The sequence below is a fragment of the Pseudomonas sp. Marseille-Q5117 genome, from assembly GCF_946901175.1.
Classification (GTDB): domain Bacteria; phylum Pseudomonadota; class Gammaproteobacteria; order Pseudomonadales; family Pseudomonadaceae; genus Aquipseudomonas; species Aquipseudomonas iranensis.
In genome coordinates this window covers 1-55492 of record NZ_CAMPPP010000021.1, presented here as the reverse complement: position 1 = coordinate 55492, position 55492 = coordinate 1, and the positions used below count along the sequence as shown (strand labels likewise).

Annotated in this window: 58 protein-coding genes (1 of these 58 cut by a window edge); 25 read left to right on the top strand and 33 right to left on the bottom strand. The window is 60.2% G+C overall.

What is annotated here, in order from left to right; genetic code table 11:
• A protein-coding gene (locus tag OC605_RS25385) for a LysR family transcriptional regulator (RefSeq protein WP_024013369.1) crosses the window boundary here: on the bottom strand, positions 1-290 show its beginning. It extends 625 nt beyond the left edge of the window; only the first 290 of its 915 coding nucleotides appear in the window; its start codon is at positions 288-290; its stop codon lies beyond the left edge, outside the window.
• A 250-nt stretch (positions 291-540) separates the two neighbouring features.
• Between OC605_RS25385 and OC605_RS25380 the strand changes: the two genes are divergently transcribed.
• Positions 541-2349 carry a monovalent cation:proton antiporter-2 (CPA2) family protein gene (locus OC605_RS25380; RefSeq protein WP_262140200.1) on the top strand — a complete coding sequence of 603 codons (1809 nt, stop codon included), beginning with the start codon at positions 541-543 and terminating at the stop codon, positions 2347-2349.
• 45 nt (positions 2350-2394) lie between these two features.
• Here OC605_RS25380 and OC605_RS25375 read toward each other — a convergent pair whose 3' ends face one another.
• From OC605_RS25375 to OC605_RS25355, 5 genes are all read right to left on the bottom strand, one after another.
• Positions 2395-3345 carry an IS110 family transposase gene (locus OC605_RS25375; RefSeq protein WP_262140199.1) on the bottom strand — a complete coding sequence of 317 codons (951 nt, stop codon included), beginning with the start codon at positions 3343-3345 and terminating at the stop codon, positions 2395-2397.
• A gap of 295 nt (positions 3346-3640) precedes the next feature.
• Positions 3641-4900: a cyanide-forming glycine dehydrogenase subunit HcnC gene (hcnC, locus tag OC605_RS25370; protein ID WP_262140198.1), complete on the bottom strand. Its 1260-nt coding sequence runs from the start codon at positions 4898-4900 to the stop codon at positions 3641-3643.
• Positions 4893-6302 carry a cyanide-forming glycine dehydrogenase subunit HcnB gene (gene hcnB, locus OC605_RS25365; RefSeq protein WP_262140197.1) on the bottom strand — a complete coding sequence of 470 codons (1410 nt, stop codon included), beginning with the start codon at positions 6300-6302 and terminating at the stop codon, positions 4893-4895. The genes hcnC and hcnB overlap by 8 nt, the downstream gene beginning before the upstream one ends.
• Positions 6299-6613: a (2Fe-2S)-binding protein gene (locus OC605_RS25360; RefSeq protein WP_133336715.1), complete on the bottom strand. Its 315-nt coding sequence runs from the start codon at positions 6611-6613 to the stop codon at positions 6299-6301. Before OC605_RS25360 ends, hcnB begins: the two co-directional genes overlap by 4 nt.
• A 418-nt stretch (positions 6614-7031) precedes the next feature.
• Complete coding sequence (locus OC605_RS25355) at positions 7032-7961, bottom strand: hypothetical protein (protein WP_016775227.1); 930 nt, start codon at positions 7959-7961, stop codon at positions 7032-7034.
• Positions 7962-8269: 308 nt separating this feature from the next.
• On the opposite strand from OC605_RS25355, the gene OC605_RS25350 reads away from it, so the two are divergent.
• Together OC605_RS25350 and OC605_RS25345 are read left to right on the top strand one after the other, a co-directional pair.
• Complete coding sequence (locus OC605_RS25350; RefSeq protein ID WP_056788996.1) at positions 8270-8953, top strand: response regulator transcription factor; 684 nt, start codon at positions 8270-8272, stop codon at positions 8951-8953.
• A complete protein-coding gene (locus OC605_RS25345; RefSeq protein WP_262140196.1) occupies positions 8931-10325 on the top strand; it encodes a sensor histidine kinase in 1395 nt (464 codons plus the stop codon). The genes OC605_RS25350 and OC605_RS25345 overlap by 23 nt, the downstream gene beginning before the upstream one ends.
• 131 nt (positions 10326-10456) lie before the next feature.
• Here OC605_RS25345 and OC605_RS25340 read toward each other — a convergent pair whose 3' ends face one another.
• The 4 genes from OC605_RS25340 to OC605_RS25325 all read right to left on the bottom strand — a co-directional run bounded on the left by OC605_RS25340 (position 10457) and on the right by OC605_RS25325 (position 13176).
• The gene (locus tag OC605_RS25340; protein WP_133336722.1) at positions 10457-10867 is read right to left on the bottom strand and encodes an SRPBCC family protein; all 411 of its coding nucleotides are present in this window, start codon (positions 10865-10867) and stop codon (positions 10457-10459) included.
• 21 nt (positions 10868-10888) lie between these two features.
• Positions 10889-11686 carry an SDR family NAD(P)-dependent oxidoreductase gene (locus OC605_RS25335; protein ID WP_186566469.1) on the bottom strand — a complete coding sequence of 266 codons (798 nt, stop codon included), beginning with the start codon at positions 11684-11686 and terminating at the stop codon, positions 10889-10891.
• Between the two features lie 351 nt (positions 11687-12037).
• On the bottom strand, positions 12038-12706 hold the full coding sequence (locus tag OC605_RS25330; RefSeq protein WP_262140195.1) for an HAD-IA family hydrolase: 669 nt from the start codon (positions 12704-12706) through the stop codon (positions 12038-12040).
• 56 nt (positions 12707-12762) lie between these two features.
• Positions 12763-13176, bottom strand: coding sequence for a response regulator (locus tag OC605_RS25325; protein WP_262140194.1), 414 nt, complete (start codon positions 13174-13176; stop codon positions 12763-12765).
• 198 nt (positions 13177-13374) lie between these two features.
• On the opposite strand from OC605_RS25325, the gene OC605_RS25320 reads away from it, so the two are divergent.
• Positions 13375-14316 carry a class I SAM-dependent methyltransferase gene (locus tag OC605_RS25320; protein WP_262140192.1) on the top strand — a complete coding sequence of 314 codons (942 nt, stop codon included), beginning with the start codon at positions 13375-13377 and terminating at the stop codon, positions 14314-14316.
• Between the two features lie 122 nt (positions 14317-14438).
• On the opposite strand, the gene OC605_RS25315 is transcribed toward OC605_RS25320, so the two are convergent.
• Positions 14439-15218 carry a helix-turn-helix transcriptional regulator gene (locus tag OC605_RS25315; RefSeq protein ID WP_262140190.1) on the bottom strand — a complete coding sequence of 260 codons (780 nt, stop codon included), beginning with the start codon at positions 15216-15218 and terminating at the stop codon, positions 14439-14441.
• 111 nt (positions 15219-15329) lie between these two features.
• Here OC605_RS25315 and OC605_RS25310 point away from each other — a divergent pair, with 111 nt between their 5' ends.
• Both OC605_RS25310 and OC605_RS25305 read left to right on the top strand, forming a co-directional pair.
• A complete protein-coding gene (locus OC605_RS25310; RefSeq protein WP_262140189.1) occupies positions 15330-16433 on the top strand; it encodes a polyamine ABC transporter substrate-binding protein in 1104 nt (367 codons plus the stop codon).
• Between the two features lie 73 nt (positions 16434-16506).
• Complete coding sequence (locus OC605_RS25305) at positions 16507-17631, top strand: P1 family peptidase (protein WP_262140187.1); 1125 nt, start codon at positions 16507-16509, stop codon at positions 17629-17631.
• Positions 17632-17848: 217 nt separating this feature from the next.
• Here OC605_RS25305 and OC605_RS25300 read toward each other — a convergent pair whose 3' ends face one another.
• Positions 17849-18481, bottom strand: coding sequence for a TetR/AcrR family transcriptional regulator (locus OC605_RS25300; RefSeq protein ID WP_262140186.1), 633 nt, complete (start codon positions 18479-18481; stop codon positions 17849-17851).
• Positions 18482-18641: 160 nt separating this feature from the next.
• On the opposite strand from OC605_RS25300, the gene OC605_RS25295 reads away from it, so the two are divergent.
• Positions 18642-19082, top strand: a complete 441-nt coding sequence (locus tag OC605_RS25295; RefSeq protein ID WP_024013379.1) for a hotdog fold domain-containing protein — start codon at positions 18642-18644, stop codon at positions 19080-19082.
• 63 nt (positions 19083-19145) lie between these two features.
• Here the strand turns inward: OC605_RS25295 and OC605_RS25290 are convergent, their stop codons facing one another.
• The 3 genes from OC605_RS25290 to OC605_RS25280 all read right to left on the bottom strand — a co-directional run bounded on the left by OC605_RS25290 (position 19146) and on the right by OC605_RS25280 (position 21910).
• Positions 19146-19832, bottom strand: coding sequence for a GNAT family N-acetyltransferase (locus OC605_RS25290; protein ID WP_262140185.1), 687 nt, complete (start codon positions 19830-19832; stop codon positions 19146-19148).
• Between the two features lie 87 nt (positions 19833-19919).
• Positions 19920-20477, bottom strand: a complete 558-nt coding sequence (locus OC605_RS25285) for a YceI family protein (RefSeq protein WP_262140184.1) — start codon at positions 20475-20477, stop codon at positions 19920-19922.
• A 74-nt stretch (positions 20478-20551) separates the two neighbouring features.
• Positions 20552-21910, bottom strand: coding sequence for an MATE family efflux transporter (locus OC605_RS25280; protein WP_262140182.1), 1359 nt, complete (start codon positions 21908-21910; stop codon positions 20552-20554).
• A gap of 199 nt (positions 21911-22109) precedes the next feature.
• On the opposite strand from OC605_RS25280, the gene OC605_RS25275 reads away from it, so the two are divergent.
• Positions 22110-22679 carry a chorismate mutase gene (locus tag OC605_RS25275; RefSeq protein ID WP_262140181.1) on the top strand — a complete coding sequence of 190 codons (570 nt, stop codon included), beginning with the start codon at positions 22110-22112 and terminating at the stop codon, positions 22677-22679.
• A gap of 124 nt (positions 22680-22803) precedes the next feature.
• Positions 22804-23283: a phage infection protein gene (locus tag OC605_RS25270; RefSeq protein WP_262140180.1), complete on the top strand. Its 480-nt coding sequence runs from the start codon at positions 22804-22806 to the stop codon at positions 23281-23283.
• Positions 23284-23357: 74 nt separating this feature from the next.
• Here OC605_RS25270 and OC605_RS25265 read toward each other — a convergent pair whose 3' ends face one another.
• Complete coding sequence (locus OC605_RS25265; protein WP_024013386.1) at positions 23358-23693, bottom strand: hypothetical protein; 336 nt, start codon at positions 23691-23693, stop codon at positions 23358-23360.
• 177 nt (positions 23694-23870) lie between these two features.
• Between OC605_RS25265 and OC605_RS25260 the strand changes: the two genes are divergently transcribed.
• Positions 23871-25526 (top strand): diguanylate cyclase, encoded by a 1656-nt coding sequence (locus OC605_RS25260; protein WP_262140179.1) that lies wholly within the window; start codon positions 23871-23873, stop codon positions 25524-25526.
• A gap of 505 nt (positions 25527-26031) precedes the next feature.
• Here OC605_RS25260 and OC605_RS25255 read toward each other — a convergent pair.
• Both OC605_RS25255 and OC605_RS25250 read right to left on the bottom strand, forming a co-directional pair.
• A complete protein-coding gene (locus OC605_RS25255; protein WP_130888688.1) occupies positions 26032-26409 on the bottom strand; it encodes a c-type cytochrome in 378 nt (125 codons plus the stop codon).
• Positions 26410-26449: 40 nt separating this feature from the next.
• Entirely contained in the window at positions 26450-27781 is a 1332-nt protein-coding gene (locus OC605_RS25250) for a PLP-dependent aminotransferase family protein (protein ID WP_262140178.1), read from the bottom strand.
• Positions 27782-27870: 89 nt separating this feature from the next.
• On the opposite strand from OC605_RS25250, the gene OC605_RS25245 reads away from it, so the two are divergent.
• Positions 27871-28764 carry a DMT family transporter gene (locus tag OC605_RS25245; protein ID WP_262140177.1) on the top strand — a complete coding sequence of 298 codons (894 nt, stop codon included), beginning with the start codon at positions 27871-27873 and terminating at the stop codon, positions 28762-28764.
• A gap of 3 nt (positions 28765-28767) precedes the next feature.
• Here OC605_RS25245 and OC605_RS25240 read toward each other — a convergent pair whose 3' ends face one another.
• Positions 28768-29583, bottom strand: a complete 816-nt coding sequence (locus tag OC605_RS25240) for an AraC family transcriptional regulator (protein ID WP_262140176.1) — start codon at positions 29581-29583, stop codon at positions 28768-28770.
• A 131-nt stretch (positions 29584-29714) separates the two neighbouring features.
• Between OC605_RS25240 and OC605_RS25235 the strand changes: the two genes are divergently transcribed.
• Together OC605_RS25235 and OC605_RS25230 are read left to right on the top strand one after the other, a co-directional pair.
• Positions 29715-30233 carry a carboxymuconolactone decarboxylase family protein gene (locus OC605_RS25235; RefSeq protein ID WP_262140175.1) on the top strand — a complete coding sequence of 173 codons (519 nt, stop codon included), beginning with the start codon at positions 29715-29717 and terminating at the stop codon, positions 30231-30233.
• A gap of 187 nt (positions 30234-30420) precedes the next feature.
• Positions 30421-32652: a response regulator gene (locus tag OC605_RS25230; protein WP_016775250.1), complete on the top strand. Its 2232-nt coding sequence runs from the start codon at positions 30421-30423 to the stop codon at positions 32650-32652.
• Here the strand turns inward: OC605_RS25230 and OC605_RS25225 are convergent.
• Positions 32620-34065, bottom strand: coding sequence for a SulP family inorganic anion transporter (locus OC605_RS25225; protein WP_262140173.1), 1446 nt, complete (start codon positions 34063-34065; stop codon positions 32620-32622). The two genes, OC605_RS25230 and OC605_RS25225, sit on opposite strands and share 33 nt — an antisense overlap.
• 160 nt (positions 34066-34225) lie before the next feature.
• Between OC605_RS25225 and OC605_RS25220 the strand changes: the two genes are divergently transcribed.
• Positions 34226-34570, top strand: a complete 345-nt coding sequence (locus OC605_RS25220; protein ID WP_262140172.1) for a hypothetical protein — start codon at positions 34226-34228, stop codon at positions 34568-34570.
• On the opposite strand, the gene OC605_RS25215 is transcribed toward OC605_RS25220, so the two are convergent.
• The 6 genes from OC605_RS25215 to OC605_RS25190 form a co-directional block, all read right to left on the bottom strand.
• Entirely contained in the window at positions 34537-35553 is a 1017-nt protein-coding gene (locus tag OC605_RS25215) for a lysozyme inhibitor LprI family protein (RefSeq protein WP_262140171.1), read from the bottom strand. The two genes, OC605_RS25220 and OC605_RS25215, sit on opposite strands and share 34 nt — an antisense overlap.
• Before the next feature lie 103 nt (positions 35554-35656).
• The gene (locus OC605_RS25210; protein ID WP_262140170.1) at positions 35657-36190 is read right to left on the bottom strand and encodes a cysteine hydrolase family protein; all 534 of its coding nucleotides are present in this window, start codon (positions 36188-36190) and stop codon (positions 35657-35659) included.
• Between the two features lie 66 nt (positions 36191-36256).
• A complete protein-coding gene (gene ggt / locus OC605_RS25205; RefSeq protein WP_262140169.1) occupies positions 36257-37984 on the bottom strand; it encodes a gamma-glutamyltransferase in 1728 nt (575 codons plus the stop codon).
• Positions 37985-38132: 148 nt separating this feature from the next.
• Complete coding sequence (locus OC605_RS25200; protein ID WP_071172882.1) at positions 38133-38720, bottom strand: NUDIX domain-containing protein; 588 nt, start codon at positions 38718-38720, stop codon at positions 38133-38135.
• A gap of 98 nt (positions 38721-38818) precedes the next feature.
• Positions 38819-39454, bottom strand: coding sequence for a lytic polysaccharide monooxygenase auxiliary activity family 9 protein (locus OC605_RS25195; RefSeq protein WP_262140168.1), 636 nt, complete (start codon positions 39452-39454; stop codon positions 38819-38821).
• A 207-nt stretch (positions 39455-39661) separates the two neighbouring features.
• Positions 39662-40102, bottom strand: a complete 441-nt coding sequence (locus OC605_RS25190) for a hemerythrin domain-containing protein (RefSeq protein WP_016775257.1) — start codon at positions 40100-40102, stop codon at positions 39662-39664.
• A 152-nt stretch (positions 40103-40254) separates the two neighbouring features.
• On the opposite strand from OC605_RS25190, the gene OC605_RS25185 reads away from it, so the two are divergent.
• Positions 40255-40680: a GNAT family N-acetyltransferase gene (locus OC605_RS25185; protein WP_024013400.1), complete on the top strand. Its 426-nt coding sequence runs from the start codon at positions 40255-40257 to the stop codon at positions 40678-40680.
• Positions 40681-40781: 101 nt separating this feature from the next.
• Here the strand turns inward: OC605_RS25185 and OC605_RS25180 are convergent, their stop codons facing one another.
• A complete protein-coding gene (locus OC605_RS25180) occupies positions 40782-41132 on the bottom strand; it encodes a hypothetical protein (protein WP_024013401.1) in 351 nt (116 codons plus the stop codon).
• 133 nt (positions 41133-41265) lie between these two features.
• Between OC605_RS25180 and OC605_RS25175 the strand changes: the two genes are divergently transcribed.
• The 7 genes from OC605_RS25175 to OC605_RS25145 all read left to right on the top strand — a co-directional run bounded on the left by OC605_RS25175 (position 41266) and on the right by OC605_RS25145 (position 45252).
• Entirely contained in the window at positions 41266-41595 is a 330-nt protein-coding gene (locus OC605_RS25175) for a DUF6388 family protein (protein ID WP_016770659.1), read from the top strand.
• A gap of 189 nt (positions 41596-41784) precedes the next feature.
• The gene (gene tusD, locus OC605_RS25170; RefSeq protein WP_186566419.1) at positions 41785-42177 is read left to right on the top strand and encodes a sulfurtransferase complex subunit TusD; all 393 of its coding nucleotides are present in this window, start codon (positions 41785-41787) and stop codon (positions 42175-42177) included.
• A gap of 2 nt (positions 42178-42179) precedes the next feature.
• Positions 42180-42536: a sulfurtransferase complex subunit TusC gene (gene tusC, locus OC605_RS25165; protein ID WP_186566417.1), complete on the top strand. Its 357-nt coding sequence runs from the start codon at positions 42180-42182 to the stop codon at positions 42534-42536.
• A complete protein-coding gene (gene tusB / locus OC605_RS25160) occupies positions 42536-42829 on the top strand; it encodes a sulfurtransferase complex subunit TusB (protein WP_186566414.1) in 294 nt (97 codons plus the stop codon). Before tusC ends, tusB begins: the two co-directional genes overlap by 1 nt.
• Entirely contained in the window at positions 42826-43161 is a 336-nt protein-coding gene (locus OC605_RS25155; protein ID WP_016770652.1) for a TusE/DsrC/DsvC family sulfur relay protein, read from the top strand. Before tusB ends, OC605_RS25155 begins: the two co-directional genes overlap by 4 nt.
• Positions 43158-44159, top strand: a complete 1002-nt coding sequence (locus tag OC605_RS25150; RefSeq protein WP_262140167.1) for a glycosyl transferase family protein — start codon at positions 43158-43160, stop codon at positions 44157-44159. The genes OC605_RS25155 and OC605_RS25150 overlap by 4 nt, the downstream gene beginning before the upstream one ends.
• Positions 44160-44250: 91 nt before the next feature.
• Positions 44251-45252: a glutathione S-transferase family protein gene (locus tag OC605_RS25145; protein ID WP_262140166.1), complete on the top strand. Its 1002-nt coding sequence runs from the start codon at positions 44251-44253 to the stop codon at positions 45250-45252.
• Positions 45253-45368: 116 nt separating this feature from the next.
• Here OC605_RS25145 and cysG read toward each other — a convergent pair whose 3' ends face one another.
• The 6 genes from cysG to ftsK form a co-directional block, all read right to left on the bottom strand.
• On the bottom strand, positions 45369-46763 hold the full coding sequence (gene cysG, locus OC605_RS25140) for a siroheme synthase CysG (RefSeq protein WP_262140164.1): 1395 nt from the start codon (positions 46761-46763) through the stop codon (positions 45369-45371).
• Complete coding sequence (serS, locus tag OC605_RS25135) at positions 46764-48044, bottom strand: serine--tRNA ligase (protein ID WP_130899282.1); 1281 nt, start codon at positions 48042-48044, stop codon at positions 46764-46766.
• Positions 48045-48059: 15 nt separating this feature from the next.
• Positions 48060-48434, bottom strand: coding sequence for a fluoride efflux transporter CrcB (gene crcB / locus OC605_RS25130; RefSeq protein ID WP_123442126.1), 375 nt, complete (start codon positions 48432-48434; stop codon positions 48060-48062).
• Positions 48434-49756 (bottom strand): replication-associated recombination protein A, encoded by a 1323-nt coding sequence (locus OC605_RS25125; protein ID WP_042609225.1) that lies wholly within the window; start codon positions 49754-49756, stop codon positions 48434-48436. The genes crcB and OC605_RS25125 overlap by 1 nt, the downstream gene beginning before the upstream one ends.
• A 194-nt stretch (positions 49757-49950) precedes the next feature.
• Positions 49951-50571 carry an outer membrane lipoprotein chaperone LolA gene (lolA, locus tag OC605_RS25120; RefSeq protein ID WP_016775262.1) on the bottom strand — a complete coding sequence of 207 codons (621 nt, stop codon included), beginning with the start codon at positions 50569-50571 and terminating at the stop codon, positions 49951-49953.
• Between the two features lie 67 nt (positions 50572-50638).
• Positions 50639-53047, bottom strand: a complete 2409-nt coding sequence (gene ftsK / locus OC605_RS25115) for a DNA translocase FtsK (protein WP_041477069.1) — start codon at positions 53045-53047, stop codon at positions 50639-50641.
• 522 nt (positions 53048-53569) lie between these two features.
• On the opposite strand from ftsK, the gene aat reads away from it, so the two are divergent.
• The 3 genes from aat (at position 53570) to infA (ending at position 55347) form a co-directional block, all read left to right on the top strand.
• Positions 53570-54250, top strand: coding sequence for a leucyl/phenylalanyl-tRNA--protein transferase (gene aat, locus OC605_RS25110; RefSeq protein ID WP_262140162.1), 681 nt, complete (start codon positions 53570-53572; stop codon positions 54248-54250).
• 58 nt (positions 54251-54308) lie between these two features.
• Positions 54309-55016, top strand: a complete 708-nt coding sequence (locus tag OC605_RS25105) for an arginyltransferase (RefSeq protein WP_016775265.1) — start codon at positions 54309-54311, stop codon at positions 55014-55016.
• A gap of 112 nt (positions 55017-55128) precedes the next feature.
• Positions 55129-55347, top strand: a complete 219-nt coding sequence (gene infA, locus OC605_RS25100; RefSeq protein ID WP_002553999.1) for a translation initiation factor IF-1 — start codon at positions 55129-55131, stop codon at positions 55345-55347.
• Positions 55348-55492 lie beyond the last annotated feature (145 nt).

The window sequence follows — 55492 nt, the reverse complement described above, 5'->3', positions numbered from 1 at the left end:
ACATGGCCCAGACGCGTCGAGGCGACTTCGCTGATGCCGAGCAAGGCAATGTCGAGATCATCCAGCAAGCGCTCGACGCTGGGCATGAAGCCGCGCCCGGCCTGGGTCAGGCTGACCTTGCGCGTGGTGCGCTCGAACAGTTTCACGCCGAGGGCGTCTTCGAGCTTTTCGATGCGCCGGCTGAGCGCCGGTTGCGACAGGCGCACGGTGTCGGCAGCCTTGCGAAAACTGCCCTGCTCGACCACCGCGCGAAAGGCTTGCAGGTCGTTGAGGTCAAAGTTGATGGCCATGGCGTTTCCGGAAATTGATGCGCAGGGGTTATAAATGTAACCAGTTGATGCAAATTATTACAGACCTGATGAAAGCTGCCGTTGTGGGAGCGAGCCTGCTCGCGAATGCGGGGCATCAGTCAGTGGATAGGTGGCGGACCCAGCGCATTCGCGAGCAGGCTCGCTCCCACATTGGATCTCGAATGGTCTGGAGACCGCGTAACCCTTATCCTTGTCACCCTCGCCGTACCCGTAGTCAGGAGTCGTTCCAATGCCCCATGAAGGCAATCTGTTGCAAGCCGCTGTCGTGTTTCTGTTCGCGGCCGTGCTCACCGTGCCTTTGGCCAAACGTCTGCAACTGGGCGCGGTGCTCGGTTATCTGTTTGCCGGGGTGATCATCGGCCCGTCGGTGCTCGGCCTGATCGGCAATCCGCAAAGCGTTGCGCATATCTCCGAGCTGGGCGTGGTGTTGCTGCTGTTCATCATCGGCCTGGAGCTGTCGCCGCGCCGCTTGTGGGTGATGCGTAAATCCGTGTTCGGCGTCGGTCTGGCGCAGGTGCTGTTGACTGCATCGGTGATCGGCGTGCTGGCGCTGTCAGTGTTCGGCCAGCCGCTGAACAGCGCCATCGTGCTTGGCCTCGGTCTGGCGCTCTCCTCCACGGCGTTCGGCCTGCAAAGCCTCGCCGAACGCAAGGAACTGACCAGCCCCCACGGGCGTCTCGCGTTTGCGATTCTGCTGTTCCAAGACATCGCCGCGATTCCATTGATCGCCCTGGTGCCGATGCTCGCCGGCGTCGACCATCACACCAGCACCGCCGACGATATTCGTCACAGCTTGCAGGTGCTCGGCGGCATTGCCGTGGTGGTGATCGGCGGGCGGTATCTGCTGCGTCCGGTGTTCCGCGTGGTGGCGAAAACCGGGCTGCCGGAAGTGTCCACTGCCACGGCGTTGCTGGTGGTGATCGGCACGGCGTGGCTGATGGATCTGGTCGGCGTGTCGATGGCGTTGGGCGCGTTTCTCGCCGGTCTGCTGCTGGCGGACTCGGAATACCGGCATGAGCTGGAAGCGCAGATCGAACCGTTCAAGGGCCTGCTGCTCGGGCTGTTTTTCATCAGCGTCGGCATGGGCGCCAATCTCAGCCTGCTGTTGAGCGCGCCGATCACCGTATTGGGCCTGACCCTGCTACTGATCGGTCTGAAGTTGCCGCTGCTGTTCGTGGTTGGGCGCCTGGCAGGAGGATTGAACAAGATCAGCGCAATTCGCCTCGGCATCGTCCTCGCTGCCGGCGGTGAGTTCGCGTTTGTGGTGTTCAAGATCGGTCGCGATCAGGGCCTGTTCGAGCCGCGTCTGTACGACCTGCTGGTGCTGACCATCACTCTGTCGATGGCGTTGACGCCGTTGCTGCTGTTGATCTGCGCGCGTCTGGTCAGCCCGAAAGTGCAGCCGGTGGAAGTGCCGGAGAAATTCCGCGAAATCGATACCGAGGCGCCACGCGTGGTGATTGCCGGCATGGGCCGGATGGGCCAGATCGTGGCGCGGATCCTGCGCGCGCAGAACATCAAGTTCGTTGCGCTGGACACCTCGGTGGAAACCATCGAACTGTCACGCAGCTTCGGCGGTGTGCCGGTGTTCTATGGCGACCCGATGCGCCCGGAAATCCTTCACGCGGCGAAGGTTGGCGAGGCGGAGTATTTCGTCATTGCCACGGACGATCCGGAGACCAACATCAAGACTGCCGAAGTGGTGCACAAGCTCTATCCGCACATGAAAATCATCGCCCGCGCGCGTAACCGTCAGCACGTGCATCGCCTGGTGGATGTCGGCGCGGAAGCGATTCGTGAGACCTATTATTCGAGCCTGGAAATGAGCCGGCGCACGCTGGTCGGCCTCGGTCTGACCCAAGCCCAGGCCGATGCGCGGATCAAGCGTTTCAAGCATCACGACGAACAGGTGCTGGAGGCGCAACACGCCGTCTACGACGACGCCGCCAAAGTCCTGCAGACCGCCCAGGAAGCCCGGGCGGAACTGGCCAAATTGTTTGAATCGGATCAGCTCGAAGAAGAAGCGCGCAGGTCCTGATCGTGCCTTGCGCAGATCCAACTGTGGGAGATTCTATGGTTGTCCTCAAGCGATAACTGCCCCTTTCGATTGATATTCGCTCTGGTTTTTCATCAGGGCGAATGCTATACGGGCGAGTTTGCGGCTGAGCATCACGAGCACCTGTGTAGTCGCTTTTCCGCAGTTGAGATGGTGGCTGTAGAACGCCTTCCAGGCATTTGATCGGCAAGCTGACAGGGCAGCGTTATGCAGTAACCGCCGCACCTCCGAGCATCCACGCTTGGTTAAATATCTACGGCCATTTTTTTGGCCCGAGTCACTCACTCTCAGGTCCATGCCTAAAAACGCTATATAAGAGTCACCGCTGGTAAAGTCGCCGCGGTTGTATGCCATGACCAAAGCAGTTGCAGTTAGAAAACCGATACCCTCGATGGCTTGGCATCTGGCAACTTCTTCCAGCAAACCGGCTTCACGCAAGATTTCCTTGAGCTTTTTCTGAACTAGCAAATCCAGCCTGTCTATGGACTTTACGAAAGTTGTGAACACGGCTTTCAAGCTGGCGTCATTTGCCCAGCTCTGGGTCAGACTGGTCTTGGCCTGTATCAGCGAAGCTCTACGTCGTAGAAGACTTTGCAGCTTGCCGTAGACTGCCGGAGGTGGGGTCCAGGGGCGTAAATCTTCGCCTTCGTTTTTTAGAAAACGGGCGAGAAGGCGGGCGTCAGATGCGTCCGTTTTACTACGACCACCGACACCTTTACGATAATTACTCAGTTGAAAACCGTCGATGATGTAAACGTCATGACCTGACTCGTGAGCCAACTCAACCAAGTCGACATGATAAATATTGGTCGCTTCAACAGCTATGGCGGTGGGCCCCGGCAACGTTTTAAGCCAGCGCTTTATGGCTGGCTTTTCATTGGTTATCGAAGTAAGCAGATCTGGATCTGCTAAATAAATAACGAGTTCAGCTTTGGCGACGTCCACACCCACGATTGACTTCGACACACGCATTGCCACTGGCACTTCTCCACGCTAAGGTTTTACGACTTGTAGGGGTTTCACCCAGAGGCGCAGGCTTGTTTCTATCGTCGCTTGAACGAAGCATTCTCTATCGGCGCTTTTGGTGGAAGGGGTGGGGCGAGGTCTCCCACGGTCTGTACTGTTACAGCAGTCAGATGCGAACTGTTCGTCCCACCACCCCTTCAAGTCTAACCATACAAGCGAGCCTGCTCGCGAAAGCGTCGTGTCAGTCACCCAATACTTCACTGACAGATTGCATTCGCGAGCAGGCTCGCTCCCACAGGGGATTGGGTCAGGCCCGTTCCAGCGCGGGCACTGGCTCGACGGCTGCAACCGCAAACCGATCCGCCAGAAACGGTGTGATATCCAGCGGCAGCGGTTCGTCATTCACCAGTTTATCCAGCAGCACACCGGTAATCGCCGACGTCAGAATGCCGGTGCGGAAGTGCCCGCAAGCATTCAGATAACCCTCGACCCCACGCATCGGCCCTAGGATCGGCAATTCATCCGGTGAGCCCGGACGCAGCCCCGCCCAGGTGCGCTTCAGATTGACGTCCGCCAGTTCCGGCAGACAGCGCACCGCGCCCTGCACCAGCCCGGCGATTTCCGGGTAGGTGGTGGTGACGTCGAAGCCTTTGTCCTCGGTGGTGCTGCCGATAAGGATTTCGCCGTTGTCCTTTTGCGCCACGTAGCAATCACTGGTGGTGAGGCAGCCGTTGAGGATTTTCGGCATGCGCTCGGTCAGCAGGATCTGCCCTTTCACCGGTTTCACCGGAATGCGGATACCCGTCGCCCACTCGCTCAAATCCGCCGCCCAGGCACCGGCGGCGTTGATCAGCGTCTTGCAGTGGAACACCCCCGCCTCCGCCGTCTGCACGCCGGTCACACGAGTGCCGTGATGCAACACGCCGGTGACGTTGGTGTTGACGAAGATGTCGACGCCGTTCTGCCGCGCGCCTTCCATGTAGGCATCCGCGAGGCGGAACGGGCTGACCTGATGATCGCAGAGAAACTCCAGCGCCCCGCGCGCGTCATGGCTGACACTCGGTTCAGCCGCGCGCAACGCCGCCTGATCGAGCCAGCGCACTTGATCGGCCAGATGCGGAATGCAGCCGACGATGTGCTCGGCATAGAGCCGGTCCTCGTCGTCATAGATCACGAACTTCAGCCCGGTCTTTTCGAACTTGCAATCCATGCCGTGATTGTCTTTCAACTCGCGGTGCAGCGCCGGGTACAGCGCATTGGACTGCAAGGCAAAATCGAAAAACGATGCTGGCAAAATATGCGGCGTACTGGCGTCCACCGCGACTGCGGCGCCCTGGGTTTCGCGCTTGCGGTTGGCCGACATCATGCGAAAGAAAATCACCCCGCAGCCGAGGCCGACCGACTCGCCGATCGCCCATAAACCACCCGCCGAAGCACGGGTCGCGTTGCCGGGGCGCTTGGCGTCGATCAGTGCCACCTTGAGATCTGTGCGTTTGGACAATTGGTAGGCGCAGGAGGCGCCGATCACGCCGCCACCGGCAATGACCACGTCGTAGAACTTACTCATGGCAAGCGCCCTCCGTGCCGAGAGACTGGAACGCGGAAAAAGGCACCGGATCAATCGGGAAGCGCGGGCGCAGCCAGCCGACATCCTGACGTCCGGTGGCCTGGCGCAGTCGATCGCTGCAATAGCCGACGCACATCCGCCCCTGACAATCGCCCATGCTCACGCGGGTGCGCATTTTCAGGCTGGCGATGTCTTGCACACCCTGCTCCAGGGCCCGATCGATGTCGGCGCGGGTCGCGTGCTCGCAGCGGCAGATCACCGTGTCGGCTGTGGGCAAAGCGATCTGACCGACGCCGCGCTCGGTGTAGCGATCCACCGCCGCGCGAAAGCGCACGATCGCTCTGAGCTTGCTCGCGTAACGGTCGCGGCGCACCCGGGCCAGCTCGGCGTCGAGCACGCCGCGTTGCAGCAGGATCGAAGTGGCGGCGATCTTGCCGGCGAGCATCGCCGCTTCGCCGCCGCGGATCCCGCCCATGTCGCCGGCCAGATGCACATGCGCCACGCTGCTTTGCTGCCAGACATTGGCGTTGGCACGCAAGTAGCCATCGTCGCTGAAGCCGTGATCAAGGCCCATCTGCTGGCTCAATTGCGTGCGCGGAATAAAACCGTAACCGACCGCCAGCGTCTGCGCTTCGAAACGCTCGACCCGCGACAGATCCGCCTCCCACGTCGACGAATACGGTGCGACGCTGACGCTTTTCAATTCGCCGTCGCCGTGGGCTTCGACCACCCCCCAACCGTAGTTCATCGGGATGCCGTGCAACTTGAGGTAAGCGAGCATGCTCAAGCCATCGAGGAACAGCTGCGGCTTGTTCAGCAGCGCCAGACTCTCGCGGGCGATCTTGCCGAATGCGCAAGCCTCATAGACGCCGGCGACGCGCACGCCAGACGCATGCAACTGAGTCGCGACCAAGGGCAGCAACGGCCCGGTGCCGGCGATGATCACCGGCCCTTGCGGCTTGACCACGCCGCTCTTGATCTGCAACTGCAGGCCGCCGAGCAGGATCACTCCCGGCAACGTCCAGCCGGGAAACGGTACGCTGCGTTCATGGCAACCGGCGGCCAGCAGCAGTTGCGGATAAGCGATCTCGTGCAGCTGTTCATCGCCATCGAGCACCACCAGAGCGCGAGTGCCTTCAGCGCCGACCACGCGATGGTTGAGGCGCACGTCGATCAGCCCTGACTGCTGCTGAAATTCACCGTGCAGTTTGTCCAGTGCTTCGGAATAACGCGGCCCGAGATAATCCAGTTGCACACCATCACGCAGCGGCCCGCGATAGACTACGCCGCCGAGGCGCGAAGCCTCTTCGAGCAAGGTGCAGCGCACGCCGTGGCACGCCAGTTCGATGGCCGCCGCCATCCCCGCCGGCCCGCCGCCGACGATCAACGGTTGCAGGCTCATACGACCTCCTGCGCGACGACGCGGTTGACCTGGGTTTCGATCTGCATGCCGTCGCGCACCACGGTCTGGCAGGCGCGGCGCTTGTGGCGACCGTTGATTTTCACCAGACAGCACTGGCACACGCCCATGCCGCAATAGGCGCCACTGATCTGATCATGATCATTACGTGCGATCTGGCGCACGCCGAGGGACTGGATGACGCTGAGAACGGTTTCGCCGATGGCGGCGCTGACCGCTTGGCCGTTGATGTGCACGGTCATGTCCGCCTGCACCAAGGGCTGGATATCGAAGGTTCTTTCTAGGCAGTTCATTTACGGTGTTCGTCCGTGAAGATTCAGTTGAGGTTGTGACAGCTCCTTGCTGCACTACGCCTCGTCGACGCTTTTATTGCTGTGTTTTCAACGTCGACGCGGATACTTCGTCAGCGCAACAAGGTGCGCGACAAGCACTGTAGCTCATACCTCAGCAAAGGCCTGGATCATTTACGGTAGGCGATATCGCCAGGGGAAATATTGATCCAGGCCAGTGAAAACGGCGGGATGGAAACGGTTAGTTGGAGAAGACGAACTGGCCCCGCAGAAAGCAAAAAGCCGCTTTCACCCGAAGATGAAAGCGGCAGAGGCATCCTGCCTCAGAGGGATCAGTGCACGAACAGGGCGATCAGGATGATGATCGGGATCGGTACGCCGAGGAAGAACAGCAGTAATGAGCGCATGGTGACTCTCCTTTTTAACGGACCGGAGTGGTAGTGGTGTAGGTGTCGACTTCAACGTACTCGACCGCATCGCGACGACGACCGCCGAAGGTGGCTGCCAGGCTGGCGAAGAACGCACCGGCCAGCAGCGCGACGAACATCCACAGCGAGGTGTAGGCAGCGACTTTCGCGGCGGTGTCGGCAGCTTGCTGGGCTTTCAGTTTCGCGTCAGCGATGGCTTTCTGGGTGTTGGCGTAGATCTCGTCAACGCGACGTTCAGCATCGGCCTGGCTCAGGTTGGTACGTTGCGACACCAGTTGTGCGAGGTAGGTGCGGTCTTCGGCGCTGAGCTGACCGTTGGCCAGGCTCTGGGCGAAGATGCGGGTCACGGTGCCGCGTGCGGCGTCATCGCTGACGGCAGCCGGACGGTCGTCACGGAACAGGCTGTCGACGAAGTAGCCGTACTGATCGCTGTCAGTATTGGCTGCGGCAGAACCGGCGGCCTGGCTCATGGCACCGGCAGCACCGCCGACGACGTTAGCCCCAGCCTGCACACCGCCGCTGACGACGCTGCTGACCGAACCGACCACCAGCACAGCGGTGACCAGCGTGGCGACGCACCAGGCGAGGAAGCCGTGGGCGGTGTCGCGGAAGTAGACTTCGTCACCGTGCATGTTGGCCCATTTCACCCGCAGACGACCGGCAATGTAGCCGCCCATGCCGGAAGCAATGATCTGCGTCACAGCCAGCCAGACAATCGTCGAAATGCCCAGGCCCTTGGCGCTGACGCCCTCTCCGGCCCACGGTGAAACAGCCGAAAAGCCCAGACCGAAACCGAGCAGCACGAGAATCATCGACAGCGCAGCGGCCGCCGCAGCACCGGCGAAGATCGCGCCCCAGGACACGCCTGAGACGCTGCTCGACTCTTCCACGGCAGGATAATAGCCATCAGGGGATCTATTCATTGTTGTACTGCTCCAGGCATGAAAAATGGTGTTACAACTCGTCAGGTGAGGAATTGCAGTGACCGTGCCAGTTATAGAAACCAGATAAACTGTTTATTTTCAACAGGTTAGAAAGTTTGAACTTCGCTGATCCGTGCAATTTGCAATAAATGGTCAGAGCCTGCGGGTTTTCTGCATTGATGACTGACTGGCAAATCCGATCAGTTCCGATTCACCGTCGCGACGAAGATGAAAGTTAATTTAAAGCGTCACGGTAAATTCTTGGCAAAATGCTGCCATTCCGTTTGAACCGATCAGCAGGCCTGCCTATGACTCGTATCTTGACCATCGAAGACGACGCCGTGACCGCTCGGGAAATCGTTGCCGAACTGAGCAGCCACGGGCTGGATGTCGACTGGGTCGACAATGGCCGCGAAGGCCTCGACCGCGCCGTCAGCGGCAACTACGACCTGATCACCCTCGACCGCATGTTGCCCGAGCTGGATGGTCTGGCCATCGTCACCACCCTGCGCACCATGGGCGTGGCGACGCCGATTCTGATGATCAGCGCCCTCTCCGATGTCGATGAGCGCGTGCGCGGTTTGCGCGCCGGTGGCGATGACTACCTGACCAAACCGTTCGCCACCGATGAAATGGCTGCGCGGGTGGAAGTGTTGCTGCGCCGGCAAAATAGCGTCGCCACCCAGGCCACCACACTAAAAGTTGCCGACCTCGAACTCGACCTGATCAGCCATGAAGCCCGCCGCGCCGAGCAAGTGCTGACGCTGCTGCCCACCGAATACAAACTGCTCGAGTTTCTGATGCGCAACAGCGGCCAGATTCTCTCGCGGATGATGATTTTCGAAGAGGTCTGGGGTTATCACTTCGACCCGGGCACCAACCTGATCGACGTGCACATCGGCCGTCTGCGCAAGAAGATCGACGCAGCTGGCAACGTTCCGCTGATCCGCACGGTACGGGGCTCCGGCTATGTCATTGCCGAACCCGTCTGACGGCTGGCGCTCTTCCAGCAGCCGCTTGCTGGCGCTGTACAGCACGCTGTTCGTGGCGTGGAGCGCGATCCTCATGGGGGTCATGTACTACGAGGTATCCGGCTACCTCGACAAACTGGCCAAACATTCGTTGATGCAACGTCAGCATCTGTTTTCGCACTTTCGCGGCGAGCAACTCGAAGACGCCCTCGCCGCCAGCATGACCTTCGATATTCGTGGTATCGACGCCTATGGTCTGTTCAGCGCGGACGGCGTTTACCTGGGCGGCGCACTTCAGCAAATTCCCGAAGGACTGCCGCTCGACGGCAAGATCCATATGCTCGCCGAGTGCGCCGATTCCGATGACCCGACTCTGCCGAACGACAGCTGCGATGCCGTGGCGACCCAGACTCGCGACGGTCGCTGGCTGGTGCTGCTGCGTGACAACGGCTCGCTGTTTGCGGTGACGCGGATCATTTTGCACGCGTTGTTCTGGGGCGTGTCGCTGACGATTATTCCCGGGGTCGCCGGTTGGCATCTGCTGCGGCGTCGACCGTTGCAGCGCATTCGCGCGATCCAGAACAGCGCCCAGGCCATCGTTGCCGGCGACCTGACGCACCGCTTGCCGCTGTCCAATCGCCGCGATGAACTGGACATGCTCGCCGCCATCGTCAACGCCATGCTTGAGCGCATCGAGCGCTTGATGAACGAGGTCAAAGGCGTCTGCGACAACATCGCCCACGATTTGCGCACGCCGCTGACTCGCCTGCGCGCGCAGTTGTATCGGATGCAGCAACAGGCGGGCGAAGGTTCACAGGAAGCGGCGCAACTGGATCTGGTACTGGCTGAGGCGGATACTCTTAGGGCGCGGTTTCGCGGTTTGTTGCGGATTTCCGAACTGGAAGATCGCCAGCGTCGCTCAGGTTTCGTTGAACTCGATCCGGTGCGTTTGCTGGAAGAGTTGCACGAGTTCTATCTGCCGCTGGCCGAGGAAGGCGATCTGCGCTTTCAGTTGAACATGCCGGAGACGCTGCCGCCGCTCAACGGCGACCGCGCGTTGCTGTTCGAAGCGTTGGCGAACCTGCTGAGCAACTCGATCAAATTCACTCCGCCCGGCGGCACGGTGATGTTGCGTGGGGTCAATGCCAATGGCCAGACGCGGATCGAGGTTCACGATTCAGGCCCGGGGATTCCCGAGGCGGAGCGTGAGGCGGTGTTCCAGCGGTTTTACCGCACCGGGGGTGGCCAGCCGCAGAGTGGATTCGGTCTGGGGCTGTCGATTGTCGCGGCGATTGTGAGCTTGCACGGCTTCAGTCTTGCGGTCGGCAGCAGTGATCTGGGTGGGGCGAAACTGGTGCTGGATTGTCGGCAGAGTTTGATCAGTCAGGCCTGACGTCTCGCGCCGATCGTTCCCACGCTCCGCGTGGGAATGCCTCAAGGGACGCTCCGCGTTCCGGCTTTCGAAATGGGACGCAGAGCGTCCCGGGCTGCATTCCCACGCAGAGCGTGGGAACGATCTGCGTCTCAGGTTGGGTAATTCGCCCGCAAGGCTTCGAGCCCGCCCTGGTAGATGCCGTTGAACAACGCCACCACTTCTTCATCGCTCACGCCGACCGCATTGAATCGCCCCGACCACGTCACCCGCGCGCCCTGCCCTTGAGCTTCAACCTTGATCGTCGCGAGATAATCGCTGGCCGGAAACGGTGCCTGTTCAATCGAATAGCTGTAGGTTTTTGCGGCGTTATCGAAGGTCTGCAGACGTTCGACGACCACGCCGCCGTCAGCAGTTTTCAGCGTGCGCACGCGCCCGCCTTCGCTCAGTTCACTGTGGGTAATCAATGGCAGCCAGTCCGGCAGCGTGTTGAAGCCGCCGATCAATTGCCAGACCTGATCGGCTGCGGCCGGGATGTCGATGGTTGCAGATGCTGTTGGCATAAAACCTCTCTTTCGGAAATTTCAGATAGTCAGGCTGTCGACCACACCGCCATCAACGCGCAAGGCTGCGCCCGTGGTGGCCGAGGACAGCGGTGAAGCAATGTACGTGACCAGATGCGCCACTTCCGAAACATCCGCCACGCGCTGGATGATCGAGGTCGGACGGGCCTTGCGCACAAAGGCGTCGGCTTCGTCGCGCAGGTCGCGCCCGGATTCGGCGGCCGCGTCTCTGAGCATGTCCTGCAGGCCATCGGTGAAAGTTGGCCCCGGCAGGATCGCATTGACCGTGACCCCGGTGCCAGCCAGACGTTTGGCCAAGCCGTGGGATACCGCGAGGTTGGCGCTTTTGGTCACGCCGTAATTGAGCATGTCCGCCGGAGTCGCCACGCCGGATTCCGATGACAGAAAGATCACCCGGCCCCAACCCTGCTCGACCATTGCCGGCACGTAATGCCGCGCCAGGCGCACGCCGGAAATCACGTTGACTTCATAGAAGCGCTTCCACTCACTGTCGGGAGTCTCGAAGAAATCGACGTCGTTGAAGATGCCGAGGTTGTTGACCAGAATGTCCGCGCGCGGCTCGGCGGCGAAAAGCTTTTCCGCCCCCTCGGCCGTGCCCAGATCGGCGCTCAGACCACGCAACTGCGCGCTGGGCACCGCTTGGCGAATGCTCGCCAGCGCCTGCTCGACCTTGGCCGTGTCGCGACCGATGACCACCACCGTCGCCCCGGCTTCGGCCAACGACTGGCTGATGCCCAGACCGATGCCGCCGGTACTGCCGCTGACAATGGCCAGTTTTCCACTCAGATCGATCTTCATGCGTTTACCTCGTTAGCAAGGAGTTCCACCGCGCTCGACTTTGGCGACGATTTCAGAAGCATGGATCAGCGTAGTTGCGATATTGCCGGCATGGTTGAGCTGCCGACCGGTGACGGGGATGTTGTTTGATTGACGATCCCCTGTCTCTGGCAGACCGTAGCCCCTCACCCTAGCCCTCTCCCGGGGGAGAGGGAACCGACCGAGTTGTGCTGAACTTGCCGTCGACCTGAAAGACCATAGCGATTATGGATTCAGAGAAGACCTTTCACGTCGGCGTATTACCTGAATATCCCCCGGTCAGTCCCCTCTCCCTCCGGGAGAGGGCTAGGGTGAGGGGCATTTCGGAACAGATCAGATTTCCGTCAGACGAAGCAGACCATCGGCGCCGACCCTGACGCCGATCGCATCGTAACTGGCCAACGTCGCATGCGCCGTTTCGATCGGGTGCTGGTGCGTGGTGGTGATGATCATCAGTGCAGCGCCCGCCGCTTCCGCAGCCTGAATGCCAACCGTGGCGTCTTCAAAAATTAGACAGTCTGCCGGCTCGACACCGAGCTTTTTCGCCGCCAGCAGATACCCCGCAGGATCAGGCTTGCCAGCCTTTACATCTTCCGCCGTGATCATTACCGCCGGATCGGGGATACCCGCCGCCGTCATGCGCCGCAACGCCAGATCGCGAGGCGCCGACGTCACCATCGCCCAACGATTTTTCGGCAGCGCGTTGAGAAAGGCTGCCGCCGCAGGGATCTCGACAATGCCTTCAACGTCATTGATTTCCGCTGCGGTGATGAACGCCGCCTGTTCCTCAGCATCCAGCCCCGGCAGATTCAGCCGAGTGATGGTGTCGATCGCCCGCGCGCCATGGATGGTCGGCAGGAACGTCTCGACATCAACGCCATGGCGCACCGCCCACGCTGACCAGATGCGCTCGGCGGCGGCGATGGAGTTGAGGACGGTGCCGTCCATGTCGAACAGGAACGCGCCGAACGCGCGATCAAAAACCGATGCTTGTGCAGACAAGAGAGCAAATCCTCTGACAGTTGGCCGGGCAGGCTGGCCCGGCAATGTAGCACTTGTCAGTGCAGCTGCGGGGCCTTGGATTTGAACGCACTTTCCACACAATCGAGCAACTGACCGATCGCCCACGGCTTCTTGATGAACGCCACCGAGTGCTTGACCCCAGAAGTCTCGGGCGTTTCATAGCCGGACATGACCATCACCGGCTTGTCCGGCCAGCGGTCGCCGAACAGATTGGCCAGGTCCGCGCCGTTAAGCGTGCCGGGCATGGTGATGTCGGTCAGCAACAGCGCGACGTCCGCTGCGTGCTTTTCCAGATACAAGGATGCGGCGTCGGCGCTGGTTTTCGGTTCGACCTTGAACCCTTCCTCCTGAAGAATTTCGCAGAGAAACTCCAGAATCAACGGATCGTCCTCGACAATCAGAATCAACCCGCCAGGAAGGTGCGCGCTCGACGTAGGTGTAGGGCACATGAACAGCACTCCCCCGAATTACATTTTTGATAAGCGGTTTTGAATCCGCTGCTTATCTGGTATGAGCAGCGCGCCCTGTAGAAATTCATTTTTGATACAGAGGATTTCGCCAAGGTGTTGTTTTTCGAAGCGCAGCGCCCGTCGAAAACCTTCATTTGTGGTTAAAATGCCGGCCCTTTGACTGGCCGATCCTGATCCATGACCCCTGAAGCCCTCGCGACCCTCCACGCTCATTTGCTGCCCGCACTGGCGGCGGCACCCAGCGAAACCCGTCGGTTGTTTCACGGGCGCGGACGCTGCTGGCCGGGGCTGGAGCAGCTGACCGTGGACTGGTTGCAGGGCGTGGTGCTGGTGTCGCTGTTCAAGGAACCGGCGCCTGAGCAGCTGCAAGATCTGCGGGATTCGCTGCTGCACATCGCCGTCTCGGCCGAGTGGCAGCAGTCCGGCGCGCACACTTTGCTGATCCAGCACCGTTATCTGCCGCAGAGCACGGCCGAATGGCTGATCGGGGAGGAAATCGAAGAAATGACCATTGTCGAGGGTGGCTTGCAGTACCGCGTTGACCTGGGGCGCAAGCAGAACGCCGGGCTGTTTCTCGACATGCGCTACGGCCGTAACTGGGTGCGCGAACAGGCGGCGGGCAAGCGGGTGTTGAACCTGTTCGCCTACACCTGCGGTTTTTCCGTAGCGGCAATCGAGGGTGGCGCCAGCCATGTGGTCAACCTGGATATGTCCCGCGCCGCGCTGAGCCGTGGACGCGACAATCACCGTTTGAACGGCCACGACCTGAGCAAGGTCAGCTTTCTCGGTCACGACCTGTTCAAATCCTGGGGCAAGGTGATCAACAGCGGCCCGTACGATCTGGTGATCATCGACCCGCCATCATTTCAGAAAGGCAGCTTTTTGCTGACCAAGGACTATCAACGGGTGTTGCGCCGCTTGCCGGAACTGCTCACCGCGCAAGGCACGGTGCTGGCGTGCATGAACGATCCGTCGTTCGGTTCCGACTTTCTGATTGATGGCGTGACCCAGGAAGCGCCCAGCCTGCGCTTCGATCATCGGCTGGACAACCCGCCAGAGTTTCCCGATATCGATCCAGAGAGCGGCCTGAAAGCCCTGGTCTTCCAGCGCAGCCACTGACACAGCGTAAGTTCACCTGTGGGAGCGAGCCTGCTCGCGAAAGCGCAGTGTCAGATAACAATTTTGTTGACTGATACACCGCTTTCGCGAGCAGGCTCGCTCCCACACAAGTTCTGTGTTGATCAAAAAGATGTCGGCCGCAGCACCAGTGCAAACAACTCTCCATGCCCGGTGACGTTGAGCTTGTGATAGAGATTGCGCCGATGCACCTTCACGGTCTCCGGCGAAATCCCCATCTGCCGGGCCATCGCCTTGCTGGAAAAGCCCTGCAGGATCAGGCGCGCCGTGTCGATCTCGCGTGCGGTCAGCCGGGCATCGAAACGGTCCAGCAACGTCGCCAGATCACCCACCACCGCTTCAGCCACCGGCCCTTGCGGCGGCAGCAACTGCATGTGGCGATGCATCGCCGCCAATACCCAGTCACGAACGCACATCAGCCGGCCCTGCTCGGCCATGCCAAACGCGGTCGAGCGGCCCAGGGACAAGCCGAGTACCGCGCCTTCGACGTTGATCAGAAACTGCAATTCATCCTCGCCCACCACGGCACGAAAGTAGCTCTGGTAATACTCGCTGTGCAGAAACTGATCCGGCGCAACGGACGCCAGGCTGTGCAGGCCGTCGCTGATCCCGCTGACGGCGGCTTGATAAAACGGATCGAGCAGGTACATGCCGGCGGTATAACCGGCCAGCTCCTGCTGGTCGTCCACGTAGCCCTTGCTGTCGAAGTCGATCAGCAAACGCGGCGGCTGGCCGGCCTGCATCAGGGCGACGAGGGCATTGTCCAGCGGCACCAGCAGGCGCAGGGTGTCGACCAGCGCGCGCCAGAAACCGTCCTGCCCGAGCTGGGTAAATACCCGCGCCAGACCCTGATGCACCGGCAATTCCTGCAACAACGCGTCCACGCACTACCCCTTTCGAGTAACCCATGATGGGAATGGGGCTGGTGTGACCGGCCCGTTAGCCTGACCACTCCAGTTCATCACCGGCCTGCGACAGGCCAGGAGTGCCGCATCATGCGTCGTCACCGTGGATCTATCAACCCGGGCCTGCTGGCCTGTTTTTGTCTCTCCTCGGCCGCCATGGCGGCAGACGTACCGAGCGTGCATGTCTACAACTGGTACGACTACATCGGGCCTAACACGTTGCATGATTTCCAGCGCGACAGCGGCATCCGGCCGGTGTACGACACGTTCGACAGCGCCGAAGTGCTCGAAGGCAAACTGATGACCAGCCGCAGCGGCTACGACGTTGTAGTGGCGAGCAACTTCAGCCTGCCGACTCTGATCAAGGCCGGCGCCCTCGCCCCTTTGCCTCGCGATCAACTGCCAGGCTGGCAGAACCTCGACCCCGAATTGCTGAAAAAACTTGCCGTCAACGATCCGGGCAATCAGTACGCCGTGCCTTACCTGTGGGGCACCAACGGCATCGGCTATAACGTCGACAAAGTTCGCGCGGCGCTGGGTGACAAAGCGCCGGTGGATTCCTGGGAGTTGCTGTTCAACGAGGCCAATCTGGCCAAACTGGGCGAGTGCGGCGTGGCGATGCTCGATTCGCCGTCGGAGATGCTGCCGGTCGCCCTGCATTACCTGGGCTTGCCGCCGAACAGCACCAACCCCGAAGACTACAAAAAAGCCGAAGCACTGCTGCTCAAGCTGCGCCCGCACATCGCCTACTTCAACTCCTCGAAGTTCATCAGCGATCTGTCCAACGGCAATATCTGCGTGGCGGTTGGCTGGTCCGGGGCGATGCTCGAAGCCAAGACCAATGCCGAGCAGGCCAATAACGGCGTAAAGATCGCCTACAGCCTGCCCAAGGAAGGCGCGCCGGTGTGGTTCGATACTCTGGTGCTGCTCAAGGACGCCCCCAATCGCGCCCAAGGCCTGGCGTTTATCGATTACCTGCTGCGACCGGAAGTGATCGCGCCGGTCAGTGATCACTTGTCGTACCCGAATGGCAATCGCGCCGCGACAACGCTGGTGGCAGCAGCCACTCGCGACAACCCGGCGGTGTACCCGTCCCCTGCCGCCATGGCCACCCTCTACACCCTCGAACCCTTGCCCAAAGCCGTCGAACGCGTGCGTACGCGGGTGTGGAGCAAGGTCAAGAACGGCCAGTAACCCGCGCAAGAAATCTGCCTGCCTCATCCGAGCGGTAAGCCGCCCGACCTTTTCAATGAAGAGACTGAATCTTATGAATCCGCGTGCCCGTGATCTCGATATCCTGATTGGCCAGATGCAACCTGGCCCGCTCAACGCCATTACCGATGTGCCGGGGGTGCGCGTCGGTCACAGCAATGTACGTGGTCGCAGCAGCAGCGGCCGTGACATCTGCACCGGCGTCACGCTGATCGAGCCGCGCCCCGGCTCGACCAGCCAGCAACCGTGCTTTGCCGGCGTGCATGTACTCAATGGCAACGGTGATGCGACCGGCCTGGAATGGATTCGCGAGGCCGGTCTGCTGACCAGTCCGATTGCCTTTACCAACACCCACAGCCTCGGTGTGGTGCGGGATGCGCTGATTGTGCTGGACCGTGAGCAACAGCCGGATGACGGGCGGCTTTACTGGAATATGCCGGTGGTGCTGGAGACCTTCGATGGACTGCTCAATGACATCAACGGCTTTCACGTCAAACCCGAGCATGTCGCCCAAGCGCTGAACGGCGCCGTGGATGGGCCGGTGCGCGAAGGTGCGGTGGGCGGTGGCAGCGGCATGATCTGCCATGAATTCAAAGGTGGCATCGGCACCGCATCGCGCCGTTTGAGTGCTGACCAGGGAGGCTGGACCGTCGGCGCGATCGTGCAGGCCAACCACGGTATTCGCAGTGAATTACGCGTCGATGGTTACCCGGTCGGGCGCTATATGGAACAGAAGGACTCACCGTTCCTGCGGGCAGCGCTGCCACACCCGGGCATGGGCTCGATCGTCGTCTGCCTGGCGACTGATGCGCCGCTGCTGCCCCATCAATGCACGCGTCTGGCACAGCGTGCCAGCCTGGGCCTGGCGCGCACCGGCGGCGGTAACGAAGACCACAGCGGCGACATCTTCATTGCCTTCGCCACCGGCAATGATCACGTCCCGCCCGCCGCTTACGAGGCTAAACGCGCAGCCACCTGCGACGGTTTGCGCATGGTCAACAACGACCACATCAGCGAGCTGTTCCTGGCCGCGACCGAAGCCGTGGAAGAAGCGATCATCAACGCCCTGTTCGCCAGCGACAGCAGCGAGGGCAATGGCCATTCGGTGCCGGGCCTGGATGGGCAGACACTTCTGGCGGCGCTGAAAAAATCCGGTTGGCCGGGATCGCGCCCGGCGTGAACCGGCATTTTGCAAGGACGACTGGCGGTACTTGAGTCGCCCATTGCACGCTCCTAGGATGAAGTTACGCGGTGCCTGGACTGATCCGGCGCTGCGTAGGCGTGGGTGTTCTGAACCCCAATCAAGCCCACGCCTTGCTTCACACGCCTCTTGAGCCTCACGGGCTCTACTTCCTCCCCATCAAAGAGCTTTGAGGCTCTTTTTTTGTCTGCGTATTTCAGTTCTCGGCGAGACCTTCGGCGCGAATCGAACGCCATGCCGCTTGCGCGAGCACTTCGCGATAGGCGCTCGGGCTGCCTTTGACTCGCCCTGCCAGCCAGGCTCGGCAGTAGCTGTCCGCTTGGCCAATGATCAGCGATGGCAGCAGCTCGGCAGGCAAATCCTGCAGTTCGGCGGCGCGACCCGATTGCGTCAGCCATTGGCGCAGACGCAGGTTGCGCGTCTTGTTGCGCTCGGCCAGCTCGTCCCTGAACGGGCCTTTGGTCACGGCGAACCGCGCGTGGTACTGGAATCGCGCCCACTGCGGCTGTTGCTCGACCCAGTCGACATAGCTGAAGACCAGCGCCTGCACGCCTTCTTCAGTGGTATTGGCCGCGTCCAGATACGCATCACGCAAACGCGCCTGATCCTCCAGCGCGGTGAAAAACAGCGCCGCGACCAGCCCTTCCTTGTTGCCGAAATGGTGGTAGATCGCGCCGACGCTGGTGTCGCACTCGGCACGGATCATTTCGATGGTGGTGGCCTCGATCCCCTGTTCATTGAACAGGCTCAGGGCCTTGCGAAAGATATCGCGTTTGAGTTCGGCGCGGCGGCCGGGGTAGCTGCGTTCCAGTAAATCGGCGGTGTCCATGCTGCTCGGGTCCAAAAACGGAGGTTGATAAAGGCGTCACGTGCCCGTGAACAAATCGCGCCTAGGTTGACAGATTTACCGTGAACAGAATACCGTTCCGTTACAGAATATTATTCTGTAACGGAACATCATTCTGCAAACTACCCAGCGAGGCTTCCCCATGAGTCAATCTCTCAGCATGTTCAACAGCGTCGGCCCGGATGCATTCAGCAAAATGGCCTGCCAGTTCGCCCCGTACTTCAGCAGCATCAATCCGCTGATTTCCGAGTTGCGCCCGAATGCCGCTACCGTGCAAGTGCCGTTTCGCAAGGAAATCACCAACCACCTCGGCACGGTGCACGCGATCGCCATGTGCAACGCGGCAGAACTGGCCGGCGGAATGATGACCGACGTGTCGATCCCGGCCGGCGCGCGCTGGATTCCCAAAGGCATGACCGTGGAATATCTGGCCAAGGCGAAAACCGACGTCACCGCTGTGGCCAGCGCTGAAGGTGTGGATTGGCAAAGCGATGGCGACAAGGTAGTCAACGTCGACATTCACGATTGCGAGGGTAAAAAAGTGTTCACCGCGCGCATCACCATGAACGTCAAGCTCGGTTGAGTAGCAGGCGCAAAAAAGCCCTTGCCGCGGGATGCGCAGCAAGGGCTTTTGATTGGCCGACGATCAGTGCAGGGTCAGGCGCTGACGGACGAATTCTTCTACGTGGCGGCTGGTCTGGTCCAGATGGCGATCGCGTTGTTTTTCCGCATCGAGCATCGCGCGCTTGCCGTTCTTCTGCAGCAGATAGGTGTGAATCTGCTGCACTTCCAGCGAGCGATAGATCGGCGTGGTGTCGATGAACCCGCGCAGGCCGTTGCTGCGGTAATGCCGCGTGCTCATCAGCACCTGCGTTTCGCGCTGGCCGATCACTTCAAAACCCAGTGCCTCGAAATACGGCACCTTGCCAATGCTGCAGGCCAGTTCCGCATGCGGATAGCGCCCGACCATGTCCGCGAGCATCGCCCGCGCCACACCCTGACGCCGATGGCCTTCACGCACCGCCATGTACGCGACGCTGCACGCCTCCCAATCGCCCTGCACCGGCAGACAGATGAGAAATCCGATGACTCGCTCCGGGTCTTCCTCGTTAGTGGCCACCAGCAATTCCACCTCGGTGCCCTTCTGGCCGTTCAACGCCTCGAGGTAGAGATGCACCTCATAACCCACTGCGTACTGATAAACGTTGTACAGCAGATTGCTCGGGCCGAGGCCGACCGCACTGATGTCGGTCAGGTAGTCGACGACCATTTGCAGGATCTGGCTGTTGACGCTTTCCGGGCATGGGGAGGTGTAGTGGGTGATGCGTGGCATGGGCAAACTCCGGCGATAAAAAACGTTGCCGATGATCAGAGCCGTCGACGAACCGCGACATCATACCGTGCCGGATCTATTGAACCGTCACTGTTGTGGCGCCACCACCCTGAATTTGATGTTGATGTCCCTCGACACCACGCTGTCAGCCCACTCCCCTGCGCCGAGGCCGAACTCCTCTCGATTGAGCACCAGCTCACCGTCGAAGATGCCGATGGCGTTGTCCGGTTTCAACTCCACCGGCACCTCGACCTCGCGAGTGATGCCCTTGAGCGTGAGCTGACCGGCGACTTGGTAACGATGCTCGTCCACTTGAGTAAAACGGCTGGACTTGAACACCGCGAGCGGGAATTTCCCGGTGTCGAACCACGCCGGTTTCACCAGTTCGGTATTGGCGTCTTCACTGCCAGCATCGATGCTGGCGAGATCGATATGCAGCGTGGTCTGGGCTTTGCCGAGGTCGTCGGTATCGAAGTCCAGCGTCGCCTCGAACTTGCCGAAGGTGCCGTACATTCGCGAGCCCATCTGGTTGTAGGTGAAACTGATCTGGCTGGCGCTGGTGTTGACCCGGTTATATTCAGCCGCCTGCGCACCGACCATGACGCACGATGTAAACGCGGCAACCAGCAGCAATCGCAACGTCATGACATTCTCCTGGCGGCGTGCGTCGTCGAGGGCCTTGGTTGACTTAAGCAAACAACCCGTTGTTATGCCAGCGCCTATATCAACCGCTCTATCTTCTGATGCTTCCACACCAATTTGTAATACAGGGTCTGCAAAATCAGCATCCCCAAATAGGCAACCGGGAACGCCATCCACACACCCTGCAAACCGAACTGCCCGTCGAGCCAGTAAGCCGCCGGCAACTGCACGCCGACCACACAGATAATCGAAATGACCACCGGCACCAGGACGGTGCCGCTGGCACGCATGATCCCGCCGATGATGGCCTGGAAGCCGAACACCAACAGGCTCCAGAGCATGATATGCAGCAGATGCTCGGCCATCGCCCGGGTCGAGTCCTCGGTCAGAAACAGACCCAGCAACCAGTGCGACAACCCATAACCTAAGACAATCAAGCCACCGGTCAGGCACACGTTGATCAAAAGCCCGGTGCGCAGGATCGGCCCCATTCGTTGCAGATCCCCAGCGCCGATCGCCTGAGCACCGAGGATCGACGCGGTGATCGCAATCGACAGCGCCGGAAACTGCACATAATTGACGATCTGCGTTACTGCGCCATAGGCCGCTGTCGCTTGCGAGCCGTGCTGATTGACCAGTGCCAGGATCACCAGCTCCGATAACGACAGCACGATCATCTGTACTCCGGTGGGCAGGCCGATGCGCAGGACCTTGCCGAGAATGACCCGATCCAGTCGCAGCGCGGCAAAGAACTCTCGATCCGGCGCCAGCGGATGGCCCTTGCGGATCAGCCGCCAGGCCAGCCACGCCATTGCCGACAGATTCCCCGCCAGCCCGGCATACGCCGCGCTCTGAATACCCAATGGCGGCAAACCCAGCCAGCCGCGAATCAACGCTGGCGTCAGCGCCAGCCCCACGGCGGTGGAGACGATCAGCGCGAGCAGTGGCGACAGCGTATCGCTGACCCCACGCAGCAATTGGGTGAACAGCACGAATACCAGTAGCGATGGAAGAATCCACAACATGACGTGGGCATAGTCCACCGCATCGTCAAGCACATCCGCCGGCGTGCCCAACCCCGTCAGTGCCTGGCGCGCAAACACCGTGCCCAGCACCGCCGCGACCAAACCGATCAACACACCCAGCAGCAGCGTCGCTCCGGCAATCGCCTTGACCATGTGCGTCTCGCGCGCGCCCCACGCCTGGCCGATCAACACGCCTGCGCCAGCGCCGAGGCCGATGACCAGGGCGATGAAAAAGAACACGACCGGAAACATGCCGGACACTGCCGCCAGCGCTTGAGTGCCGAGCATCTGGCCAATGTAGATGCTGTTGACCGTCCCGGACATCGATTGCAGGAAGTTCGACAGCACCATCGGCGCGAGAAACAGCAGATAGGTTTGCCAGAGCGGTTTGGCGAAGGTGGCGCTATGCATTGAATGGAGGTCCATCTCGATGGCGGCAGGCCTGATTGACGATAGCTTCGGTGAGTTGCGTGCAGCGTGCAATCAACATTTCCAGACGGTGTTGATTGTCTGTTTTGCATTTGTGTAAATGCCGTGCATCGCTTTGTGTCAGTGTTGCGGCTGTGGTAAATCAGCGACTCTGTCGACACGTACTATTGAGGCTCGGTTCATGCGTAACGTTGCAAATTTTCTGCTTGGCTCCCTTCTCGCTCTGTCGGCCGCCTACACTCAGGCAGCCGCACCCGCAGCGGCGCCTGCTTCGTTGAAACCGCTACTGGCCACTTTAAATGAACGCCTGAGCATCGGTGATCTGGTTGCGTTGACCAAATGGGACAGCGGCAAGCCTATTCAGGACAGCCCGCGTGAGGCGCAGGTCATCGCCAATGCCCGAACTCTGGCCACCGAACACAAAGTCGATCCGGACGACGTCGCGCAACTGATCGCCGCACAAATGGAAGCGAACAAACTGGTGCAATACGGTCTGCTCGCGCAATGGCAAGCGGCAGGTGCTGCACCGGACACACCGCGTCCGGATCTGGGCAAACAGATCCGCCCGCGCCTGGATGAACTGCAAAAGCGCTTGTTGCAGCAGTACGCCGCCTTCGCGCCCTATCGCCAGGATCCGAATTGCCCGGCATGGCTGGCCGATGTCCGCAAAGGTCTGGCCGCCGATTCGCTGCATGACCTGGCGCTGATTCGTGCCAGCGGCGAGTTGTGCATCCGCGCGAAAGCGCTCTGAATCAGCGCTCCTGGCAAACATCATCGGCGTCGATGTTCACCATCACGTCAATGAAGTTCTCATAAAAACTGCGCGGCGTAACATCGGTTCCAGACAAACAAACAACTTTCTGGAGCACACGATCATGAAACGCCAAACCCTTCTCGGCATCGCTTTCTCGGTTTTCGCAATTAACGCTTTTGCAGTAACGCCTGCTCACACCCTGGTCGCTGAAGGCGGCTCGGACAAGCTGATCGAAAGCCGTCTGGCTGAAGGTGGTTCAGATCGTCTGATCGAGCGCCGCGTTGCCGAGGGTGGTTCGGATCGTCTGCTCGAACGCCGCGTTGCCGAAGGTGGTTCGGATCGTCTGATCGAACGCCGCGTTGCCGAAGGTGGTTCTGATCGCTTGATCGAACGCCGTGTTGCCGAGGGTGGTTCTGATCGCTTGATCGAACGCCGTGTTGCCGAGGGTGGCTCGGATCGTCTGCTCGAACGCCGCGTTGCTGAAGGTGGCTCTGATCGTCTGATCGAACGCCGCGTCGCTGAAGGTGGCTCTGATCGTCTGATCGAGCGCCGCGTCGCTGAAGGTGGCTCTGATCGTCTGATCGAGCGCCGCGTTGCATGAATCTACTGCATGACCGCAACACCCATGAAAAAGCCCGGCCTGATCAGCCGGGCTTTTTTGCATTCAGCCGTCGCTTATTGCGCGGTTTTCAGCTTGACCACGTCACCGGAGATGGTGGTGGTGTAGCCGGTCAGAACCCAGGCCCAGAACCAGTTTTCCTGAACCTGCGTGTTGATCATTGCATCGCCGCCCTTGGCTTGGATGGCCGCGTTTTGCGCGCGCACAAATCGGCTGTTCTGGCGGATCGGGATAATGCCAAACAGCAGCAGGCCGGTGGCCGATGCTTCGCTGTGGCCAACCACGGTGTATTGGTTGCTGTCGTAATGGGCGGTTTTCATCGGGGCGCCGGTGCAACCTGCCAGAACCACACCGAACAGTGCGGCGGCGACTACTTTGCTGAGGTATTTCACAGTAAAACTCCATGGGGAAACGCCCGGGATCCGTCTCTCGGGCGGCGCGCATTCTAACCAAAATGATGGCTCATTGGCATCAATCTTCTTTGTATTTACTTGAACCCGTTCGCTGGCCCGCCGTCGGCGATGTCGCATACCATGGCGCCACTTCAATAAAGACAGACACCCGCCTCCATGTTCAAAGCCAGTCTGCATAGCCATCTCACCCTGTGGTTCGGCGGTTTGTCCCTGCTGACGTTATTGAGCGTCGGCTTTTATGTCGGTCACATCGCCACCGAACAAATGAAACAGGCCAGCGGCAACGCGTTGCTGAACACGGCGCGCGCGGCGGCGACGCTATTGGGCGAACAACTGCGCGAACGGCAGCTAGAGGTTTACCTGCTCAGTCGCGCGCCGCATCTGGAGCGCGGAGATCTGGACAACCCAGCCATCCTCAAGTCGATGCAGTTGCGCACCCAGGCGCGCGCCGAATATGCGTGGATGGGCGTCACCGACGCCGAGGGCAACGTGCGCCAGGCGGTCAATGATCTGCTGGTTGGCCAATCCGTACAGAAACGCCCGTGGTTCCAGATCGGCCTGCGCCGGCAATACACCGGCGATCCCCACGAAGCAGTGTTGCTGGCCAAGTTGTTGCCGGGTCTGCCCAATGGCGAGCCGCTGCGCTTCATCGATTTCGCCGCGCCAATCCACAATGCCGAAGGGCAGGTGATTGGCGTGCTGGGCGCACATGCGCACTGGAGTTGGGTGACGCGCATCGTCGAGTCGGCGGCGTTTTCCCACAAGAACTCGGCGCCGGATATTCAGGCGCTGATCGTCGACCACGATGGCAAGGTGCTCTACCCCGAAGCGCTGATGGGCCAACAGCTGGCGACCAACGATCCGGTATTGTCGGGCTGGACGGCGGCCAACGGTTACCTGACCAGCATGGTCACCGTGCCGACGCCATCGGGCACGGCGCTATCATGGTCGATCGCCATTCGCCAGCCATTGGAGACTGCGCTGCAACCGGCGCGGATGCTGCAATATGAACTGTTGATACTCGGCGTTTTCGCCGCCATCGTTTTCGGTCTGGTGGCTTATTATCTGGCGCTGTACCTGAGCCGGCCGATCGAACAACTGGCACGCTCGGCCAAACAAGTGCAGAACAACCAGTCCGGCGCACAGTTCCAGCTCCAGCATCCGGTGCTGGAAATCGCCCAGCTCGGCCAGTCCATCGACGCAATGACGCAGTCACTGCTCGGCAAGGAACGCGAACTGCAAGAAGCCAACGCCTCGCTTGAAGCCACCGTGGCGCAACGCACCGCCGCACTCACCGAGGCCAACGCCGAGCTGCTGAGCCTGGCCACTCACGACGGCCTGACCGGCGTTTACAACCGTCGCCGGTTTGACGAAAAAATCACTGAATACTCGCTGCTGTCCCGACGCACCGGACGCCCGTTTGCCCTGCTGCTGATCGATGCCGACCACTTCAAACGCATCAATGACAGCCACGGCCACGCGGTCGGTGACGAGGTCCTGCAACAACTGGCGACCTTGATCCAGAACAGCGTACGCAGCACCGATTTCGTCGCCCGCTACGGCGGCGAAGAGTTCGCCGTACTGCTGCCGGAAGTCGCGCAACCCGACACCCCGGAAGTCGTCGCCGAAAAGATTCGCGCAGCGGTAGCCGACGCGGAGTTTCCCGGCGTCGGCAACGTTACCGTGAGTATTGGCCTTGGCCTGGCAGATCCGGCAGACAACAACCACACGGCCCTGATCAAACGTGCCGATCAGCAGCTGTATCAGGCGAAAGCTGCGGGGCGCAATCAGGTTGCGTTTCATACCCACTGACACCGGCGTATATCAACCAGAGACAGGCCGGCTCACCGACCCCATCGCTGGCAAGCCAGCTCCCACAGGGATGGGGTAAAAGCGGAAATTTGGGTCGGCCGGAGAACCGCTTTCGCGAGCAGGCTCGCTCCCACAGAAAAGCAAAGCAGCGAAGCCGCCCCACTCAACAATGAGCGTTAGCTCGAGTGCTTTTGATCTTGATCCACCGGCGACGTCGGAAGGCTGAGCGGAGGGATTGATCCGGGCGTGGGAGCGCAGCGACCGTTCGACGCAGTCGAACACAGCGGAAGGAGGTGCAGCGAAGCAAACCGTAGCCGCTGCGCCCGGATCAGTCCCGCAGCGAAGGAACCCGAGCCTGCGAGGGCCGAACGCAGGAGCAAGCGTTTTTTTGCTTACTTTTTTTAGGCGTTTGTAAAAAAAGTGAGTCGCCGTAAGGGCGAAACCCTAAGCAGCCGTTACCGCAGCAATGGCTATGTACTCAATCAGCCAGGAAACCATCGCCCGACTAGGGCTCAGCACTGAACCTCTGCAGATAAGCCAACAGATTCTCCAGCTTCTCCTCATCACTCAGCCCCCAGAAAATCATCCGCGTCCCCGGCACCACCCCTTTCGGATCCTTCAGATACGCCTTCAGCGTCGCCCGATCCCAGGTAATCCCCGAGTTCTTCATCGCATCGGAATAAACATAATTTGCCGAAGTCCCCGCAGCCCGGCCAATGACGCCGTTCAACTGCGGACCAAACCCCGAACGAGCCGACTCGCCAACCTGATGGCAACCGCCGCACAGACGCGGAAAGATTTCCGCCCCGGCCTCAGGGTCGCCCTCAGCCTGTGCGCTGGTGCTGAAGATCAGGGCGAAAAGCAGTGCTGTGGTGAATTTCATTGAACAGTCCAAACCTCGCTTTGCATGGCGTGGGCGCAGTTTACAGATAAGCGCCGACAACCGTTCTGACGGTGATCAACGCCTGACGCAACACCTGCATCTCCACCGAGCCGAGCGCCAGACGAATCGCATGGGGCGTATGGGCCGACAGCGAAAACGGCTCGGCGCTGGTGACCGAAATCTGCTGCTGCATCAACTCGACCACGATCTGATCGGCACGCACATCTTCGGGCAGCGGCAGCCACAGAAAATACGAAGCCGGATGAGCAATGTAGCGCAGCCCTTTCAGCACCTCGGCGGCCAAGGCCTGTCGCGCCGTAGCATCACGACGTTTCTGCGCCTCAAGCACGGTGACGGTGCCATCGTCGAGCCAGCCGCACGCGATGGCGGTCATCACCCCAGGCGTGTTCCATGTCGTCGCACGAACGATTCGCTCCAGTGCGGGCACTTGAAGCAGCGGCGCGGCAATGAAGCCGACCCGCAATCCGGTGGCGATGTTTTTCGACAGGCCCGATACGTAAAACGTCCGTTCCGGTGCCAGTTCAATCAACGGACATGGCGGGTTTTCGACCAGAAACGCGTAGGCAGCGTCTTCAATGATTGTCAGATCGTGCCGCCGGGCAATCGCCACCAATTGCTCGCGCTGTTCCAGTGGCATGACCCAGCCCAGCGGGTTGTGCAGCGTCGGCATGCTGTATACGGCGCGCACTGCACGCTGGCGGCAGAGTCTGTCCAGTGCCGGCAAATCCGGGCCGTGCTCCGTCATCGGGATCGCCAGCACTTCCAGATGCAGCGCGTCGGCCAGCACCTTGAATCCCGAATAGGTCAGCGCATCGGCGGCGATCACATCGCCGGGTTTGAGCAGGGCCATCAGCGTCACCGCCAAACCTTGCTGAGCGCCATTGACGACCAGCACTTGGTCGGCTTCAACCGCCACGCCGCGTGTCGACAAATGTCGCGCCACCGAGGCGCGTTCGTGGGCACGTCCGGCGTGGGGTTGATAACGCAGCAGTGCTTCCAGATCACCGCACAACGCCAGTTGGCGCAACGCCGTGCGCAACAGTTCAGCCTGACCTGGCAACGAGGGATAGTTGAAATTCAGGTCGATCATGCCGACCGCCACGTCTTTCTGATCGATGCCCTGCCCCGGCGCCAGCGACGTTTCCCGGACAAACGTGCCGCGCCCGGCTTCACCACTGACCAGGCCCATCGCTTCAAGCTCGGCATAAACCCGTGAAGCGGTAACCAGCGCCAGTCCTTCCTGGCTCGCCAATTGCCGATGCGTCGGCAATCGCGTGCCCGGCGCCAATCGTCCGCCACGAATGTCTGCCGCATAGCGGTCAACCAGGGTCTTGTAACGGGAACGCGGCATGTCGGCTGTATCCATGACAATTTTTTGATTGTGCTGATTCTCGGCCATAGGATCACGGCGACACAAGCCACTTTTTGAGCGCGACCGACATGCACACAACATCGACTGCGGCCCACCCGGCGCTGGAAAAAACCAGCGGCTGGATCAACGGTTTTATCGGCGTGCTGATTTTCAGCGGTTCGCTGCCGGCCACACGTTTGGCGGTGCTGGAATTCGATCCGGTGTTTCTGACCGTGGTGCGAGCAGCGATCGCCGGCGCACTGGCCGTCGGACTTCTGCTGTTGTTCAAACAGCGGCGACCGGCGCATCATCAGTGGCTGTCGCTGTTGATTGTGGCGCTGGGCGTGGTGTTGGGTTTCCCGCTGCTGACCGCGTTGGCATTGCAGCACGTAACGTCAGCGCACTCGATTGTGTTTGTAGGATTGCTGCCGCTGGCCACGGCGATGTTTGGTGTCTTGCGTGGCGGTGAGCGGCCACGTCCAGTGTTCTGGATCTTTTCGGTGCTGGGCAGCGCATTGGTGGTGGGCTTTGCCCTGTCCCAAGGCTTGAGCGCCTCGCCCACCGGCGATCTGCTGATGCTCGCGGCGATCCTGGCCTGCGGCCTCGGTTACGCCGAAGGCGCGAAACTGTCACGCAGCCTCGGCGGCTGGCAGGTGATCTGCTGGGCGCTGGTGTTGTCGTTACCGCTGATGACAGTGCTGAGCCTGTGGATGGCGCCCGCCTCGTTCGCCGACATCAGCTTGCCTGCGTGGATGTGCCTGGGCTACGTGTCGCTGTTCAGCATGCTGATCGGCTTCGTGTTCTGGTATCGCGGTCTGGCCCAGGGTGGAATCGCAGCGGTCGGGCAGTTGCAGTTGCTGCAGCCGTTTTTTGGTCTGGCACTGGCGGCGACGTTGTTGCATGAGCAGGTCAGTGTCGGCATGCTCGGCGTCACGCTGGGGGTGATTCTTTGCGTGGCCGGAGCGAAGAAATTCGCCAAGTAATGTTCAGTGTTCGGCTTTCCATTGCCGTGGACTGAGACCGGTCTTGCGCCGAAATGCCCGGGCCAGCGCCGACGGACTTTCGTATCCAACCTCCTCGGCAATCAGTGCAATCGGGCGGCCTTCGCGCAGGCGTTTCTGCGCAAGACTGACGCGCCAGCTCAGCAGGTAATCGGCCGGCGTCTGCCCGACCACGCGGCGAAACTGCTCGGCAAAACCGGCGCGGGACTGGTTCGCCGCCGCCGCGAGATCAGCGACACTCCAAGGCTTGTGCGGCTGCTCGTGGATCAGGTTCAAGGCGCGAGACACGCGCGGATCCGCCAGCCCGGCCATCATGCCCGGTTGCTGATCACGACTGCCGATGAGATGGCGCAGCAGCAGAATCACCAGCAATTCAAACAGACGATCCATCACCGCCACGCGCCCGCAATGCCCTTCAAAAGCTTCGTTGAACAGCCAGTCAAGGGTGCTGCGCAATTCCGGGATATCGGTGAGTTTCAACACCAGATAGTCCGGGAACGCGGCGGCCAAGGCATTGCCCGAGCCACCGTCGAAGGTCAGCGAGGCGCACACCACTTGGCTGGCCATGGCCTCGTCGGCAGACATCCGGTGAGTGAAAGGCCGGGGAAAGAAAATCAGCGACGGTTCTTCCAGGCGAATTTCCCTCTCGTTGCCCGGTTTGAGCAGCAACGCCCCGGCTTGCAGAACATGCACATGGCCGACCGGTTCGCCTTCGTGAACGCTCACGCCGCAAAACGCGCCGCTATGGAAGGTGCCGGCGTTCACACCGAAATGACTAAGTAATGTGGAAAGGCGATCCATGGCTGACTCCCGAAGGCATATCTGGACGATCTGCCGCATATCCTCGACGATTTGCCGCCAAAGCGCCATTGGCAGCCCCTAAGATTTCTCCATCGCCGCTGCACTTCGCTGCGGAATTTCGGAGAATCACCATGAGCCGCATCCCTGCAATCAGCCTCGACACCGCCACCGATGCCACCCGTCCTGCACTGGAAGGCGTGAAGAAAAAAATCGGCTTCCTGCCCAACGTCTTCACCACCCTCGCCCAAGCGCCGGTTGCATTCGACACTTACCTGCAAGCCTCGGCCATCCTCGGCAAGACTTCATTGAGCGGCAAAGAGAAAGAAGCCGTTTACCTCGCCACTTCGCAGGTCAACGGGTGCGACTATTGCCTTTCCGCACACACCGTGTTTGCCGGCAAGGCCGGGCTGTCGGCGCAGGACATCATCGCAGCACGTCACGGCGAACTGAATGCCTACGCCGCCCTCGCCCGCCAACTGACCGAAACCCGTGGCCACTTGAGCGATGAACAACTGGCCGCTGCCCGCGCTGCCGGTATCGATGACCGCAAGATCATCGAAGTGATTGCCCTGGTGGCCGTGCAGACATTGACCAACTACCTGAACAACACCGCGCTCACCGATATCGACTTCCCGGCAATCGATGCCTGAGCAGTGGTTCAAAAAACCGCGAAATAACCGCTGGCGAAGGGGCACCCACTTTCGCCAGCGCACATTTTTGCTGCCATCATGCATGTCCAGAGATCCTGTTGCGCAAACAAGTGCCTGCTGTGCTGAAACCAAACACCCTGCGCGAAGGTCTTTGTCTCAGACAGACGCCCGGAAAAGCACGAACCCCATGACAGACTGGTTGCAAGACAACGGCGAGATGGCCGGGCAGATCCGCCGTCACGACTGGGCGAATTCGCCCCTCGGCCCGTTGGAAAACTGGCCCGATGTACTCAAGACCACTGTCTCGCTCAGTCTCGCCTCGCATTTCCCTCAGGCGATCGTCTGGGGCCCGCAACTCATCACTCTCTATAACGACGCCTTCGTACCGATTCTCGGCGACAAGCCGCACGCGTTGGGACGCCCTTTCAGCGACATCTGGAAGGAAGCCTGGCACGAGATCAGCCCGATTGCGGAGGCCGCGTACGCCGGCCAGGCCACCTACATCGAAAACTTTGCTCTGCAGATCGAACGCGGCAAAGGCCCGGAGCAGGCGTTCTTCACTTTTTGCTATAGCCCGATTCGTGATTCCCACGGCAATGTCGTCGGCATGATCGACACCGTCACCGAGACCACCCAGACCGTTTATCTCAACCGACGCCTGGCGGTCCTCGATGCCATCGGCGAAGCGGTGACCAATGCCACGGATGCGCAAGCAATCCTGGCGGCAAGCACGCGGCTGATGGTCGAGCAACTGCGTCTGTCCAATTGCGCCTACGCCGACATGGATGCCGACGAAGATGGTTTCACCATTCGCGGCGACTATGCAGCGCCGGGTTCGCCGAGCATCGTCGGCCACTACCGTTTGCGCGATTTCGGCGAGAAAGCAGTACGTCTTCTGCGCGCGGGTCAACCTTTGGTGATCCACGACAACCGCAGCGAATTGCCGCCGGAAGAATCAGCGACCTTTCAGGGCATAGGCATCACCGCCACCATTTGCGTGCCGCTGATCAAGCAAGGTCGTCTTACCGCGTTAATGGCCATTCACGACAAAGTGCCGCGTGTCTGGTCGAGCTTCGAACAGGCGCTGCTCAGCGAAGTCACCGAACGTTGCTGGGCGCACATCGAGCGAGTGCGCGCCGACGCCAACGTGCGCGAGGGCTTGCTTGCATTGGCTGAACTCAATGCCACGCTGGAACAACGGGTCGAAGAGCGCAGCCTGCGTCTGGCCCAGGCCGAGTCGGCATTACGCCAGTCGCAGAAGCTCGAAGCCATCGGCCAATTGACCGGCGGCGTCGCCCATGACTTCAACAATTTGCTGACGATCATTCGTTCGTCGGTGGATTTTCTGCGCCAGCCCAACCTGCCGGAAGAACGCCGCCAGCGCTACATGCGCGCGGTTTCTGACACGGTCGAGCGCGCCTCCAAGCTGACCAGCCAGTTGCTCGCCTTCGCGCGCCGCCAGCCGCTCAATCCGCAAGTAGTCGATGCCGGCGAACGTTTGGCCAACATCGGCGAGATGCTCGAATCGGTCACCGGCGCGCAGATTCACGTGTGCGTCGAGCGCCCGGATCACCCCTGCTACATCCGCGTCGATCTCAGTCAGTTCGAAACTGCATTGATCAACATCGCCCTGAACGCTCGCGACGCCATGAATGGTCAGGGTGAGCTGAAATTGCGCCTGGAGTGCCATAAAGCGCTGCCGCCGATTCGCGGCCACGCTGGGTCCAGCAGCCATTTCGTGTCGATTGCCCTGGCCGACACCGGTGCCGGCATCGACGCACACACCCTCGAACACATCTTCGAGCCGTTCTTTACCACCAAGGCTGTCGGCAAAGGCACGGGGCTGGGGCTGTCGCAGGTGTTCGGCTTCGCCAAGCAATCGGGCGGCAACGTCGATGTTTCCAGCGTCCTTGGTCAAGGCACCGAGTTCACCTTGTATTTGCCGCAAGTGCCGGCGATCGAGGCAGAAATGGACGAGGCAGAGGACGATGGCGAGGTGCAGCCGGCCTGCGAAAAACGCCGGGTGCTGGTGGTCGAAGACAATCTCGATGTCGGCCGTTTCGCCAACCAGATCCTCCAGGATCTGGGCTATGAAACCGCGTGGGCGACCAACGCTGAAGAAGCCCTGCAGTTGGCCGGTAGCGATGCCAGCGCGTTCGATGCGGTGTTTTCCGACGTAGTCATGCCGGGCATCACCGGCGTCGCGCTCGCCAAAGAACTGCGCCAGCGCCGCCCCGATCTGCCGGTGATTCTGACCTCCGGCTACAGCGAAGAACTGGCGCGCAGCGGGTACGAAGGTTTTGAATTTCTCGCCAAGCCCTACTCCGCCGAACAGGTCTCGCGGATTCTCGGCAAGACCTGGCTCAAGGACGCAAAACCAGCGGCGTCAGTCGTGATCGACGCCGGCGCGCTTGAGTAATTTCTTGCAGCGTTCCGACAGATGAAAAACCTGTAAATGCTTGCCAGCCTTGGCGTAGCGTTCACGCAGGGTTTTCAACGCGGCAATCGCCGAGTAATCGACAAAGCTCAGGTGCCGGCAATCGAGAGTGACTTTGGCCGGGTCGTTGGCCGGATCGAACTGGTTGAGAAACGGCGTGGTCGAGGCAAAGAACAGCGTGCCGTGCAGGCGATAGAGCTTGCTGCCATCGGCTTCAAGATGTTCATCGGCATACAGTTCGCGCGCCTGCTGCCAAGCGAAGTTGAGCGCAGCGATGATGATCCCGCACAGCACGGCCGTGGCCAGATCGGTGAACACGGTGATGGTGGTCACGGCGATGATCACCAGCACATCGTGCAGCGGCACCTTGTTGATCACCCGCAACGACGCCCAGGCGAAGGTCTGCTGCGACACCACGAACATCACCCCGACCAGCGCGGCGAGTGGAATACGCTCGATCAGCGGTGACAGAAACAGAATGAACAACAGAATCAGCACACCGGCAACCACGCCGGACAAGCGCCCGCGCCCGCCGGAGCTGAGGTTGATCACGGTCTGCCCGATCATCGCGCAACCGCCCATGCCACCGAAGGCCCCGGACACCATGTTGGCCGCGCCGAGCGCTACGCACTCACGATCCGGATAGCCACGGGTTTCAGTGATTTCGTCGGTCAGGTTCAGCGTCAGCAGGGTTTCCAGCAGGCCGACCATCGCCATCAGGATCGCGTACGGGGCGATGATGCGCAGCGTTTCCAGGCTCCACGGAATGTCCGGCATGGCGAAAGTCGGCAGACCGCCGGCAATGTGCGCCATGTCGCCGAGGGTACGGGTCGGCAGCCCGAACAGGTAGACCAGCAGGCCGACACCAAGGATAGCCACCAGGGCCGGCGGTACCGCTTTGGTCAGTCGCGGCAGGATGTAAACGATGGCCATGGTCAGCAGCACCAGCCCGGACATCAGATACAGCGGCGTACCGCTGAGCCAGTGCTCGCCGCTTTTGAAGTGCTCCAGTTGCGCCAGGGCAATGATGATCGCCAGGCCGTTGACGAAACCGAGCATCACCGGATGCGGCACCATGCGCACCAGTTTGCCCAAGCGCAAAAGCCCGAACGCCATCATGATCAGGCCGCCGAGCAGCACCGTTGCCAGCAGATATTGCACGCCGTGTTGCACCACCAGCGCGACGATCACCACCGCCATCGAACCCGCCGCACCAGAAACCATGCCCGGTCGGCCGCCAAACAACGCCGTCAGCGTGCAAATGATGAACGCGCCGTACAGGCCCATCAGCGGATTGAGATGCGCGACCAGCGCGAAAGCAATGCATTCGGGCAACAGGGCGAACGAGGTGGTGAGTCCGGCGAGGACATCGGCGCGCAGACGAATCGGTTTCATGGCTTACCTGACTGAGCGGCCGCTGGGCACGGCTGCTGTTTTCGCAAAAAAAGAGGGAGGCGAATGGTACGGAATTGTTCGGCCTCGGGCCAGTGAAACGCTGACATGGGGTGGCGCGGGCCTTATCCTTGCAGGCTTGTCCATCGAATCGAGTCGCAGCATGTCAGCGTTTTTGTCCGCCCGGGATGTGTGTCAGCGTCTGCGCGAAGCTGCGCTGGGCGTGCTTGCGTTCGAAGTCTGCGAGGTAATGTCCGAGTCCGGGCTGATTGCCGTTTACATCGAGGGCTGGCATCTGCTGTTGGACTTCGCCGAGGGACACTTGCATCACTGTGAATACGCGCGCAACTGCGCCGGGAATGAAGCGACGCTGGACACTTGGCAGCGTTATGGCACGGACCCGGTGAGTCTGCTCAGCACGTGGGAATTGGCGCAGATCGAGCGGTTATTGCGTGAGGCGGATGGAGTTGTGGCTCAGGGCATCATTTCCAGAACCAGAGACGACTGACTTTCGTGCATGCGGTCATACCAGCCCTGCAGCACATCGGGCAGCCGCTTCTTCCACTTCGCCACGTTGGTGTAGTACCGCAGATGTTCATGGCTCTGGTCATCGTAGCTTTTGAAGATCAGCCAGACCTGCGCGTCGGCAGCACTCATCAGGATGCCGATACCACCCAGACCGCGCATCCACAGTTCTACCACCTGAGCATCAGGCAAATCTCTTGAGGCCTCGCCGACCTGCAACGAACCGGAGGTTTCCACCAGTTTCTGGTAGTCGGTCTTGAGCAGCGAACGCAGTGCCTGATCTTCTGCGGACGTGCGAGCCAGACCCAGGCTGAGCAGATCGTAATTCAGCGTCAGCGGTTGTTCGGAGGCGACATACCGACCGGCGTAATACACGCCCACGCCGCCGCCGCAGTCGGAGTCCGCACCGGTTTGCGTGACGTTCAGTACGCCATTGATGGGCGTGAAGGCGAGTTTGCAGGCGTCCTCGGCGTACACGGCTGTTCCATCCTTGAGTATGGCAACGCCGGTCAAGTCTCCGGAATTGGCGCCCTCGCCTGCTGATATATCGATGGCGATATGCGTGGCATCACGACGTTGGGTAACGACGGTCGCCGATGTCGAGGTGCCGCGCGGAATCAGTTGCCAAGTGGCATCCCAACTGAAGGGCTGAACCGCGTGCTCGAGCTCAGTGACGCGCATCAGGTATTCGCGCCGCAGACACGCGCTGAGGGCACCGCAGGCGTTGCGGTTTTTCAGCCACTGACGCTGGTCGGTTTTCAGGGTTTTGGGATCGACAACTTTGCCCAGCGTGGTCCGCCATTGCTCGGCGAGTTTGTCGTCGAGGGTTGAGAGGTAGGGATCAGTGCAGATAGCTTTTTCGGTTTTGCCGGAGGCGTCGGTGCAATCGAAACTGCTGGCATGGGCGGTGCAGGCAAGGACGAGAGATGTCAGCGCCAAGGCGTGACGCAGGGAGATAGCGAACATCGAGAGATTCCATTCTTCGGATGGCGGGGATTATGCCAGTGCCGCTGCTGTAAATCGCCTTTGTCGTAGACCCTGCTCGCTCCCACAGGGGTTTTGTGTGAGTTCAGAAAGTGATTTGGGCTGCCGGTTTGACGTCGATTCGTGCCACGGAACTGGTCAGGGCGGCGAAGTCCTTGTTGTGTTCGGCAATGATGTCCTCGGCGCTCATGTTGCCGTTATCGACCGTCGAATGCGCATCCCGCGCGACGACGATGTCGTAGCCCAGTGAATGCGCGCTGCGCACCGTGGCGTTGACGCAGTAATCGGTTTGCAAGCCGCAGATGATCAGGCGTTCGAAGTCCTCGCTGGGCAGCAGCTTGCCGAGATCGGTCTGGTAGAAAGAGTCCCCGGTAGTTTTGCCTACACGCAGGTCTTTCGTCGAAGTCAGCAGACCGTTAGCCAGTTGCCAACCGTCCGCCCCATGCACGAATGGACCGTCCTTTTCTTCATGCTGAATCAACACCACCGGAAAGCCAGCTGTGCGGGCGCGTTGGCTGAGATCATTGATCGTGGCGATCACGCGGTCGATTTCAAAGCACTGATATTCACCAGCACACAGCGCCTGCTGGACGTCGATGATCAGTAATGCGGTGGTCATGTCGAGCCTTCCTTGATCAATCCTTGAGAATGGGGCGGACCTGCGCCCGCCCCTCTTTTACTCCGCTCAGTAACCCAAAGACAAGCCGGTATTGCGCCGTGGATCATTGGCCCCGTAGAAGCGATTCTTGCCAACCGGTTTGCCGCCCAGTGACGGCGCGCCGACCAGAATCGCGGCGATGTGGTTGGCATCCTGCGGGCCGGCAAACTTGTGCCCCCAGCTTTCCAGAATCTTTTTCGTATCCGGGCTGGCGGCGAAGTCTTCGAGGTTGGTTTCCTCCGGCATCCACTGCTGATGGAAGCGCGGCGCGTCGACCGCTTCCTGCAAGCCCATGCCGTAATCGATGACGTTGAGCATGGTCAACAAGGTCGCGGTGATGATCCGGCTACCACCCGGCGTGCCGACCACCATCACCACCTTGCCATCCTTGGTGACGATGGTCGGACTCATCGACGACAGCGGCGCCTTGCCCGGTGCAATGGCATTGGCTTCACCCTGAACCAGGCCATACATGTTCGGCACGCCGACCTTGGAGGTGAAGTCGTCCATTTCGTCGTTGAGAATCACCCCGGTCTTGCTGGCCATCACGCCCGCGCCGAACCAGTCGTTGAGGGTGTAGGTGACCGAGACAGCATTGCCCCACTTGTCGACGATCGAATAATGCGTGGTGTTGCTGCCTTCATGCGGTGCTACACCGGGCTTGAGCTCAGCCGAGATGCCGGCCTTCTGCGGCTGGATGGCGTTGCGCAGTTTGGTCGCGTAATTCTTGTCCAGCAGGTGCTCGATCGGATTCTTCACAAAATCCGGATCGCCGAGGTAGCTGTTGCGATCAACGTACGCGTGGCGCATCGCTTCGATCTGGTAGTGCATGCCCTGAGCGGAATGGAAGCCCAGGTCCTTCATCGGATAGCCTTCGAGGATATTCATGATCTGGCAGATCACCACCCCGCCGGAGCTTGGCGGTGGCGCCGAGACTACGTGATAGCCGCGATAATCGCATTCCACCGGGGCCAGTTCGCGAGTCTTGTATTTGTCCAGGTCGGCCTGGCTGATGATGCCTTTGTTGGCTTGGCTGGAAGTGACAATGGCATCGGCGACCCAACCTTTGTAGAAGCCGTCGGCGCCCTTCTCGGAAATCGTCCGCAGGGTTTTCGCCAGATCCTTTTGCACCAGTTTCTGCCCGACCTGCATCGGCTCGCCGTTGCTGAGGAAGATCGAGCCGGAATCGCGCATGTCCTTCTTGAACACGTCGGTGGCATATTCGAGCAGCTCGACATCGCCCTGCTGCAATTCGAAACCGTCTTCGGCCAGTTTGATCGCCGGGGCAATCATCTCCTTGCGCTGTTTGGTGCCGTATTTGCTCAGCGCCAGCTCCATGCCAGACACCGTACCCGGCACGCCGACCGCCAGGTGCCCGCGGGTGCTCAGGTCCGGGATGACGTTACCGTCCTTGTCCAGATACATGTTGGCGGTCGCCGCCAGCGGCGCTTTTTCGCGGAAATCGAGAAAGGTCTTGCGTCCGTCCGCCAGTTGAATGGTCATGAACCCGCCGCCGCCAAGGTTGCCCGCAGCCGGATAGACCACCGCCAGCGCATAGCCCACGGCCACTGCCGCATCCACGGCATTGCCGCCGTTTTTCAAAACGTCGACGCCGACATGGGTCGCCAGATGTTGCGCGGTGACCACCATGCCGTTTTCCGCCGCAACCGGCGCCACTGATGCCGCGTGAGCCATGAGACAGCTGAGCGCCAGGGAGGTCGCAATGAGCGATCTGGCCAAAGGTTCGTACTTCATGAGTCGATCTCTTTTTGTTTTTGGGGACTGCGCAAAACGCAGGGCAACGCTTCAGCAGCAACAAGCAGTATGGCCGGCTTTACGTATTGCGCCTCCCCGGTCAGCCAGTATGCTGAGCCATCGCAGCCGTTGGCAGCTCCTGCCCGAATCAAGCGAAGAGGTTATTCATCGCTGCGTACTGCAACAGCATGATGGTCTTGGCATCGCAGATCTCGCCGCGTTGAAACGCTGCAAGTGCCTCATCGAATCTCCATTCGAGCACTTCCAGTTCTTCGGTTTCCTCTTCCAGCCCACCACCGTCGCTGACCTTGGAGGTGGCATCGTATTCAGCGATAAAAAAGTGCAGCTTCTCCGTCACCGAACCGGGGCTCATGTACGCCTCGAATACTTTTTTCACGTCATGCACGCGATAACCGGTTTCCTCCTCGGCTTCGTCACGAATGCGTTGCTCAGGGGCGGCACCTTCCAGCAACCCCGCCGCCACCTCGATTAACAATCCATCGTGGCCGTTGACGAACACCGGCAAACGAAACTGGCGGGTCAGCACCACCGTGCGCTTTTCGCGGTTGAACAGCAGAATCGCCGCGCCGTTGCCCCGGTCGTATACCTCGCGGGTCTGGCGCTGCCATTCGCCGTTGTTGCGGTGGTAGTCGAAAGTGATTTTCTTCAGCAGATACCAGTCGTGGGACAACACCTGAGTGTCGACGATGTTGACCCGTTCGGCTGTGTTGGACATCGCGTCTGATCCTGTCTTCATGGGGGACTGCCATGGTCGGACAATTGCGCCGACAAAAAAAGCCCGGCAGCGCTACCGGGCTCGTTCCGCTCCCGCGGTTACTGGAAGTCGACGTCGAAGGCCTGGTAGAAAGCGTTGCCGGTGTTGGCGACGATCCACATCAGCACAATGACGTGATGACCCTGCTTGTTCGCAGGCAGCTTCACTTGATGATCGACCTTGGCCTTCAATTCATCAGCATGGCTGTAATACGGCACTTGCGGGTAGAAGTCTTCGAAGAACGGCTGGGTTTCCAGCTGCGCACGGCTGATGCGTTGCTGTGGATCCCAGCCGTCTTTGGTGATCAGCCAGCGATAACCACGGGTGGTATGCGGCGCGGTGTACGCCCAGCTGACCTCAAGAATCTGGCCCGGATCGACGTCGAGCAGCGGCCAGTTGAATGAACGGCCGAGCTTCTTGCTCATCTCGTCGGCGGTGTAATTGACGCAATCGCGGGCATCGGTCTTGCCGCCGCTGAGAATGTAGCCATCGGCCGGCGGCGCGACGCTGTCCGAGTCGGTCTCGAAAGGTTGCGGGAAAGGTCCGGCGTCTACGGCCGGAAAGTTCTTGCCACCTTCCATTTCATTGACTTGCCAGGCGCCGAGCAGGCCGAGGTCGATGGCCACTGCGCCGCGACTCGCTGGCGAGATGACACGACCGTGTTTGAGTTGGGTTTGTGGGATTGCCTGATTCATCGTCTTCACTCCGTTGATTTGAGAACTCTCCTTCCCGAGGAGAGGCTTTCAAGCTAACGGAGGTGAATTTTTTGTCCATCGGCGCTTTTGTCACAGTCCCAGTGTGCAAGACGTAAAAAGCCCGGAAACACTGGATGCATAAACAGTTCTCGACGACGCATCGCACTCAACGTGTAGCTGAACACCTACACGCCGAGTCGCCTTTGGTCATTCAGACAGTTGCGCCTGATACTCCTTTTCGTACTGCCCGGCGAGTTGGGTTTTCTGTTTATCGTCGAGCAGCTTGCCGGCCATCTGGAAGAATTTGTGCTCTTCTTCCTCGAGGTGGTGATGAACCTTGTCGGAAAGCTTTTTGGCCGTGGCCAGCCAGGCCGGACTGGACATTTCGGTCTCGTCGAGCTCTTCCATCATCTCGTCCATTTCGTGGTGTTCGGCGATGGCGTGGCGGCTCAGGTCCACGCCTTCATCGATTTCCATCAACGGAATGTAGAAATGCCGCTCTTCAGCGGTTTCATGCGCTTGCAGTTCTGCTTTGAGCTGCTTGTAGGCCTCGACCCGCTCAGGGCTGTCGCCGCTGGTCGCGATCAGAGCCTTGGCGTAAGTGCGCTGGCGCTCGTGGCTTTCGCGCAGGGCTTCAAAAATATTCACGGGATTTCCTCATCAATCGCGCTCAGGGAAAGACGCGATAAAAGCCTAGACCGCAACGCTGGTTTCACGGTTCCGCTTGTTCGATCGAAGGGCTTGGAGGCGTTTGCCCGGACGGGTTAGGCTGGGCGTTCAATTACACAAGGAAGTCATGCATGAATTTGCGTATCGAGTTGACGCAGAGCCCTACCGAGGAACAGCGTCAGGCCATTCTGCAGCCGCTGATCGAATACAACGATGCTCAAACCGGCGGTTCGAAATCCGAGCCGTTCGCCTTGATGGTCAAAGACCAAAATGGGGAAATACTGGGCGGTTTGTACGGGCGAATGATTTTTCGCTGGATGTTCATCGAGCTGCTGTCCGTGCCGGAACAGGGTCGCGGACAGGGTATCGGCTCGAAATTGATGGCTCAGGCGGAAGCCTTGGCCAGGGAAAAGAATTGCTACGGCCTCTGGCTCGACACGTTCGATTTTCAGGCGCCGGAGTTCTACAGGAAGCTGGGGTTCAGCCAGTTTGGGGAAATCGTTGACTACCCACCGGGGCACAAGCGGCACTACTTTCAGAAGCGCCTGATCGATTGAGTCATGCCGTATTCGCGAGCAGGCTCGCTCCCACAGTGCAATGCGTTACAACTTGTGGGAGCGAGCCTGCTCGCGAAAGCGTCAACCGCTTCACCCCATAATCACAGGCAGGTCGCCATCGCCGCCATCCGCCGCATCGCGACAAAATCACTCTTCTGCGCGTAATAGTTCAAGGTCGTACCTGACGCTTCGGTGATCACATCGACAAACGACTCTGCCGAACGCGTATAAACCGTAGTGCCGCCGGACTCGCGCGGTTCCAGATAGGCCGCCGCGTCGACGCCAAACACCGCTTCGTCCTGCCAGGCGAATTGCACGCACCGGGCGACGTCTTTCTCCGGCTTGTCCGAGGTCAGGACCTTGTCCGGGCTCTTGCTGCGAGCATCGTTCATCACCGAACCGGCGCACCCGGCCAACAGGGCCGCCGCCAGCACTACCATCAGCATTCGCATTGCATTTGCTCATCGAGAAAAAAGCGGACTGTAGCACTGCGACGCGGCAAATCGTTCTGCTTTACTGTTTTTATGCGCGACATGCGCAAGCAGGTGCGGCACCCTATGGTCATCAGTCACACAAGGAAATTACATGGCGCCTAGCGACCAGCGACATGAACAGGCTTTGAAACTGTTTCTCGATGCGCGACCCGAACTACGTGAAACCCTCGACCATCTCAACCCGCTGCTGGCTCAGGCCAAGGGCGAAACCCAGGCGCAGTATCGCGAAGAACGCTTGCATGAGGCGTTTGAGGAAGAAGCGGAGAGACAGAGGTTGTTCGCCTGGGAGCTGACGTTGCAGTTGACCGCTGCTTCGCCCGAGGAATATCAGGCGCAACGGCTGGAAGTGCATCGGGAAGTGGCGGAAATGGCGGGGATGGGCTGGATCGAGTATTGCGATCTTTACGGCATCACCCCGTAATCCAGCCGCCGCAAATCTCCCGTGGGAGCGAGCCTGCTCGCGAAGGCGGTGTGACTGCCGAAACTGATCTCGAACGAGACGACGCTTTCGCGAGCAGGCTCGCTCCCACAGTGAACCGCGTATTACCAGATTTCGCGGCATGCGCAATAAAGCTTTATCATGGCCGCAGTTTCGCTGATCGAGTCCATCATGAAGTTCGCCATCGCGCTGTTTTCCGCCGCCCATGCGCCCTCCTCGCGCCGTGCCTTGCTGTTTGTCCAGGCCGCGCTGGCCGGCGGCCATGAGATTGTTCGGCTGTTCTTCTATCAGGACGGCGTGTTCAACGCCTCCGATGCGGTGGTGACCCCGCAGGATGAACTGGACGTGCCCAAGCAATGGCGCGCCTTTATCAACGAAAAGCAACTTGACGGCGTGGTCTGCATCGCCGCCGCTCTGCGCCGTGGTGTGTTGAACGAAGAAGAAGCCAAGCGTTACCAGCGTGAAGCGATTTCGCTCAGCACGCCGTGGGAATTGTCCGGTCTGGGTCAATTGCACGACGCCGTGCAGGACGCTGATCGGCTCATCTGTTTCGGAGGCGCTTGAACATGGCCAAATCGCTGTTGATCATCAGCCGCCAATCGCCTTGGTCAGGCCCCGGCGCGCGGGAAGCGCTGGATATCGTGCTCGCCGGTGGCGCCTTCGATCTGCCGATCGGTTTGCTGTTTCTCGATGACGGCGTGCTGCAACTGGCCGCTGGGCAGAACGCCAGGGCCGTGCAGCAGAAAGACCTCAGCGCCAATCTGCAGGCGCTGCCTATGTTTGGTGTCGAAGAGCTGTTCTATTGCGCCGAAAGCGCCAATGCTCGCGGTCTTGGCAACCTGTCGCTGGACGAAGCGCAGCCGCTTGCTGCTGAACACATCACCGCCCTTATTGACCGTTACGATCAGGTGATCACCCTCTGATGTCGACTTTGCATGTGTTGTCTCATTCCCCGTTCGGCGACGATCGTCTGAGCAGTTGTCTGCGCCTGCTCGGCAGCGCCGACGCTGTGTTGTTGTCCGGCGATGCGGTGTATGCGCTGCAACCGGACACTGCGCCGTTCGCTGCTCTGCAAGAGCGACCAATCAAACTTTTTGTATTGGTTGAGGACGCACAGGCGCGTGCGATCGAGGTTCCAGACTGGGCCGAGGCCATTGACTACCCGGCCTTCGTCGAACTGTCGATCCATCACGCCAAGGTCAACAGCTGGCTATGAATTCAATGACCGTCGGCGCCCGCGCCATCGAACTGGACAAGGACGGCTTTCTCGTTGACCTCAGCGACTGGTCGGCTGAAGTCGCCAGCGCCCTCGCCGCCGCCGAAGACATCGAGTTGACGCCCGAACACTGGGAAGTCCTTGAGCTTCTGCGTAGCTTCTACGCCGAATTCCAGCTATCGCCGGCCACGCGTCCGCTGATCAAGTACACCGCGTTGAAACTCGGCGCCGACAAAGGCAACAGCCTGCACCTGAACCGACTGTTCAAAGGCACCCCTGCCAAACTCGCCGCGAAACTGGCGGGCCTGCCCAAACCGACGAATTGCCTATGAACGACTTTCCAGCTTTGACCCTCGAAACGCCTGCCGAGCATCCGTTCGCGCAATTCGTGCGCATTCTCGGCAAGGGCAAGCGCGGCGCCCGCGACCTGACGCGCGAGGAAGCCCGCGAGGCCATGGGCATGGTGCTCGATGACAAGGTCGAAGATACGCAACTGGGTGCCTTCCTGATGTTGCTGCGGCACAAGGAAGAAAGTGCCGAGGAAATGGCCGGTTTCACCGAAGCCCTGCGCGCACGCTTGCACGCGCCCGCATTGAATGTCGACCTGGACTGGCCGACCTACGCCGGCAAAAAACGCCACCTGCCGTGGTATCTGCTGGCGGCCAAGTGCCTGGCGCAAAACGGCGTACGCATCTTCATGCATGGCGGCGGCGCGCACACGGCCGGGCGTCTGTACAGCGAACAACTGCTGGGCGAACTGAACATTCCCCTGTGCCGCAATTGGCAGCAGGTCGGCGCGGCACTGGACAACGGCGGCCTGGCGTTTATGCCGCTGGTGGACTGGGCGCCACAGTTGCAAAAGATGATCGACCTGCGCAATACCCTGGGCCTGCGGTCGCCGATCCACTCGCTGGCGCGGATTCTCAATCCGTTGGGCGCACGCTGTGGCCTGCAAAGCATTTTCCACCCGGGCTATCAGGCGGTGCATCGCGATGCCAGCGGCTTGCTCGGCGACACGGCAATTGTGGTCAAGGGCGATGGCGGTGAAATCGAGATCACCCCCGACGCCACCAGCCACCTTTATGGCACCAGCGGCGGTCAGAGCTGGGACGAAGAATGGCCGCAGCTGTCAGCGCAGCGCCATGTCAAACCCGCCTCGCTGGACATCGAGCACTTGAGAGCCGTGTGGCGTGGCGATGTGGTCGACAGTTACCCGCAAATGGCCTTGATTGCGACCATGGCCCTCGCCCTGCGCGGTCTCGGTCAGAATCGCGAACAGGCCTTCACAACCGCAGAACAGTATTGGGCGGCGCGCAACACATCGATCTAACCGATCATTAGCGCCCGATCTTTGCGCTTTTTGTTCGAACTCATCGGAATAGACTCGACTCCAACGAATATTGGTTTTGGGAGTCTTGATCATGGGTTTACTCGTCGACGGCCACTGGCAGGACAAGTGGTACGAAAGCAGCAAGGACGGCGCGTTCCAGCGCGAACAAGCGCAACGCCGCAACTGGGTGACCGCCGACGGTCAGCCAGGCCCCAGCGGTGAAGGCGGTTTCACTGCCGAAGCCGGGCGCTATCACCTCTATGTTTCCCTCGCCTGCCCTTGGGCGCATCGCACGCTGATCCTGCGCAAACTCAAAGGGCTGGAAAGTCTGATCGACGTGTCGGTGGTCAGCTGGCTGATGCTGGAGAACGGCTGGACTTTCGACAAAGCGCTCGGCTCGACCGGCGACAAACTCGATGGCTTCGACTTCATGCATCAGCGCTACACCGCTGACACGCCTGATTACACCGGGCGCGTGACGGTGCCAGTGCTGTGGGACAAGAAACTCAAGCGCATTGTCAGCAATGAATCGGCGGAAATCATCCGCATGTTCAACAGCGCCTTCGACGGGCTCACTGGTAACGATCTGGACTTTTATCCGGCGCCGCTACGCAACGAAATCGATGCGCTGAACGAGCGGATCTACCCGGCGGTGAACAACGGTGTCTACCGCGCCGGGTTCGCCACTTCGCAGCAGGCCTACGAACAGGCATTCGATGAAGTATTCGCCGAACTGGATCATCTGGAGCAACTGCTGGGTGCCAATCGCTACCTGAGCGGGGAATACCTGACTGAGGCCGATGTGCGTTTGTTCACCACGATGATTCGTTTCGACGCGGTGTACCACGGGCACTTCAAGTGCAACCTGCGGCGGATTGCCGACTACTCGAACCTGTCGAACTGGCTGCGCGAGATGTATCAGTGGCCGGGGATTGCCGAGACGGTGGATTTTCAGCACATCAAGCATCACTACTATGGCAGCCACAAGACCATCAACCCGACCGGCGTGGTGCCGAAGGGGCCGCAGCAGGATTTCAGCGTAGCGCATGATCGCGAGCGGTTGATCGGGAAAGGGGTTTGGCGCCGGGGTTGATTAGCTCGGTGTTTTCGAGACCCCGTTCGCGAGCAGGCTCGCTCCCACATTAGATCTGTGTCATTCACAAATCCCCTGTGGGAGCGAGCCTGCTCGCGAAGGGAACGACGCGGTGTTCAGACCTGCGCCTGCGCCCCTTCAAACCACGCCAGTTTCTCGCGCAGCTGCACCACTTCGCCAACGATCACCAGAGTCGGCGCATGCACTTCATGCTCCGCCACCATTCGCGGAAGATCCGCCAGCGTGCCGGTGAAAACCCGCTGATTGACTGTAGTGCCCTGCTGAATCAACGCCGCCGGGGTATCCGCCGCGCGACCATGCTTGATCAACTGCTCACAGATGATCGGCAAACCCACCAGGCCCATGTAGAACACCAGCGTCTGCGCCGGGGCGACAAGATCGGCCCATGGCAGATCGGTGGAACCATCCTTCAAGTGGCCAGTGACAAACCGCACGGACTGCGCATGGTCACGGTGGGTCAGCGGAATCCCCGCATAAGCAGCGCAACCGCTGGCCGCCGTAATGCCGGGGACCACCTGGAATGGAATACCGTGGGCCGCCAGCTCTTCGATCTCTTCGCCACCGCGGCCGAAGATAAACGGATCGCCGCCCTTCAACCGCACCACACGCTTGCCGGCCTTGGCCAGATCGACCAGTTGCTGATTGATCTGATCCTGCGGCACTGCGTGGTCAGAACGACGCTTGCCGACATACACCCGCTCGGCATCGCGACGGCACAACTCAAGAATTGCCGGCGCCACCAGGCGGTCATAGAGCACCACATCGGCTTGCTGCATCAGACGCAGCGCGCGGAAGGTCAAGAGATCCGGATCACCCGGACCGGCACCGACCAGATAAACCTCGCCAGTGGTGACCATGGGCTCGCCATCGACCTTGGCCTGCAACAGGCGCTCGGCTTCAGCGCCCTGCCCGGCCAGTTGACGATCGGCAATCGGGCCCTGGAAAACGTCTTCCCAGAAGCCGCGCCGCTGCTGCACATCCGGAAACAGGTTTTTCACCTGATTGCGGAAACGCGCAGCCAGCCCTGCCAATTGACCGTAAGTCGAAGGAATCCAGGTTTCGATTTTTGCCCGGATCAGGCGCGCCAGTACCGGCGCATCACCGCCGCTGGAGACGGCAATGATTAGCGGCGAGCGATCGACGATTGCCGGGAAGATCACGCTGCACAAGGCCGGCGCATCGACCACGTTGACCGGCACGCAACGGCGGTGGGCGTCGGTGGAGACTTGCGCGTTGAGCGTTTCGTCGTCGGTAGCGGCAATGATCAGCCCGCAACCGTCCAGATCCGTTTCGGCGTAACCGCGCAACAGGCATTCACCGCCGCTGGTAGCGACCAGTTCAGCCAGTTGCGTTTCGATTTCAGGTGCGACCACCCGCAGCAGCGCACCGGCATCGGCCAGCAGGCGGGATTTGCGCAAGGCAATTTCCCCCCCACCGACAACCAACACACGACTGCCGCGCAGGTTGTGAAACAGCGGCAGATATTTCATTTAGCCGATGACCTCGAGGCCACCCATGTACGGCTTGAGCACGTCCGGTACGCGGATAGAACCGTCGGCCTGCTGGTAGTTTTCCAGCACGGCAACCAGAGTACGACCGACCGCCAGGCCGGAACCGTTCAAGGTGTGCACCAGCTCGGGCTTGCCAGTTTCCGGGTTGCGGAAACGCGCCTGCATGCGCCGTGCCTGGAAGTCGCCGCAGTTGGAGCACGAGGAGATTTCGCGGTATTTGTCCTGGCTCGGAATCCACACTTCCAGGTCATAGGTCTTGACCGCGCTGAAGCCCATGTCGCCGGTGCACAGCGCCAGGGTGCGGTAAGGCAGACCGAGCAGTTGCAGAACCTTTTCGGCGTTGGCGGTCAGGCCTTCCAGCGCTTCCATCGATTGCGATGGCTCGACGATCTGAACCATTTCGACTTTGTCGAACTGGTGCTGGCGGATCATGCCACGCGTGTCGCGACCTGACGCACCGGCTTCGCTGCGGAAGCATGGGGTATGGGCGACGAACTTGATCGGCAGCAGTTTCGAATCGACGATTTCGCCGGCAACGATGTTGGTCAGCGACACTTCGGCGGTTGGAATCAGGTACAGATCGGCTTCGCCTTCGCGGGCAATCTTGAACAGATCCTCTTCGAATTTCGGCAACTGGCCGGTGCCTTGTAGCGCCGGAGCCTGAACCAGATAAGGCGTGTAAGCCTCTTCGTAGCCATGTTCGGTGACATGCAGATTGATCATGAACTGCGCCAGTGCGCGATGCAGCCGCGCGATCGGGCCACGCAACAGCGCAAAGCGCGCGCCGGACAGCTTGGCGGCGGTTTCAAAGTCCAGCCAGCCGAACTTTTCGCCGAGGGCAACGTGGTCTTTGACTTCGAAATCGAACTGAGTCGGCGTGCCCCAGCGGCGCACTTCGACGTTGTCGTCTTCGTCCTTGCCGACCGGAACCGACTCGTGCGGCAGGTTCGGGATACCGAACAGGATCGAATCGAGTTCGGTCTGGATCGCATCCAGCTCGACCTTGCCAGCGCTCAACTCGCCCGCCATGCGCTCGACGTCCGCCATCAGCGGCGCGATGTCTTCGCCACGCTGCTTGGCCTGCCCGATGGATTTGGAACGCGCGTTACGTTCAGCCTGCAGTGCTTCGGTGCGGGTCTGGACGGTCTTGCGCTGTTCTTCCAGCGCTTCGATGCGCGCGGTGTCCAGGGCAAAGCCACGGGAAGCCAGGCGGTCCGCTACGTCCTGAAGGTTGCTACGTAACAGTTTGGAATCGAGCATGTCGGTTTCTCGTTATCAAAGTTTGGTCAGGGACAGGCCGGCCCACGTCGCGAGCAGCCCGCCGAATACGCTGAGTGCGGCATAGCCCAGGGCCAGCAACACTTGCCCGCTTTCCAGCAGGCGCACCGTATCCAGTGAAAAGGATGAAAAAGTCGTCAGCCCCCCGAGGAAGCCGACCATCAACCCGGCGCGCACCTCGATCGGCACCTCCGGGCGTATCAGAAACAGGCCGTACAACACGCCAATCAGCAGGCAGCCCACGATATTAACGGCCAGCGTCGCGGTATAGAAGTGCCGCGGCCAATTGGCGCTGACCCAATTACCGGTGGCGAAGCGCAACAAGGTGCCGGCAACACCGCCGACCGACACTGCAAGGATCAATGGAAGCACTATTTTCTCCGCTGCCGAGGGCTCAGACGATCGAGCTGAGCGAGGTGATTGAGCTTCTCGCCGATCTTCAACTCCAGGCCACGGGGCACTGGCTGATAGAACGGAATCGGCTCGAGTTCTTCCGGAAAATAGTCTTCGCCGGCGGCATAGGCGTCCGGCTCGTCGTGGGCGTAGCGGTATTCGTCGCCATAACCCAATTGCTTCATCAGCTTGGTCGGTGCATTGCGCAGGTGCAGCGGGACTTCCAGCGAGCCGTTTTCGGCAGCCGCGCGCAGTGCGGTTTTGAAGCCCATGTACACCGCATTGCTTTTCGGTGCGCAGGCCAGATAAGTAATGGCCTGGGCGACTGCCAATTCGCCCTCGGGGCTGCCGAGACGCTCCTGCACTTCCCATGCCGCCAGGCACAGGCTCAGCGCACGCGGGTCGGCGTTGCCGATGTCTTCGCTGGCCATGCGCACCACGCGCCGGGCCAGATAAAGCGGATCGCAGCCGCCGTCGATCATCCGCGCAAACCAGTACAGCGCGCCGTCAGGGTTGGAGCCGCGCACGGATTTGTGCAGCGCCGAGATCTGGTCGTAGAACGCTTCACCGCCCTTGTCGAACCGCCGGCGCGTATCACCGAGCAAACTTTGCAGCAGCTCGGTGCCGATTTCGCTGTTGTCTTCGGCCAGATCAGAGGCGTTTTCCAGCAGATTGAGCAGACGCCGGCCATCGCCATCGGCGGCCGACAGCAGCATCTGGAAGCCTTCATCGCTCAGGGTCAGGTTGCGCTTGCCCAGCCCGCGCTCTTCGGTGAGTGCGCGGTGCACCAGCTTGCGCAGCGCCGCTTCGTCGAGGCTTTTCAGCACGTAGACGCGGGCCCGCGACAACAGGGCGTTGTTGAGTTCGAACGAAGGGTTTTCGGTGGTGGCGCCGATGAAGATCAGCGTGCCGTCTTCAACGTAGGGCAGAAACGCGTCCTGCTGCGACTTGTTGAAGCGGTGCACTTCATCGACAAACAGGATCGTGCGCTTGCCGTACTGACCGGCCTGCTGCTTGGCGATTTCAACGGCCTGGCGGATTTCCTTGACCCCGGCGAGCACCGCCGAAACCGTTTCGAAGTGCGCATCCGAGACTTCTGCGAGCAGGCGCGCCAGGGTGGTCTTGCCCACGCCCGGCGGCCCCCAGAAGATCATCGAATGCAGCGCGCCCTGCTCCAGCGCCTCACGCAGAGGCTTGCCGCGAGCGAGCACGTGTTCCTGACCGACGTACTCATCCAGATTGGCCGCACGCAGACGCGCGGCCAAGGGTTGGGCAATCGGTGCACTGCGAAACAGATCCATCACGTAGCGTTGAAACCTCTGATTTCTGAAATCTGCTGAAGAACCTGTGGTGAGGGGATTCATCCCCGTTGGGCTGCGAAGCGGCCCCAAAAGCGACGACTGCTGCGCAGCCCAACGGGGATAAATCCCCTCGCCACAATAGCCCCTCAATAGCAGGCCCTCACCACAAAGGCCCTGACACAAAGGGCCGGTGTTTATTCCTGGATAACGTCGGCACCCTTGGGAATGTCGAATTTGAATTTGGACGCTGGCACCGCTTCGTTGGCCTTGACCCCGGTAAACAGGATATTGGTGCGCTGGCCGACGCTGTCAATCAGTTGCATGTCATTGAGCAGGCCGTTGCGGAACGACAGGCGCAGGTTGTCGAACAGGGTGTCCTTGGTTTTCGGCTTGAGAGTGAAGTCGATCACGCCGCCCGCCTCTTTCGCGCTGATATCGAAGCTCTGGCTGATCTTCGAGACATCGCCGGACAGCAGCAGCGCCGGCGTCTGGGTCAGGCGCTCGTCGAGCTTCTTGATGGTTGCCTGCTCCAGATCCGGGTCCCACAGGGTGACTTTCTTGCCATCGGAGACCATGGTCTGCTCGGCCGGCGCGTTGGTGTGCCAGTAGAACAGGCCCGGACGCTGCAGGGTCATGTTGCCGGTGGTTTCCTGTAACTGGGTGCCGGTGCCGTCGAGGGTCAACTGCGAAAAGTTCGCCGACAGGGTTTTCGATGTTTCGAGCAATTGGGTCAGACGCGCCACGTCCTTTTCATCGGCGTGAGCCGTGAGTGTGGTCAGCGCCAGTACTGGCAACAGCATGCGGATAAGGCGCATGAGAGTCCTCTTGAATAATCGTGGGAGAGCGGGTGGCGCGTCATTGCGCCACCCGCGTCGTTGCGTTTCAGTCGCGTACCGGGCCCGGGGCCAGGACTTCACGCGAACCGTTGGTGTTCATTGAGGTAACGACGCCGGCCATCTCCATCGCCTCGATCATCCGCGCGGCACGGTTGTAGCCGATCTTCAGCTTGCGCTGCACAGCGGAAATCGACGCGCGACGGCTTTCGAGGACGAACTGCACCGCTTCGTCATACAGCGCGTCGGCTTCCGGATCATCCCCGTCGCCACCGCCACTGCTGCCTTCAAAGCCGCTGCCTGCCTCTTCGACACCGTTGAGGATATCGTCGTTGTATTCCGGCGCGCCGCGCAGCTTCCACGCTTCGACCACGCGGTGAACCTCATCGTCGGAGACGAATGCGCCGTGGACGCGGATCGGCAGACTGGTGCCCGGCGGCATGTAGAGCATGTCACCGTGACCGAGCAGTTGCTCGGCGCCACCCTGGTCGATGATGGTCCGCGAGTCGATCTTGCTCGATACCTGAAACGCCATACGGGTCGGGATGTTGGCCTTGATCAGACCGGTGATCACGTCCACCGACGGGCGCTGGGTCGCAAGAATCAAGTGAATCCCCGCCGCACGCGCTTTTTGCGCAATACGGGCAATCAGTTCTTCAACCTTCTTGCCGACGATCATCATCATGTCGGCGAATTCGTCCACCACTACAACGATGGTCGGCAGTTTCTGCAGCAGCGGCGCTTCGTCATGAATGCTTTCGCGCTTGTACAGCGGATCGCTCAACGGCTCGCCGGCATCCTGGGCTTCCTTGACCTTGGCGTTGAAGCCGGACAGGTTACGCACGCCCATTTTCGCCATCAGCTTGTAGCGACGCTCCATCTCGGCAACGCTCCAGCGCAAGGCGTTGGCGGCGTCCTTCATGTCGGTCACAACCGGGCAGAGCAGGTGCGGAATGCCTTCGTAGATCGACAGCTCAAGCATTTTCGGGTCGATCATGATCAGCTTGGCGTCGTCAGGCCCGGACTTGAACAGGATCGACAGGATCATCGCGTTCACGCCCACGGACTTACCGGAACCGGTGGTACCGGCCACCAGCAAGTGCGGCATCTTCGCCAGGTCGGTGATGACCGGCTTGCCGCCGATGTCATGACCGAGCGCCAGGGTGACCGGGGATTTGAAGTTGTCGTACTCGGGGGTCGACAGCACCTCGGAGAAACGCACGATCTGGCGGTCTTCGTTGGGAATCTCGATACCGACGGTGGTCTTGCCCGGAATCACCTCGACGACCCGCACACTGGTCACCGCCAGCGAACGCGCGAGGTCTTTGGCCAGGTTGGCGATACGGCTGACTTTTACCCCGGCGGCAGGCTGGATCTCGTAACGGGTAATCACCGGGCCCGGGTGGATCGAGTCAACGGTGACTTCGACGCCGAACTCCTTGAGCTTGATTTCCAGCAAGTGGCCGACCGCTGCCAAGGACTCAGGCGAATAGTTGAGCTGTTTCTTTTCCGCAGGATCCAAGATGGAGATCGGCGGCAAGGTGCCTTCGACCGCGCTGTCGACGAACAACGGCGCCTGCTTCTCTTTCTGTACGCGCTTGCTCGGCTCTGGGGCCTTGGCCGGTGCCGGCGCGATCACCGGTGGCACCTGCTTCTCGCGGTCGGACATGTGCTTGCTCAGCGCTTGCTCACGCTCGATCAGGCGTTCCTTGACCTTGGCCTGTTCACGCTTGTCGGTGACAGTCGGTGCGACCACATCGTGGACGCGGTCATCAACCTCACGCAGTTGCGCGACCAGTTGCTTGCGCTCGGTGCGCGCCGACCACCAGCGGTTGAGCGCGCCCTGGAACAGCTCGAACAGATCGAGGGTGATCTTGCCGGTGACGTCCATCACCTTGAACCACGACAGGTCGGTGAATACGGTCAGGCCGAACAGGAACAGCGCGATGAACAGCAACGTGCTGCCCTGGATGTTGAGTGCATTCTTCGCCAGATCGCCAAGGCTTTCGCCCAGGGCGCCGCCAGCGCCGGCCGGCAGACCGGTCGCGGCATGGAAATGAATGTGCGCCAGCGCAGCACCGGACAGTACGAGGAACACCAGACCGATCAGGCGCCAGGAAAACAGCCAGCCGCTCCACTGCCATGGCTCGTGACGTTGACGGAAGATCTGGTACGCCTTGACCGCCAGCAGCAACGGAAAGATATAGGCGAAGTAACCGAGCACCATGAACAGGATATCGGCGCTGTACGAGCCGGCCGGGCCGCCGAAGTTCTGCACATCGTCGATCTTGCTGTTATGGCTCCAGCCCGGGTCGTCCTTGCCGTAAGTCAGCAAAGCCATCATCAGGAACAGGCACAAGGCGCCGATGGCGATCAATGCACCTTCCTTGAGCCGGTAGTGCAGTTGCTGGCGCCAGAGCGGAACGACTGTTTTGGGTGCTTCGGTGGTCTTCTTCAAAACGCTTCTTTTCCTGCGCCCGAGGCGCGTCCATCTATTGAATGACGATAAAAAACTGCCCAATCCAGGCAGGTAAAAAAGGTGAAAAGCTCAACTGGGACTACTTTTAACACTGTGCCACTGGTTTTATAAACACAGCCATAAACACTGTGCGCAGCGAAAAGACCGTCACAACCCGGCATTGTACGGGTTTGTGCGCCCGACGCCATGTTTCAGACCCCGGCCTTGAGCATAGCCAATCGCACACGCAATGCCTTGCAATTGGAGCATGCATTGCCTTTTGTGACAAAGGCTTATGAGCTGTATTTGATGAACGTAGCGAACCTGGCCGGATCGGGCTCACGGGAATGCTAAACAGCATCGACACAGCGACGCTTACGACCACGGGCGACACATCAAGTTGCAGCTCAATGCTCGCTGCACCAGACAACTGTGCAGGACAGCGGCGCCGTTTCGCGGCAAACTCTTTCGCGGGGCCTGCACGCCCCCTGACCGCCCTCCCCTTCTGCAAGCCTGGATGCCATGCTGACTTGGTTACAACGTAATTCCCTGACCTTTCCGCCACTGGAAAAAGCCATGCGCGAGCCGAACGGATTGCTCGCCGCCGGCGGCGATCTGTCCGCCGACCGCCTGATCCAGGCCTATCGCCATGGCTGCTTTCCCTGGTTCTCCGAAGGCCAACCCATTCTCTGGTGGTCGCCAGACCCTCGCACCGTGCTGTTTCCCGACGAACTGCACGTCTCGCGCAGTCTCGGCAAGCTGCTGCGCAAGCAACGCTACCAAGTGACCTTCGATCAGGATTTCGACGCCATCATCCGCGCCTGCGCTGCCCCGCGTGACTACGCCGACGGCACCTGGATCACCGAGGCCATGCAGGATGCTTACGTAGAACTGCATCGGCGCGGTTTCGCTCATTCGGTTGAGGTCTGGGACGAGGGACAGCTGGTCGGCGGCCTGTACGGCCTGGCGATGGGCCAACTGTTTTTTGGCGAGTCGATGTTCAGCCGCGCTGACAATGCATCCAAATATGGCTTTGCCACGCTGGTGAAGCATTTGAAAGCCGCCGGGTTTGTGCTCATCGATTGCCAGATGCCGACCGATCACTTGCACAGCCTCGGTGCACGGTCCATTCCGCGCGGCGAATTCGCCGACTATCTGCGGCGCCATCTAGATCAACCGAATTCAGCGACCTGGGTTTGCTGAGCGACTTTTGCGCAGGTGGCTTACACTTAATCCACCAGCTTATCCCGAGGGTTGATTCATGACCGAGTTGGCGCGTTTGAAGTTTTATGCCACTCAGCCCCACTCTTGCAGTTATCTGCCCGAGGAGCAGGCCACGACGCTGTTTCTCGACCCGAGTCAGCCCATGGATGTGCACGTCTACGCAGACCTGTCGGAAATGGGCTTTCGTCGCAGCGGCGATCATCTGTACCGGCCGCATTGCCAGAATTGCAATGCGTGCGTGCCTGCGCGCATCCCCTCCGCCCAGTTCATCGCCAATCGCCAGCAGAAGCGTATCTACAAACGCAACGCGGATTTGCAGGTGCAGCCGGTCAAACCGCACTTCAGCGAAGAATATTTCGACCTGTACCAGCGCTACATCGAACAGCGCCATGCCGACGGCGACATGTACCCGCCGAGCCGCGATCAGTTCTCGACGTTCCTGGTGCGTGACCTGCCCTTCTCGCGCTTCTACGAATTTCGACTCGACGGACGGTTGCTCGCAGTAGCAGTCACCGATCTGCTGCCTAACGGTTTGTCGGCGGTGTACACCTTCTACGAACCGAACGAAGAACGCCGCAGCCTCGGCCGTTACGCAATCCTCTGGCAAATCGCCGAGAGCCAGCGTCTGGGCCTTGAGGCCGTGTACCTGGGTTACTGGATCAAGAACTGCAAAAAGATGAATTACAAGACGCAATATCGACCCATCGAATTGCTGATCAATCAGCGCTGGGTCATCCTGAACTGAACCTGCGGCCTAAACCCCTTGGCGTAAACACCATTTTTCGGGCACAATGCACGCCGCTTTTGCCTGGCGCAGTTGCACCGGGCCATTCATTGGATACCGAGGGCTTTACTGCATGTCGAAAGAAGACAGCTTCGAAATGGAAGGCACTGTCGTCGACACCCTGCCCAACACCATGTTTCGTGTGGAGTTGGAAAATGGGCACGTCGTAACCGCGCATATTTCCGGCAAGATGCGCAAGAACTACATTCGTATTCTTACCGGTGACAAAGTGCGCGTCGAGCTGACGCCCTATGACTTGAGCAAAGGGCGGATCACTTACCGCGCTCGTTAATCAAGTCAATACAGAACGCCCGGGTTATGCCGGGCGTTTTTGTGTCTGGGGTTTGGCTTTTTTTCAGATCCATATGCTGCGGCTGCGTGGAAGTTGCCTGAAGATCAAAAGCAAAATCAAAAGCCCCTCACCCTAGCCCTCTCCC

Excerpts from the sequence above, each read along its gene's own strand:
- OC605_RS25380 (WP_262140200.1), top strand. The coding sequence starts at position 541 with ATGCCCCATGAAGGCAATCTGTTGCAAGCCGCTGTCGTGTTTCTGTTC.
- hcnC (WP_262140198.1), bottom strand. The coding sequence starts at position 4,900 with ATGAGTAAGTTCTACGACGTGGTCATTGCCGGTGGCGGCGTGATCGGC.
- hcnB (WP_262140197.1), bottom strand. The coding sequence starts at position 6,302 with ATGAGCCTGCAACCGTTGATCGTCGGCGGCGGGCCGGCGGGGATGGCG.
- OC605_RS25360 (WP_133336715.1), bottom strand. The coding sequence starts at position 6,613 with ATGAACTGCCTAGAAAGAACCTTCGATATCCAGCCCTTGGTGCAGGCG.
- OC605_RS25355 (WP_016775227.1), bottom strand. The coding sequence starts at position 7,961 with ATGAATAGATCCCCTGATGGCTATTATCCTGCCGTGGAAGAGTCGAGC.
- OC605_RS25350 (WP_056788996.1), top strand. The coding sequence starts at position 8,270 with ATGACTCGTATCTTGACCATCGAAGACGACGCCGTGACCGCTCGGGAA.
- OC605_RS25345 (WP_262140196.1), top strand. The coding sequence starts at position 8,931 with ATGTCATTGCCGAACCCGTCTGACGGCTGGCGCTCTTCCAGCAGCCGC.
- OC605_RS25340 (WP_133336722.1), bottom strand. The coding sequence starts at position 10,867 with ATGCCAACAGCATCTGCAACCATCGACATCCCGGCCGCAGCCGATCAG.
- OC605_RS25335 (WP_186566469.1), bottom strand. The coding sequence starts at position 11,686 with ATGAAGATCGATCTGAGTGGAAAACTGGCCATTGTCAGCGGCAGTACC.
- OC605_RS25325 (WP_262140194.1), bottom strand. The coding sequence starts at position 13,176 with ATGTGCCCTACACCTACGTCGAGCGCGCACCTTCCTGGCGGGTTGATT.
- OC605_RS25320 (WP_262140192.1), top strand. The coding sequence starts at position 13,375 with ATGACCCCTGAAGCCCTCGCGACCCTCCACGCTCATTTGCTGCCCGCA.
- OC605_RS25310 (WP_262140189.1), top strand. The coding sequence starts at position 15,330 with ATGCGTCGTCACCGTGGATCTATCAACCCGGGCCTGCTGGCCTGTTTT.
- OC605_RS25305 (WP_262140187.1), top strand. The coding sequence starts at position 16,507 with ATGAATCCGCGTGCCCGTGATCTCGATATCCTGATTGGCCAGATGCAA.
- OC605_RS25300 (WP_262140186.1), bottom strand. The coding sequence starts at position 18,481 with ATGGACACCGCCGATTTACTGGAACGCAGCTACCCCGGCCGCCGCGCC.
- OC605_RS25295 (WP_024013379.1), top strand. The coding sequence starts at position 18,642 with ATGAGTCAATCTCTCAGCATGTTCAACAGCGTCGGCCCGGATGCATTC.
- OC605_RS25290 (WP_262140185.1), bottom strand. The coding sequence starts at position 19,832 with ATGCCACGCATCACCCACTACACCTCCCCATGCCCGGAAAGCGTCAAC.
- OC605_RS25285 (WP_262140184.1), bottom strand. The coding sequence starts at position 20,477 with ATGACGTTGCGATTGCTGCTGGTTGCCGCGTTTACATCGTGCGTCATG.
- OC605_RS25280 (WP_262140182.1), bottom strand. The coding sequence starts at position 21,910 with ATGCATAGCGCCACCTTCGCCAAACCGCTCTGGCAAACCTATCTGCTG.
- OC605_RS25275 (WP_262140181.1), top strand. The coding sequence starts at position 22,110 with ATGCGTAACGTTGCAAATTTTCTGCTTGGCTCCCTTCTCGCTCTGTCG.
- OC605_RS25270 (WP_262140180.1), top strand. The coding sequence starts at position 22,804 with ATGAAACGCCAAACCCTTCTCGGCATCGCTTTCTCGGTTTTCGCAATT.
- OC605_RS25260 (WP_262140179.1), top strand. The coding sequence starts at position 23,871 with ATGTTCAAAGCCAGTCTGCATAGCCATCTCACCCTGTGGTTCGGCGGT.
- OC605_RS25255 (WP_130888688.1), bottom strand. The coding sequence starts at position 26,409 with ATGAAATTCACCACAGCACTGCTTTTCGCCCTGATCTTCAGCACCAGC.
- OC605_RS25250 (WP_262140178.1), bottom strand. The coding sequence starts at position 27,781 with ATGCCGCGTTCCCGTTACAAGACCCTGGTTGACCGCTATGCGGCAGAC.
- OC605_RS25245 (WP_262140177.1), top strand. The coding sequence starts at position 27,871 with ATGCACACAACATCGACTGCGGCCCACCCGGCGCTGGAAAAAACCAGC.
- OC605_RS25240 (WP_262140176.1), bottom strand. The coding sequence starts at position 29,583 with ATGGATCGCCTTTCCACATTACTTAGTCATTTCGGTGTGAACGCCGGC.
- OC605_RS25235 (WP_262140175.1), top strand. The coding sequence starts at position 29,715 with ATGAGCCGCATCCCTGCAATCAGCCTCGACACCGCCACCGATGCCACC.
- OC605_RS25230 (WP_016775250.1), top strand. The coding sequence starts at position 30,421 with ATGACAGACTGGTTGCAAGACAACGGCGAGATGGCCGGGCAGATCCGC.
- OC605_RS25225 (WP_262140173.1), bottom strand. The coding sequence starts at position 34,065 with ATGAAACCGATTCGTCTGCGCGCCGATGTCCTCGCCGGACTCACCACC.
- OC605_RS25220 (WP_262140172.1), top strand. The coding sequence starts at position 34,226 with ATGTCAGCGTTTTTGTCCGCCCGGGATGTGTGTCAGCGTCTGCGCGAA.
- OC605_RS25215 (WP_262140171.1), bottom strand. The coding sequence starts at position 35,553 with ATGTTCGCTATCTCCCTGCGTCACGCCTTGGCGCTGACATCTCTCGTC.
- OC605_RS25210 (WP_262140170.1), bottom strand. The coding sequence starts at position 36,190 with ATGACCACCGCATTACTGATCATCGACGTCCAGCAGGCGCTGTGTGCT.
- ggt (WP_262140169.1), bottom strand. The coding sequence starts at position 37,984 with ATGAAGTACGAACCTTTGGCCAGATCGCTCATTGCGACCTCCCTGGCG.
- OC605_RS25200 (WP_071172882.1), bottom strand. The coding sequence starts at position 38,720 with ATGTCCAACACAGCCGAACGGGTCAACATCGTCGACACTCAGGTGTTG.
- OC605_RS25195 (WP_262140168.1), bottom strand. The coding sequence starts at position 39,454 with ATGAATCAGGCAATCCCACAAACCCAACTCAAACACGGTCGTGTCATC.
- OC605_RS25185 (WP_024013400.1), top strand. The coding sequence starts at position 40,255 with ATGAATTTGCGTATCGAGTTGACGCAGAGCCCTACCGAGGAACAGCGT.
- OC605_RS25180 (WP_024013401.1), bottom strand. The coding sequence starts at position 41,132 with ATGCGAATGCTGATGGTAGTGCTGGCGGCGGCCCTGTTGGCCGGGTGC.
- OC605_RS25175 (WP_016770659.1), top strand. The coding sequence starts at position 41,266 with ATGGCGCCTAGCGACCAGCGACATGAACAGGCTTTGAAACTGTTTCTC.
- tusD (WP_186566419.1), top strand. The coding sequence starts at position 41,785 with ATGAAGTTCGCCATCGCGCTGTTTTCCGCCGCCCATGCGCCCTCCTCG.
- tusC (WP_186566417.1), top strand. The coding sequence starts at position 42,180 with ATGGCCAAATCGCTGTTGATCATCAGCCGCCAATCGCCTTGGTCAGGC.
- tusB (WP_186566414.1), top strand. The coding sequence starts at position 42,536 with ATGTCGACTTTGCATGTGTTGTCTCATTCCCCGTTCGGCGACGATCGT.
- OC605_RS25155 (WP_016770652.1), top strand. The coding sequence starts at position 42,826 with ATGAATTCAATGACCGTCGGCGCCCGCGCCATCGAACTGGACAAGGAC.
- OC605_RS25150 (WP_262140167.1), top strand. The coding sequence starts at position 43,158 with ATGAACGACTTTCCAGCTTTGACCCTCGAAACGCCTGCCGAGCATCCG.
- OC605_RS25145 (WP_262140166.1), top strand. The coding sequence starts at position 44,251 with ATGGGTTTACTCGTCGACGGCCACTGGCAGGACAAGTGGTACGAAAGC.
- cysG (WP_262140164.1), bottom strand. The coding sequence starts at position 46,763 with ATGAAATATCTGCCGCTGTTTCACAACCTGCGCGGCAGTCGTGTGTTG.
- serS (WP_130899282.1), bottom strand. The coding sequence starts at position 48,044 with ATGCTCGATTCCAAACTGTTACGTAGCAACCTTCAGGACGTAGCGGAC.
- OC605_RS25125 (WP_042609225.1), bottom strand. The coding sequence starts at position 49,756 with ATGGATCTGTTTCGCAGTGCACCGATTGCCCAACCCTTGGCCGCGCGT.
- lolA (WP_016775262.1), bottom strand. The coding sequence starts at position 50,571 with ATGCGCCTTATCCGCATGCTGTTGCCAGTACTGGCGCTGACCACACTC.
- aat (WP_262140162.1), top strand. The coding sequence starts at position 53,570 with ATGCTGACTTGGTTACAACGTAATTCCCTGACCTTTCCGCCACTGGAA.
- OC605_RS25105 (WP_016775265.1), top strand. The coding sequence starts at position 54,309 with ATGACCGAGTTGGCGCGTTTGAAGTTTTATGCCACTCAGCCCCACTCT.
- infA (WP_002553999.1), top strand. The coding sequence starts at position 55,129 with ATGTCGAAAGAAGACAGCTTCGAAATGGAAGGCACTGTCGTCGACACC.